This is a genomic window from Williamsia sp. Y712, from assembly GCF_059445525.1.
Map to the genome: position 1 here is coordinate 287,880 of NZ_JCAIUN010000002.1, position 55,158 is coordinate 343,037.

Genomic DNA, 55,158 nt, shown 5'->3' on the forward strand with positions numbered 1-55,158 from the left:
GGAACGCAGCAGGTCGACCATCCGCCGATAGCCGATCCGGATGAGCCAGCTACGTGGGTTTTCCGGTACGCCCTGGGTCGGCCAGGTCTGGCTCGCGGCCAGCAACGCCTCCTGCACCGCGTCTTCGGCGATGTCGAAGCGCCCGAAACGGCGTACCAGCGCACCGAGAACCTGTGGAGCCTCGGCACGCAGCAGGTCCTCGGTTTCCGGGTTCACGCGGTGAAGTCCTCGCCCATCACCGGCCGGATCTCGATGGGCTCGCCGAGCGCCTCGACGATGCGCGCGACGATCTCGACGGCGCGTTCATGGCCGGCCACATCGATCACGGCAAAGCTGGCCAGCACCTCCTTCAACTCGGCGAACGGGCCGTCGGTCGCCACCACACCGTCGGCAGTCTTCCGAACAGTGGTGCTGACCGCCGGATGACCGAGGCCTTCGCTGCTGACGAACTCACCAGAGGCGATCAACTCCTCTTCGAGGCGTTGATAGGTCGCAAACGCGGACAGCGCTTCCTCCGAAGGGGTTTCGGCAGTCGCGGCATCCCAAGCCGTGGCCGGGGTGTAGCCGAGCAACAGGTATTTCACGATGCGTCCTCCAAATAGTTGGGAATTTGTCACGTTAATCGGGTTCGGGTGGTCTGACGTCGATCTCCGCTGCGAGTCGTCTCTGCTACCTCGGAGCCGACCTCCGGTTCTCGACCATCCAGAGCGTGTGATTCAGATCTCATGTCCTGATGTCGAAGTTCGGATCGCAGCTCCGAGGTAGCAGTGAACAACCCACATAGGAGGAATGAAATGAACGAAACCCAACCACAGCCGAGCCCCGAACTCCAGAACCTGGACCGCCTGGTCGGAAACTGGAAGGTCAGCGGCGGCGCCGAAGGCACGGTTCGCTACGAGTGGATGCCCGGCCGATTCTTTCTGCTTCAGCACGTCGATCTCCTCCAGTTCGGCGAACCGGTCACCGGCATCGAAGTGATCGGCAACCTGCGCCCATTCGGCGAACCGACCGGCACCGACGTCGTGTCGCGGTACTACGACTCGCTCGGCAACACCCTCGACTACGTCTATGAACTGACCGGCGACGTACTCACCATCTGGGGCGGCGCCAAAGGCAGTCCGGCCTATTTCCGAGGCACCTTCGACGCCGATGGCAACACCGTCACCGGCGAATGGGTCTACCCAGGAGGGGGTGGATACATCTCGAATATGACCCGCATCTGAACCCGGATCCTGGGTACTCGATGCGGCCAAGGGCGGTCGGGTACCCAGGATCTCGGATTTCGGTTGCCCGGTGGGTCACGATCGGTGACACTTCCGATCAGGCTGCTCGACTGGATATTTCGTCGACAACGGATCGCCATCTACCGGAGGTTGCCAATGACATCGCCGATCGACTCCGTCCCGGACTTGCGCGCATTTGCCGGGTCGTGGACCTTGGACCCCGCTAGCACCTCGATAACCTTCCGCGCCAAGGGTTTGTGGCTGTTCACGGTCACGGGCACGTTTGATTCCGTCGAAGGCACCGGAACGGTCGGCGACGATGGGAACGTGACCGGAACGCTGGTGGTCGATGCCACCTCTGTGAACTCCAAGAACCGGCAACGGGACGAGCATTTGCGCTCTGCGGACTTCTTCGACGTCCGGACATATCCCACCATCACCTTCGTCGCTACGCAGGTGCGGCCCGGCGATGGGGGACAGGTTGATGTCATCGGCGATCTGACCGTCCACGGTCAAACACGTCCGTTGACCGTCCCGGCTCATGTGGTCGCGGTGGATGACAGCGCGACAGTCGCCGCCCAAGTGCGCCTCGACCGTAGCGATTGGGGACTGACCTACACGAAGAAGGGCTCACGCCTGGCCACTCACCTGGTGATTGAGGCCTCCTTCGTCAAACTCTGAGCACCAGGCACCTTCTCGGAGGAGACCTTTTCTGAGTACCGGTAGACGGCAACGCAGAGTACCGGCACCTAGCAGTACCACTTGGCGGAGCTGCACGGTTTGCGTCTTCTCGGCACGGGGTACCGACGTGGGGAGTGATTGTGCCGCTTCTGGCTCAATGCGCATCGTCGGGCCGACAGTAAGGACAACTCACACATGGGTGAGCGGAAACCGAGGCTTTCGGGCGACCAATCGGAGAACGCCGGCGACGCCAGTGGTGGCGATCAGCGCACTCCGCTGATAGAACCGCCGCGAATGCGAACCGAAGACGACCGTGCGGCAACGAGGCTCGAGCTCTTTTTCGACCTTGCGTATGTGTTGGTCATCCATCAGCTGGCGCTGGCACTGAAGGATGATCTCGGGTGGCACGGTGTGGCCGTCTTTGCCGGTCTGTTCGTGGTCACGTGGTGGTCGTGGGTGACCACCACGCTGTACGCAAACCGGTTCGACACCAACGACATCGTGTATCGCGTGCTGAAACTGGCTGCCACCTTTGCGATTGCGGTGATGGCGGCCAGCGCGTCCACCGCCGTCGGGGGTGACGGGACCGTGGCGTTTGGCGTCGGCTACATCGCGACCCGCGTGATCCTCGCCGTTCTGTACCTACGCGCGTGGCGGCACATCAGCGAAGTGCGGGTCACGATCAATCTGTATTTCGCGGCGACAGTCATCAGTGCGGTCATCTGGACGGTCTCGCTGTTCACTCCTTCGCCAACCACCTACATCTTGTGGGCGGTCGGTATCGCGATAGAGGCCATGGCACCATTCGCGGCCACCCGGTGGGGCCCGGACGTGCCGTTGCACCTCGAACATCTACCGGAGCGCTTCGGCCTCTTTGTGATTCTGGTTCTCGGCGAGTCCATCTCGGCCATCGTGCTGGGGATGCATGAGACCCATTGGGCCTGGTCGTCCTTGTTGGTGGCCGCGTTGGGGTTCACCATTGCCGCAGCTGTCTGGTGGATGTACTTCGATATCGGTGGTGCGGAGGCGAAGACCGAGATACAGGATGACGACAGCGCTGTCGGCAGTGGCCGCGCCGATGGCTACATCTACGGACACCTGCCAATCACGTTGGGTGCGGCCCTCCTTGGTGTCGGCATCGAGCAATATGTCCTGCATCCGGTCGGTGAACTCACTGCTGCCGGACGTTGGGTCCTGTGCGGTGGGCTGGCGTTGTTCATCGCCGGGGTGTGCGCCATCCTCGGGTGGAGTTCGGGCAACTGGCGCATGTTCATCCCGTGGCCGGCACTGGCAATTCCTGTCGTGCTCATCGTGGGACTCGTCGACAACGCACTTCCATTCGCATCGGCGATCGTTCTCGCCGTTGGCGCAATCCTTGCGGTGGTCACCGGTATTGTCCGGCGGCGCAGAAGTCCAGTCGAGACGACCGAGACCTGACCGATCGCTCGGACCTCGAGATGTGTAGCCCCGGGACGTCGCGGGTATCCGAGGAACGACCCGGGAGAGTCACGGGAACGAGAGTCGAAAAAGGGGCAGACATGGCGAAATATCGAGTGCTCAATCCTGACGAGGACGTCATCGACGAGGTCGAGTTCAACAACGCTGAAGACGCCTACGAGTGGTTCAAGAATCGTGAGGTTCCATCGGGCCAGTTGGGGTTCCGCATGGAGGTCGACGTGGATGGAGACTGGCGATTCTTCGATCAGACCGACGGAACCAAGTCGCGCGAATGAACCGCTGACGCATAGGAATCACACTGCGGCATCCAACGGCATTTGCTGATGGATGCAGCAGTGTTTGACACGGGTGATTGCCCGCGATTGTGGCTCAGGTATTGGCATCGTGAGCTTCCGTGTCCAGCCGCCCGTGCAGACAGCCTGAACGCAACCGTCACATCAATTCGAGTCCGGTGAGGAGATCGTCTGCGCGCCACTTCTGCAGCATGCTGTAGTACGCGTTGGCGCCTCGGCCAAAGTTTGGGGACGCACCTGATCGGACGTTGCCCTCATTGTTGAAATAGCCAGGGGTACAGTCTCTCCGGTATTCGACGGCTGCCGGGGGCGTCTGGCCGAGTACATCGAGCCAGTACTCCTCAGCGGCTACCGTGGCGTCCACGCGCTGCGCGTTTCTGGCCCTGGCCGTGGCGATGACATACGCGATGTGCCGACCCATCTCGATCACGCTGCTCGTCCAGTTGTAAGCCGGAGCAACCTGGCCGGGTCCGTGGAGGAACAGATTCGGGAAGCCGTGCACCTGCATACCGTGGAACGTTCGGACGCCCTTGCCCCAGTACTCGGTCATGCGGATTCCGTTCACGCCGACCGGATCAACGCCCCAGGCTTTCAGTAGTCCGCGGCCGATGTCGAAGCCGGTGGCGAGGATCAAGCAGTCGAGTTGGTACTCACGTCCGCCGACAACAACTCCGGTGGCCGTCGCTTTTTCAACACCCGCGCCCTTGGTGTCGACCAGGGTGACATTCGGCCTGTTGAAAGTCTCCAGGTAATTGTCGTGGAACGAGGTCCGTTTGCAGAGCATCCGGAAGTGTGGCATCAGCGCGGCGGCCGTCTCGGGATCCTTCACGATGCCGGCGATCCGGGCGCGGGCGACCTCCATCGCGGCCAGATCGTCAAGCTCGGCCTGCTTGAGTTCCTCGCTGTCTCCGAACATCCCCCGGTTGTGGCTCGCCATGACCGGAAACACGGTGTGGCTCCACGCGTCGTCGATGAGGTCTTCCGCGGTCTCGTCTACGGTCTGCTCGTTGAACGAAAACATATGGCGGTCTTGCCAACCGGGTTCCAGTTTCGCGACCCAGTCCGGGTCCGTGGGTCGGTTGTCCCGCGGAAGCACGACAACTGGTGTTCGCTGAAAGACGGACAGGTGCTGTGCTGCCTCCGCCAACGGCGATACAAGTTGCAGCCCAGTAGCTCCCGTGCCGATCAATCCGACGCGTTTGTCCGCCAACTCCGGAAGTCCGCCACCGGTGGGCCCTGGCTGTCCACCGGTGTAGGCGTAGTCCCAGCGACTCGAGTGGAACAATGCACCGCGGAAGTCTTCGAGACCGGGAATGTCTGGCAATTTGGGCCGCTGCAACGCTCCTCCCGCCAAGATCACGAATTGCGCCTTGATGACGTCTCCGCGATTGGTGTGGATCGTCCACCGTCCGTCCGCGTCGTCCCATACCGCGTCCACGACCTCGGTCTGGAAGTATGCGTCACGGTAGAGGTCGTACTTTCGGGCGATCGACCGGCAGTGTTCGAGGATTTCCGGCTGATAGGCGTATCTTTCGGTCGGGATGTAGCCCATCTCTTCCAGGAGTGGCAGATAGATGTAGGACAGGACATCGCATTGTGCCGCCGGGTATCGGTTCCAATACCAGGTTCCGCCAACGTCGCCCGCGTTATCGATCATGCGGATCCGATCCACACCCTCCTTTCGCAACATCGCCCCCAGTGCAAGTCCAGACAGACCTGCACCCATCAGCACGACATCGACCTCATCGTCCACCGCAGCCCTGTCGATCGGCTGCGCCCACGGATCCACCGAATCCTCGACATAGTGATACTGACCGGTTCCCTCGGGGCGAAGCCGTCGCGCTCGCTCCTCGGCGTAACGCTTCCGGATGTTGTCAAGGTCCATCGGCTCAGGCAATTTGAACTCCTCGGTCAGCAAAATCAATTCCCCAGGTTGGCTTCACCTGGGAACGCGTTGCATCCTGCGCAGGCAGGATCAGGCCTGGCCCTCCGAAGCTCGGAGGCACGTGGGATACGGGTTCTTGCACCAATTTTCGAGAATTCTGCGACGACGAGGGATCGATGCCGGCATGGGGCACTACACCCTCGACCGTGATGCGGGTCACCAGTTAACTATACCCAGAGTAAAGTTACTGTCCAGTTCGACACACAGAAGTATGGCGTCTGTCGAATGAGGTTGGGGATCTCAATTCCGGCCGGCGGATCGGCCGCTATTGGCGGTACGATCACCGATCTGCACGCACTGATCGATGTAGTGCGCGCCGGCCGGACGCTGTGGTTCAGCCGATGCAATTCATGCTCTCAGGGACACACGTTGTCTTACAACGGCTCTGACAAAATATGTTGCACTGAGGCGACGATAAACACGATCACCGTGAAAGGGATGGCAATTAGTAGTTGGCCCCAGAATGTCGACCAGTTTGCCAATCCAACGAATGACAGGCCGGTGAGCACGGCTACGACCAGCCAGGACACCCACCGTCGCATTACCAGAGCTGCCAGCACAGGCGGGGCCACCATCAGCAGGCCGAGCCACAGCGGAGGCCACACGCCCAGCACGTTCACCACCGAATCGTCACACCACGTGGAACCGGCGACGCGGCCGAAAGGCAACGAGCCTTCAGCGTCACACGACGACGAAATGAGGTTCGACATCGGCCAACTACCGACCCACACGGCATTTCCAGCTGCCAGGAATGCCAACAACCACCAGACTGCGCGCAATACGGCCACACCGGAGTTTAGACGCTTCGTTGCGTACTCCATGCCATTCGGATCTGTAAACGAGCGCAATCCGATTGCGTTACAGGGACAGTCGTTAGCCGGCGCTGCATCAGATCTACGACTTGCGCTACCTTCGGGAGCGATGCGGGTCGGTATTACCCGCTTCAGGGCGCGATGGACCCACGCTTTGCGAATACGTCCAAACGGTCAGAGGGTCGTGCGCGTTCTCGCTGAGCTACTTGGCAGCGAACTCGGCCAGGTTGGTCGAAATGGGGTCCGCGGTCCCGTTGTTTTGCAGGGCTGCGGCGGTCAGGACATCGAGATGGTGGTAACCGGGGGCGATGACCGTCCTGCCGTAGGGGAGATCTTCTGGGGTGGTCATCACACCGGCGGTGATCCCACTTCCACCGAGGAGGTTCAAGATCGGGCGGGCGGTGAGTCCGGCTGGGTGGCGGAGCTGGTTGGTGATCGCGGGTGTCGTGGGTCCCAGGACGCTCTCGATCAACAGCTTCATCGGGAAGTACTGCTCAGTGAAATCCAGTGGGTGTTCCGCGAGACTCCGAGCGAGGTCGTTGATGTCGGTGACTTCATGGGCGGGGGTGGTGTAGGGGCGCCCGTGTTGGTCGAGATGCGCACTGCTGGTTACCTCGTTGAAGTTCTGCCACGTGTAGAGCGGGCCCTGTGCGACAGCAGGTATGACAAGGGGATCGGGGCCGAGCATTCCCGCAGTAATTTGCCGATTCGCGATATTGAGGTCGTCCGACAGGGGAAAGTTCTTGTCGGCCAGTAACCCGCCATCGAACATGCCGACGGAGGTTTGCAGAAAGGCCAATGGCTGGGAGTTGTTGTCCATCAGCCCGCCGAGGAGGGCGGCGTTGGTGAGGCGAATATCTCTGAGTGGCGTCGTGTCGGTGGCCAGACCCGCGGCGTCACGGGAAAAGAGAAGCCGTAAAGAATTGTCAATATTGTTGTTGCGCACACTCTTCAGGAAGTGCGTCTCACTGTCGGGAGCGATATTGGTGGCAGCGCCGACAAGCCCGAGTAGGTTCATGGTCTCGGGGTTGATGAGTGCCGGTAAGTTCGCCGACCGTGGGAGCAGTCCGCGGGTGGTCAGTTCGTCCAGAGCGTCCATTCCGAGGGGAGTTTGGGGGAGCATTGCGCTGAGTGTCGATACGTCCCCTAGCGGCAACGTCGTATCGATCGTGGTGTCGAGAGCGAAGTAGCCGGAGCATTGTTGGTAACCGGGTTGTCCATCGAAGTCCCATTGGACGAAATAGGCGGTCAGTGAGCCACCAAGCGAATGACCACCACAGAGCACCCTGTTTCGCCGAAACGCCGGGTCGGGCAGTTCGGCGCTCATGAGGTCGTACTGATCGATGACGGTCTGCTCGATTCCGATGTGGGAGAGCCACCCCAGATCGGAATCGGGTACGAACCCCGCGAATCGCCGTCCATCAACGGTGCCCTGACCGTAGTAGTAATCGATGGCGATATTGATGTCTTGGTTGGCGACCGCTGTGTCGATTCCGGTGTGATCCTCTAAGCAATTCGAGCGCCGATCCAGAGCCCAGAACTCGATATGCCGGCCGCCGGCCGCGGCGGCGGCGACAGTATTGCGCGCGACGCTGTCGAACGCTGCCGCCCCCTCCAGAACGCCGGGCTGAGCAATCAAGATCTTGTCTGCGTTCGCGGAGGCCGTTGGACCGTCGGCGGCGCGATACCGTTGGTACGAAAGCCAATCGCAGGCAGCTGGATGTGCGCCGACCGAACGCGGAAGCGGAATTTTGACGCGAACAACTGACTCGACCACCGAGGTGATCGGGGATGAGGTTTGCACGATTGATTCGGTGCGCTGATGCGACGGTGCAGAATAGGCGACGGGTGTGTGCGCCGCGATCAGAGCGGTTGTGGCCAGCAGAGTTCCCGCTACCAGTGCGGCCGTAGCCCGATTGACCTTCACGTGTGCCCCCCGACTCAACAACACTCTGTCCGAACGCTGTTCGCCAGAATCGTAGTGACCCACTCCCTGAATATCTGGGAGACTCCGATTTCGGTCCAATGGTGCCGCGCAAGACGCGAACATTGCACAGACTGGACGCGCCGGTGCCGCAACCCTTGCCCCTCCTCCTCAATCGGAGCAATCTGGGTATTGAGTGTTTGCGTCGCGGGAGGGCGAGCCATGGACATGGTTGAGGTCGAGGGACTCCAGATCGCTTATGAACGGGGCGGTCACGGACCCCCGCTCGTCCTCGTCCACGGGGGTGTCGGCGACGGCCCGCGAACGTGGCGGCCGCAACTCGACGAGCTCGCTGACGACTTCACGGTGGTGGCGTGGGATGCACCCGGCGCCGGATCTTCTTCTGATCCACCTCCGAACACCGGTATGGGCGAGTACGCCGACTACCTGGCGGGGTTCATCAAGAAGCTCGGATTCGAGCACCCACACGTCGCCGGGATCTCCTTCGGAGGAGCACTGGCGTTGGAGTTCAATCGGCGTCACCCGGACATCGCAGCTTCTCTGATGTTGATATCGGCCTACGCGGGCTGGCGCGGGTCGTTGCCTTCTGAGGTGGCCGACCAGCGGCTACAGCAGGCACTGACGTTGGCCGACCTCTCCCCGGAGGAAGTGGTCGACACACTGCTCCCGACGATGTTCAGCGGTTCGACCCCGTGGGACGTGGTCGACAGGTTCGGTGCGAGCCTTCTGGCGGTTCACCCGATCGGATTGCGAGCCATGGCACGAGCCTGCGCCGTGGATCTGCGAGACGTGCTTCCCAGCATCAAGATTCCGACACTCCTGGTGTACGGCGATCACGACGTGCGGGCCCCGCTGTCCGTCGCGGAGGCGCTCCACGGCGCAATCGCCGGCTCCGAGCTGGTCGTGCTCCGAGGGACTGGGCATCTCTGCAACTTGGAAGCCCCGCACCAGTTCAACGAAGCACTACGCAGCTTCGCCCTCGGTGTACCGGACCGGCGATGACGACGGCGACTGCGATCAGGCAGTGACGACCGGGTTCCGGACCAGGTCGGCCAGAAGGGCTGGGGCAGTGAGGGGGAGTAAGTGGTTGTGCCCGGGGATGACAGTGGTTCGGGCGTCGGGCAATATCGCAGCCAGGTAGTCCACCAGCCGATGCGTGAAGACCGGGCTCTCGCCACCGGCGACGAGCTGGACCGGCTGGGTGATCCGGCGTGCCAGCTCTTCGTCGAAGTTCCACTCGGCGAGTGCGGGCACCTCGCCGGTGAAGCAGTAACCGCAGTCGCGTTCGGCGCGTTCGGCGCCGGCTTGGCCCAGCGCGGTCGCGATTACGGTCCGATGCTCCGGTCCGCACAGTGCCGTCAGGAAGGTGTCGAAGGCAGTGGGCAGGTCGCCCTGGGCGGCGGCGCCCATCGCTGCACCCAGGGCTGGCCCGATTGCGGCGGCGACGGCCGCCCGGTCCTCCGGCGGCAGAAGCGGATCGATCAGGGGTGGTTCGACAAGAACGAGCTCGCCGACCAGCTCGGGGTGGTCGAGCGCCAGCTGCAGTGCGACCACGCAGCCGGAAGAGTGCGCGAGCACGCGGGCCCGCTCAATTCCCAGGCGGCGCAGCAGATCCGCGCACTCGTCGGCGTGGTCGGCCACCGACATCGGTTCAGGGGGTGCAGGGTCGGCATATCCCGTGCGGGTCACGCGGATCCGGCGTAGGTCGGCTGCCGCAGGCCCGCTTTCGAGTGGGACGAACCAGTCTGCGAACAGGGCCGCATGGATGAGAACCAGCGGCTCGCCGGTTCCTCCGGAATCGTGATATTTCATGGTGTTCTCCTTTTCTCGGTGTGGTTCGGGTCAATCGGCGTAGAGACGGATCTCGATGCCGTCGGGGTCGTGCAGTCCGACGAGGACTGCGCCGCCGTGGTGGCCGGTGACGATGCCGCCGTGCTGCTGGTCGATTGCGGCCAGGTGTTCGGCCCAGTCGTGGACGCCCTCCCGGGTCGGGACACGAAGCGCGACGAGGTCGAAACCAGACAAGGCAGCGGCGCGTTCGGGGTTGTGCCGGAGGGCTATCGGGGTCGTGCCATCGGAGGTTTTGAGAGCGACGCCGCGCAGCTCGCCCTCTTCGGTGAACTCGATCTCCACCTCCATCCCGAGCACCCGTAGGTACCAGTCGATGCTGGCGTGCACGTCGCTGACGGGGATCTTCACGTGGTGGATCGCGGCAAGGTCGGGCATGGTCTCCTCCATTTCATTGGAGTGAACTCTAGCGAGTCACTAGAGTAGTCTCTAACAAATGATCAATTCCGTCAACAACGAACCGCCACCGACTGTCAGCCGCGCCGAGAAGACACGCCTGACCAGGCGGAGGATCATCACGGCAGCGGCAGACTTGTTCCTCGACAAGGGCTACGGCTCAACCACTCTCGACCAGGTCGCGACACGCGCGGCCGTCGCGACGCAGACGGTCTACTTCCATTTCGGAAACAAGGCGACGCTACTCAAGGAGGCACTCGACATCGCAGCGGTCGGCGACGACGATCCGGTACCGCTACTCGACCGCCCCTGGTTCCAAGAGGTGATGGCCGAATCCGACCCGGTCCGAATCGTCGAGCTCTGGATGGCCGGCGGCCGTGAGATCTTGCAGCGGGTAGCTCCGCTGCTCTCCGTCGTCCGCGGCACCGTCGGCAGCGATCCTGACCTCGCGGTGCAGTGGGAGGTCAATGAGGAACAGCGCCGCACCGCGTACCGCGCGCTGGCCGACCTGCTGGCCGATCGCGATGCGCTCCGCAGCGGGCTCAGCGTCGAGGACGCCGCCGACCTCGCCTTCCTGATCGCCAGCGTCGAGAACTACTTCGTCGCCACGAACACCCTCGGCTGGGCGCCGGAACACTGGCAGCGCACCACCACCTCGTTGCTTGTCGCGGCCCTGGTCGGCCAGACGTGAGACCTGGGGATTCGTGTGAACACCCAGATCCACTCGCGATCGGGCGCATCGATGATTTTGAAGGCGTTCACAGGTCTACCCTTTGATCGAAGCAACCACCACAAACGGGAGCTGACCATGGGCCTGATCCACATCGAGCTGTTCACAACCCTCGACCTCGTCGGGCAGGCGCCCGGCGGCCCCGACGAGGATCCAGAGAGATTTCCGTTCGGAGGCTGGCAGGCGCCTCTTTTCGACGACGCCACTGGTGCCCAGGTACATGCTGCATACGAGGGCACGGACGCCCTGCTGCTCGGTCGGCGGACCTACGACATCTTCGCTGCGTATTGGCCGCATCAGGAGGGAGGCGAGGACAACGCGATCGCCACGCTCTTCAACGGCGTCCCGAAGTATGTCGCCTCCCGTGGCAAGCCCGAGCTTTCGTGGGCAGGGTCGACGCAACTCGGCCCAGATCTGGCCGATGCGGTGCGCGAGATCCGGGACCGGCACCAAAACATCAAGGTTGTCGGGAGCCTGAACTTGGTGCAGACCCTGTTGCGCGAGAAGCTCTTCGACCGGCTCGACCTCTGGGTGCATCCCATCGTGCTCGGTGTGGGCAAGGGAGTGTTCGACGGTGGCGCCGTGCCGACCAACCTCACCCTGCTCGAACCGCCGGTGGCCGGTGCGAGAGGCGCGGTATATCTGCGCTACGGCTTGGTCGATGGGACACCCGAGACGGGGGATATGAGCGTCGATCCGTCCTGAGGCAGTTCTGCGCCTCACGTTCCTCTTCGTCGGCGAATCGCCTGGGGCAGAAGCCTTATGTCACTGCGACCGGTTGTCGGCGACGTCGGCTGTACACGGCACCCGCAACCCAAGCGCTGTCATATGCGGGGTCGCCGCGGATGAATTGTCAACGGCCCTGGAACCGTGCGATAGCGTCCTCAGTCGCGGGGGTGAAGAGGTTGACCAGGTTGCCGTCGGGGTCGCGGAACAGGACTGAGCGATTGCCCCAGGGCATCGTCGTGGGTTCTTGCACCCATTCGCTGACGAACGATGAGAGGCGGGTGTATTCCGCATCGACGTTGTCGACGCGGAACTCGAGGATGACGCTGTGGTTGGCGGCCGCCCGCGCCGATCCGGCACCGAACAGCGGGACCGTCTGGGAGTGTCCGATGGCCAGCGTCGCCGAGGGCAGAACGAATTCGGCGAAGGGGGGCGCAGGCCGTTCGGCCTTGACTCCGGTCACCTGCTCATAGAACGAGACCAGTCGGTCGAGGTTATCGGTGATGATGCGTATTGAAGCGAAATGCATGGACCGTTCCTTCTTGAAGGGGGAGTAATGCTACGATACCGTAGCGTAGCTGTTCGAGAGGAGCAACATCGATGCCACATCGAGTACCGGAGGGCGAGCCGACGGGGGCAACGTCGGCGAGGGTGGATAGCCGAGTTGAGCGCTCCAAGCGGTCGGTTTTGGCAGCCACCGAAGAGCTGCTGAACGAAGGCGGGGTAGGTGGCTTCAGCATTGACGAGGTGTCCCGACGATCCGGTGTCGCCAAGACGACCATTTATCGTCACTGGTCAGACCGCAATGCGCTCGTCCTTGATGCGTGCTCCCAGATCACCGAACAGCAGCAGATTCCCGACACCGGATCGCTCCAAGGCGATCTGACGGAGGCGCTGACAAACATTGCGCACCTACTGCAAACAGCCAATTGGTCCTCGGTGCTGCCATCGATCATCGACGCTTCAGAGCGCGATCCTGCTTTCGCGGACATCCACAAGAAGATTCAAAGCGGCCACGCCGCCCCGCTGCGGGCGATCCTCGAACGTGCCGCGAATCGCGGCGAGCCACGACCGAACGACGACCACGCAACGACCATCGCAATTCTCCTGGGCCCGCTGTTCTACCGCCGTTGGTTTTCACGCGAACCGATCGACCAGGACTTTGTCACGGCCATAGTCACGCGCGCGATCGCGCAGGATCAGAAGTGAGGGCACGGCAAGGGAGATCGGTACTTCTGCGAACCCGGACGCACAACCCGCGCCATTCGCTCTCGACGGCGAGTTCCTGAAAGCTGTTAGTGCGCAATATGTCTCCTGGTGGTCGCCGATAGCACCCCAATGCACCGCGTGTGTCGCGGCGGATTGCTGGACTCGTCGACACCGTCGTCCCGACTCATGAGTGCTTCTGACCTTACGACCTTCGTCCGCGGTCAGGGAGTGTCTGCTGGTGCCTGGATAGATGGACACTCCCTGACGGAGCTGCCGGACGGTTGACTGGAACCACACGAGCGAAAGGAACGCGACATGGCCGAGAACAAGGTGTGGTTCGTAACCGGTGCCGCACGCGGTATGGGTGTGGACATCACCCGTGCAGCGCTCGACGCCGGCCACCGGGTGGTGGCGACCGCGCGTGATGCAACCAAGGTCACCGAGGTGTTCGGTGAGCGTGAGGACCTGCTCGCGGTGTCACTGGACATCACCGACCCGCCTGCAGCGGCGACGGCGACCGAAGCGGCGATGCAGCGGTTCGGCCGGATCGATGTGTTGGTGAACAACGCGGGTCTGTTCTATGCGGGGTTCTTCGAGGAGATCAGCCCGGAGCAGTTCCGCCACCAGATGGAAGTGAACCTTTTCGGCCCCACAAACGTCACCCGTGCGGTGCTGCCGGTGATGCGCAAGCAGCGTAGCGGCCAGGTCGTGACGATGAGTTCGACCGCTGGCCTGGTCGGTCAGGAGTTCGTCGCCGCGTACTGTGCGTCGAAGTTCGCCGTCGAAGGGTGGATGGAGTCGCTGCGCTTCGACGTTGCCCCGTACGGGATTTCAACAATGATCGTCGAGCCTGGGTTCTTTCGCACCGAACTGTTGGTCGAGGGATCCTCGACACTATGGCCTGAGTTGTCGATCCCCGATTACGCCGAGCGCACGGCAGCAACAATTGAAGCATGGCAGGGCATGAACGGTAAGCAGCCCGGAGACCCGGCCAAGCTGGCCGCCGCGCTGGTTGAGTTGGCAGATTCGGCGGAGCCGCCGCTGCGGTGGGTGGCCGGCGCCGATGCAATCGAGCTTGCTGCAGGGAAGGCGCAGACCTTGTTGGAGCAGGTGGACGCGCATCGCGACTTGTCGACCTCTTTGAACTTCAACAACTCCTGAAAACATCAGTCCGCTGTGCTCTTCTCGGTGCTTCGCGACCCCTTGACTTCAACCGGACTTGAGCTTGCAGCATTGGCTGTGGATCAAAAGAGATGTCTACGAGGAGGATCGCGATGCGCCAAGTACTGCCTGATGTGTGGGAGACGCGAGAGGACAATCCGTTTCCGGGCTTGACCACGCACGCCTATCTGTGGGCCGGAAGCAGCAACGCTCTGTTTTACTCGGTGGCCGGCGATGCGGATTTCGACGAATTGGAGCGTCACGGCGGTTTCGTCGACCACTACCTGTCCCATGTGGATGAGGCCGGCCCGATGTTGGGTCGGATTGCCGAGCGATTCGGGTCGAGGTTGCACGCTCCGGCGGCAGAGGCCGACGCCATCGGCAAGTACGCCCGAGTCGATATTCCCTTGGCGGTACGTCACATCGACGACAACGGCATTGAGGTCATACCGACCCCGGGACACACCGTGGGTAGTACGTGCTATCTGGTGCCGGGTGCCGACGGCGCCCGCTATCTGTTCACTGGTGACTTGCTCTTCGTGAGCGCGTCGGGTGCCTGGACGGGCGGCTATATCGAGGCCTTCAGTGATGCCCGTGCGTTGACCGAAAGCCTGCAGCTGCTGGCATCCCTGGAGCCGGATGTGGTGATCTCCAGTGCATTTGGCGGCGATTCGGCGGTCCACCGGGTCAATCCGCAGGAATGGCCCGACCATATCGAGCAAGCACTCGCAGGGTTATCTGCGGTGAAGTAAATCCTGCGGCGCCTGACATGACGCATTGGGTTGCATAGGGCAATCGCTATGCGACACAGTTTAATCGCCCCGCGGGCGGCGAGGGGGAGGAGCTAATGGGTATGGGTAGAACGGACCGCGCCGGGAGAGCGAATTTGGCTTACGCCTGTGGGAAGTCGGTGGAGTGCGCGAGTTGTTTGCCGGCCTCGAAGTCGGCGCTCAGTGCACTGACTTTGGCTGTGGCGTAGGCGTAGGAATCTGAGCCGAGAAGTTGACGCAAGGGTCCGTCCGCGGAAGCTGCGATCGATATGATCGCCGTCGCACCCTGGGCCGGGTTGCCAAGCTGACTGCCTTGTAGATCGAGGTGGTTCTGCGTCATCTCCCTGATCGATGTGTAACCCTCCGCGGTCGATTCGGGCAGCACCAAAGAATCGGTTGTCAGGAAGTCTGTGCGGAAATAGCCCGGCTCGACGATGGTGACCCGGCCTCCGAACTCTGAAACCTCGGCTGCCAGTGACTCACTGAGGCCTTCGAGCGCGAACTTTCCGGCGCAGTACAGACCCCAGCCCGGCATCGCGGTCAGCCCGAGCACGGAAGAGATGTTGATGATGTGGCCGTTCTGTTGGGACCGGATGATCGGAAGGACGGACCGCAGTACGTTCCACAGCCCGAAGATCTGGACGTCGAACATCTGGCGGGCGGCTGCATCGGTGGTCTCCTCCACGGCCGCGAGGTAGCCGTAGCCGGCGTTGTTCACCACTGTGTCGAGCCCACCGAAGCGATCGATGGTCTGGTGAACGGCTTCCTCGACTACGTCCGCGTCGGTGAGGTCGACCGATAGTGCCAACAGGCGGGCGGTGTCAACACCGTCCAGGGCGGTGAGAAGTCGGTCGGTCGAACGGGTCGTCGCAGCCACGTTGTCCCCACGTTCGAGTAATTGTTTGACCAATTCCAGTCCGAGGCCGCGGGAAGTGCCGGTCACGAACCAGGTGCTGGGGGTAGAGGGGAACATGTCGAATCACTCCTTGTGTGGGGGCCAAGCAGGTCGGTTTGCTGTTCGGCTTTGCTTTTTCAGTCTCGACGACCATGCGGCGGTGAAGGGGCGCATACCCGGCCCTTTTCGACCGAGGAACGCCGAACCTAGGACTGCGCGACCCAGGTGGCGATGGCCGCTGTGCGCCATGATGAAACGGTGAGTGAAACCAATCGCGAACTCGCCGACTTCCTGCGGCGGGCGAGGAGCCAGATTGACCCGTCTCGGGCCGGGCTTCCCTCGGACGGGCGGGTACGCCGGGTGCCGGGATTGCGTCGCGAGGAGGTCGCGTTGCTCGCGGGGGTGTCCACCGACTACTACTCGCGCCTCGAGCAGGGCAGGCGCATCACTCCGTCGCCAGGTGTCGTCGACGCGATCGCGCGGGCACTCGATCTCGACGCTGCCGGCCGAGCTCATCTGGGAAATCTCATCGGACAGCGGTCAGCCGCCGCTCCACGCCGCGGCGCGCCCGTGCAGCGCGTCCGTCCGGGCCTCTACCAGTTTCTCGATGCGCTCGACGGCCAGCCGGCTCTGATCCTCGGACGGCGGTCAGACGTGCTCGCCACCAACAGGATGTCCCGCGCACTGTTCGCCGACTTCGATCAATTCCTGCCGCGCGAGCGTAACTATGCCAGGTGGATGTTTCTCGGCGCTGAACCGCGAAACCTGTTCGTCGACTGGGAAATACAGGCCCGCGCCGCGGTTGAGAGTCTGCGGCTCGAGATCGGCAATGATCCCGACGATCGTGCCACTCGGACTCTCGTCGATGAGCTGACGGACTGCAGCGAGGAGTTTCGTCAGTGGTGGTCAGAGCACCGGGTGTACCAGCGCACCCACGGGTCCAAACGACTGCGTCATCCAGTGGCCGGCGAACTGACAGTTGATTACGAGACACTCACTCTGCCTGATGATCCCGAGCAGACCCTGTTCGTATACACAACCGAACCCGGTAGCACTTCCCGGCAGGCAATAAATGTCCTTGCCAGCTGGGCATACTCGTAGCTGTCACGTCTTGCAATGGACGTGGGTATCTCCGCCTGTGCCGGTTAAAGTTCGGCGCCATTGAGTTGCTGGCGCACCGTGGCCGAGATCAGGGCGAGCGCAGCGCCGAAGTCGTGCTGCTGCGCCTCGCTGAGAGGGTCGAAGACCAACTCTCGCACGCGTTCGACGTGGCCGGGCGCGCTGTCGACGACCTTCTGTAGCCCGGCCTCGGTCAGCATGGCAAGGGTGTAGCGCCCGTTGTCCGGGTCGGGGCGGCGGGTGACCCACTGGCGCTGTTCGAAACGGACCATGACCTTCGACAATCGGGGCTGGCTGCTGTTGCACTGCGCAGCAAGGTCGCCGAGTCGCATCGTCAGGTCTTCGGCCATGGACAGGCGTGCGAGCACGCTGTACTCGAAGTTCGACGTGCCGGCGTCCCGCTCCAACTGACGGTCGAGCAACGTCGGGAGTGCGATGACGACCGTGAGCAGGTCCTGCCACATCGCTTGCTGGTCCTCGTCAAGCCAATGCGGCGAAGCGGTCATGGCATCCGACTCTACATCAATTGCTCATTTGACTTGCCTGGGCAAGTCAGGCAATCTTGGTGACACTTGCCTAGGCAAGTCAATGATGGGCCGCGTGCATCGCGCTTGGCCCAGCAACGACAAGAGGAGAGTCCGTGAAAGCGATTCGCTACCACCAGTTCGGCGACACCAAGGTTCTGCAAGAAGAGGAGGTGGCACGCCCCGTAGCGGGCCCGGGCCAGGTGCTGGTGAAAGTCGTTGCCACATCGTTCAACCCGGTGGACGACCACATTCGCCTAGGAGTGCTGGCGGAAGCCATTCCCACCTCGTTGCCGATCACGCCCGGTCTCGACGTTGCCGGCACGGTCGTCGAACTGGGCGCAGGGGTCAGCGGCGTGGAGATTGACGACCAAGTCGTCGGCATGTTTCCCCTCGACCAGCATGGCGGCGCGGCGGAATACGCGGTGATCGCGGCCGACCTTCTTGCCGCCGCGCCCACCACGGTGGCCCTCGCCGATGCCGCAGCCCTTCCGCTCACCGGCCTGGCTGCTCGGCAGGCCGCCATCGAGCTGGCCGACATCCAGAAAGGGCAGCGTGTGATCGTCAACGGAGCCGGCGGCGCAGTGGGCGGCCTGGTCGTCCAGCTTGCGGTCGACGCAGGCGCTACCGTCACCGCAGTCGACGGACCGCAACATGCTGAACGCCTGCGCAATTACGGTGCCACGAACGTGGTTGGCCCCCTTGACCTCGACGCGGGTCCCACCGCGGTCGACGGCCCCTTCGACGTTGTCGTCAATCACGTGCGCCTCGATACCGACGGACTTGCGAAGTTGACCTCGTACGTCGCCGACGGCGGCATCGTGGTCAGCTCGGCCGGCGCCGTACCCGCTGACGACGCGCGTTCGGTGCGGACTGCAAGCGTGTGGGTGACGCCCAACGGCTCCCACCTGGCCGACCTGGTGTCCCGTCTGGACGACGGCCGCCTCGAACTCGCCGTTGTCGATCGCCGACCATTGCAACAGCTACGAGCCGTCCACGATGACGCCGCCGGCGGCACGCTCGCCGGTAAAACCGTCATCATCGTCGCCTAGGCCCCGGAATGATGCCCCCTCCCGGACTGCCGCGAGGGGGCATTGTGCCGTGCATGCTCGGACTGGCCCCGACTGTTCCTGAGTCGACGTTGCACGACGGTGTATCACTTGGTTGCTCCGGATGACCAGAGGGTGTTCCAGTGGGTCGATGAGGGTTGAAAATGAGTGCCCGCCTTAGGTTTAGCGCCAACGACGCTGGCGCTGCGACTTGTTTGATCAGAGACGTCATGCGTGGATGGTGAATCTCTGTCGAAATTTCGGCTCCGGCTCCGTCTCCATATCGAACGGGTAGACAACTAATGGAGGATTGATCCCATGGCACACATAAAACGTTTCGACCACGTCGGCATCACCGTTGCCGACCTGACCTCAGCCACGGCGTTCTTCGTCAAGCTGGGTTTCGAAGTCGAGGGCACTGGGACCGTAGAGGGCGAGTTCGTGGAGACCGTCTGCGGCATTCCGGGCGCACACTGTGAGATCGCGATGCTGCGGCCACCCGACGGAGGGTCCCGGCTCGAGCTCGCGAGCTTCGTCACGCCCGACCCCGTGGCCGGATCGCCCAGAGCGATGGCCAACGAGCTTGGCCTGCGCAACGTGTCATTCGAGGTCGGAGACCTCGAGACAGTCCTCGATGAGCTGGCTGTCGACGGCTACGGACTCATCGGCGGCATCGGCGAGTACAAGAACAGCGTGCGCATGGCGTACGTGCGGGGCCCGGACGGGATCATCGTGTCCCTGTGTGAGCAGATTGGTTGATGCGAACGTTGTATTGGGGCGATGTCTTCAACGGGACATAGCGTCGAGCGGATGCAACCGCAGGCTTGGGCGACGGCCACAGAACGCGCAGGGCGTGACGTTTCCTTCCGTCTGCAGTGGCAGGTTGTTGACCATTCGTTCCCTCAAGAGATCGGAACCACTACCAGCAACTGCACTGTGCCCTCGACGTTCCAGAGCCCGTTCGGATTGTTCTGTGCCGCCACGAACACGTCCACTGCTGTGTGCGCCCCGAGAGCTCACCGATCTCGCCCGACGGCGGGTTGGGCTTAAGGAACTCAGAGGGATCCGGCCCAGGCCATACGGGCAGGTCTTGAACGGACCGATCGATGTCAACGAAAGCTGATCGGCGCACAGTCACCTCGTCGGGAACTGAAACGTGTCTGTCAATTGAGCCGGCGTCACTGGGGGGTACTGTCGTCGCCACCGTGAAGCTTGGCCTCTCGGCTGTTCCGCAGTCCTCGCTGCCGCACCCCGTCGCCACTGCAGAAGCAAGACCTGCGGCTGTCAGACCGACTATTAGTCGACGTCCTCGCATCTGGCGTTCCTCCCCGTCACCCATAGGGGCTCACTCTCTCACCAATCTCGAATGAGTCTTGCCTCCTCGAGAAAGTCGAGAATTGGGTGAACGTTCACTGACGCAGATCCGAGCCCGCGCCGCACCATCCGGGGGAGATACGCAGACGTGCGGGGGAGCGGGTATCAACACGGTCCGACCCAGATACGGAGACACAGAACGTAATTCGTGCTGCGGCTGAGATTCGGCGGCACATGATCGCCCCAACCTCTACAGTGTGACTCAGAGCACAGTGGTGGGCTGGGGGACCGCGCACCACGCCCGACGACAACAGGGGATACGCCAATGACAGTCGCCGCAGCCTCGGCCAGCGAGCTTCAGGGTGAACCGATGCGTTCCGGTCGCAATACCTGGAACAACCAGGTACGACGACACGCTCTGATGACACCGGACCGGGTTGCTGTGAAGTATCTCGATGCCGCAACCACCTGGCGTGAACTCGACGATCGGTCGCGCCGTTTCGCCGCGGCTCTGCAACGCCGCGGCGTCCAATTCGGCGATCGCATCCTGATCGCGCTACTCAATCGCACCGAATACGTCGAGGCGGTGCTCGGCGCGAATCTGATTGGTGCAATCCCGGTTCCGGTCAACATTCGCATGAGCCCAGCCGAAGTCGGCTACCTGGTCCATGACAGTGGCGCCACGATAGTTCTCACCGAGAGACTGCTCGCACCGCTGGCCGATGCAGTGCGGGCGTCCACCGGCGCCATCGACACCACCATCGTCGTCGACGCCGACGACGACAGCGGCGATCACCTGGACTACGAAACGCTCCTCGCGCAGGATCCTGCGGATTTGGCAGAGGTAGACATCCCCGAAGACACCGTCGCACTCATCATGTACACCTCGGGAACCACCGGAAAACCCAAGGGCGCCATGTTGACCCACACCAATCTGCAATCCCAGGCGATGACCACGATCAATGCGTCCGATGGCCAACCCGGCGACATAGCCTCGGTGGTGCCACCGATCTTTCATATCGCCGGCATCGCAGCATTCGCGCCGGTCTTCTATCGCGGCATCCAGGCGGTCATCCATCCGCTCGGCGCGTTTGATCCTGACGCCATGCTCGACACCTTGGAACGCGAAGGCACTACTTCGGTGTTCATGGTGCCAGCCCAGTGGCAGGCGGTGTGCGCGGCGCAGCGGGCCAAGCCCCGCAACCTCAGGCTGCGGACGATCAGTTGGGGAGCGGCCCCAGCCCCCGATACCGTGCTCCGTGCCATGAATGAGTTGTTCCCGGACGCACTCAACATGACTGCGTTCGGGCAGACCGAGATGTCGCCGGTGACAACCCTTCTCGAAGGTCAGGACGCCATCCGGAAGATCGGGTCGATTGGCAAAGTGGTGCCGGCGGTGACTGCTCGCATCGTCGACCCCCTGATGGAAGACGTCAAACCCGGAGAAGTGGGTGAAATCGTCTATCGCGGGCCGAATCTGATGAAAGGCTACTGGCAGAATCCGCAGGCTACGGCTGAAGCGTTCCGGGGTGGGTGGTTCCACTCCGGAGACCTGGTCCGGCAGGACGACGAGGGTTTTCTCTATGTGGTCGACCGCGCCAAAGACATGATCATTTCCGGTGGCGAGAACATCTACTGCGCTGAAGTCGAGAACGTGCTCTACAGCCATCCCGCCATCGCCGAAGCCGCGATCATCGGTCGGGCACACCCGAAGTGGGGTGAAGTCCCGGTCGCAGTCGTGGTCCTGGCCAACGGTGCTGACTCGCTCGCTCTCGACGACCTCGGGCCTCACCTCAACGAGAACTTGGCGCGCTTCAAACACCCCAAAGACCTGGTTGTCGTCGACGAACTACCGCGCAATCCCGCGGGCAAAGTGGTCAAACCCAAACTCCGCGCAGCGTATGGCAGTAAGGATGCGGGCTTGATTCACTGATTCCGGTACTGCGGCCACACCACCTTTCGGTGCTCGCGCAACCGCTTGAGTGCGCCACACCGTCACAGGATACGACCTGTTCTTGTCGGCCGTGTCCATTGCCTGGACGCGAGGTGTCGCCAAGCCGGACGAGACAGCGCTCGACCGTCTGCGCGCACTCGTGGAAGACGGTTATCGCCAGGAGCACCAGCAACAGTAAAGCGGCCGATGTCGTGTGTTGCAGCCAGCGCCCGCGACAACCACTGCGTGACAAAGTAATGGGCGACGGACGCCGTGCAAGGGGTCGATATCGCCATCATCACCATTCCGGAAAACAGAATGGAGGGTCTCTGCGCACAGCTGAAATCGGCACTCCCTGACGATGTCGTGGTGATCGACACAAGTAACTACTACCCGAACAGAGACGGGCGCATCGCAGTCCTTGACGAGGGCACACCTGACAGCGCCTGGGTGTCCGAGTTGCTGGGACGACCTGTATACAAGGCTTTCAGCAACATCATCGCGCCGAGCCTCAAGCACAAAGGTACTGACGACAAGGGCCGGCGCGTGGGGCTTTCGGTGACAGGTCCCGACGGTGAGGGCAAGCGAATGGTATTCGGTCTGATCGACCAGCTCGGCTTTGAGCCTGTGGACGGCGGAACACTTGCCGAGTCGTGGCGACAGCAGCCCGGAACACCCTCGTACTGCCAGGATTTCGCGCCCGCAGACTTACGGGACAGCCTCGCCGAGACGACGCTGGACGACATCGATGAGTTCCATCGGAAGCGAGACCGGATCGTCGACTTCGATGCCGCCGCCGCTCAGGTCGCGCAAATGATGTGAGCTGCGGCCGCACAGAGTGTCCGAAGGCTGGGCCTGCCAAGGTGAAATTCCAACCGTTGCTTGGCGAGTCAAGTTCTCTGAGCCGATTGTCCGAGGAGTCGGTCGAGCTCAGGTGCCGTCACGCGAGTTCTCCGAGGGCCAGCGGCCAGTGATCATCTCGGTCATTTCGTTCACCCAGGTGTCGTCGAGGGCGGCGTCCTGGCGAATGAGGATGCGGAAGATCGCGGTCCCCGCGACCACCTCGACGAGCATGGGCAAGTGGTCATCGTCGCGGCGTTCCTGACCGAAGCGAGATTCGAGAGCTGTCAGGTTCCCGGCCAATCGGGCGATCATCATGTTGTGCAGTTCGGGGTCGGCAACCGTGTCGGCGATCAGCCCCGGCAGTGCCAATCGCACCTCTGGTCTGTCGAAGATCACCCGGATTGTCTCGACCAGAGCCCTGATCTCGTTGCGGATATCTCCCGAATGCTCCGGCGTGGGGATCGATTCGGCGAATAACACTGCCTCGTGGACAAGTTGCGCCTTGCCCGACCACCGCCGGTAGATGGCAGCCGTGGTGGTCCCGGCGCGCGCGGCGATCGCCGACAACGACACCGCGGAATAGCCCGTCTCGAGAATCAATTCTCGGGTGGCCGCAATGATCGCAGCATCGATCCTGCTGTCGCGGGGCCGCCCCGGCGCGGACTGCGCAGACCTCTTGCCTTCGTTGCGGCTTTCTGCTGTCATGACTCCATCATAGTTCCAATACAGTGTGCATCGTATTTGAGGGAGAGCTTGTGAACCTGAGCCCGCTCGACGAGTATCCAATTCACCAGACGCCCACGCCGTTGACCTGGCCGGCCACGTCGGATCGGAACTTCTACGACCGGTCGTATTTCAACGTGCTCGACCGGGACGGCCGCTTCATGGTGCTGACCGGAATCGGCTATTACCCGCGCCTCGGCGTCAAAGACGCCTACTTCGTCGTCCGTCGCGGCGACACGCAGACCGCGATACACCTGAGCGACGCGATCGACGACGACCGCCTTCACCAGAACGTCAATGGCTATCGCCTCGACGTCATCGAGCCACTGCAGGAGATGCACCTGACACTGGCGCAGACCGAGGGAATTTCCGCCGACCTCACCTGGCGCGGACTGTTCCCTGCGGCTCTGGAGAAGCCGCACGAGATGCTGACCGAGCGGCGAGTGACGTTGCAGGCGTGCCGCTTCGCCCAGGTCGGCTCCTGGGAGGGCTGGATCGATGTCGACGGCGAACGGCTGGAAGTCAGCCATGACACCAGCGTGGCGAGCCGCGACCGATCGTGGGGGATCCGGCCAGTCGGTGAGGCCGAGCCGGCCGGTCGGCCGGACGCAGCGTTTCGCGGAATGTGGTGGCTCTACCTGCCTTTGGCCTTCGACGACTACCAACTGCTCTTGATCCTGCAAGAGGATCCCGATGGCCACCGTAGTCTCTACGACTGCACCCGCCGCTGGCGAGATGGCCGCGTCGAACAACTCGACGGAGTGCGCGCCACCATCGACTACAAGACGGGGACAAGGATTCCTCAAGGCGCCCACGTCGAGTTCATGAACCGTGCAGGAGACCGAACTCAACTCGACGTCGAGTCGAAGCTGTTTGCGCCCATCGCTTTCGGATCCGGCTACGGAGGGGACTCCTCGTGGGCACACGGCAGCTGGAAGGGCGGTCCGTTCGCCGAACGCGTCAGCTTCGACCTGACGGACCCGGAGGTGATGGCCCGAGCGCCGTTCAGTCTCATCGACCATGTCGCCAAGGCGGTGTGCACTGAGGCCGATGGAACGGTCAGCGAGGGTGCCGGTCTATTCGAGCATGGCGTGATCGGCCCGCACCACCCGTCGGGTTTCTCCGACTGGACAGACGCGGGCTAAGGAGCGACGGAATGAAGATCTCTACAGCGCTGTTCGGGCCCACCGATGCGGTCGAACGCGCACAACTGCTCAAGGAGGCCGGTGCATCCGGCGTGTTCACCTTCGAAGGACCGTTCGACGTGTTCACGCCGCTGGTGCTGGCATCGTCGGTCAAGGGTCTCGACGTGATGTCGAACGTCGCGATCGCCTTTCCCCGCAATCCGATTCAGCTTGCCCATCAAGCCAACGATCTGCAACTGCTCAGCGAGGGACGTTTCATCCTGGGGTTGGGCACGCAGGTGCGCGCGCAGATCGAGAAGCGCTATGGGGCAGAGTTCGATCGTCCGGTCGCGCGGATGAAGGAGATGGTGGGGGCGTTGCGAGCGATCTTCGCGACGTGGAATGAGGGGGAACGGCTGGACTTCCGCGGTGAGTACTACCGCCATACCTTGATGACACCGACCTTCGTACCCGGGCCGAACCCGTTCGGTCCGCCACCGATCTACCTCGGGGCGCTCGGACCTCGGCTGACAAAAGCCACCGCGGAAGTGGCCGACGGTCTGCTGGTGATGCCTTTCGGGACGAAGCGATTCCTACACGAGCAGACGTTGCCGGCCGTACGCGAAGGGCTGGCTGCTGCCGGCCGCAGCGAGGACGACTTCGAGGTGGTGCCCGAGATCATCGTGTCGGTCGGAACCGGACGAGACGACGACCATGCCTCGACTCGGATGCTGCTGGCGTTCTACGGCTCCACCCCGGCATACCGGCCGGTGCTCGACGCCCACGGCTGGGGCGATCTGCAGCCGGAACTCAACGCGATGTCCAAGCAGGGCCGCTGGAAGGAGATGGCCACACTGATCGACGACGACATACTGCACACCGTCGCCGCCTGTGGGACGCCGGCAGAGGTGGCAGCGCACATCCGTGATCGTGTCGACGGGGTATCGGACCGGATCTGCCTCTATCAACCCAGCCCCATCGAGATCGGGGCACTGGCCGAGATCGTGGACGCGTTGGGGGGATCATCATGACGCTGAAGATGATTGAGTTCGATGAGGTCACCGACGACAGTTACGGCGGCAAAGCGGCTGGACTCGCGGAGTTGCGCCGCCTCGGACTTCCGGTGCCGGTGGGATTCGTCATCGCAGACGCTTCCGAACGGGTCACCGTCGATGACGCGGGGCAGTGGTACTCGCGGATGGCCGCAGTCGGCGCGACCCCGGTGGCCGTCAGGTCCTCGGCCGTCGGGGAAGACGGTGACGACCAATCATTCGCCGGGCAATACGACACCGTGCTGGGTGTGGACTCCGTCGATGACTTCGCCATGGCCGTGCAGACATGCGCCGCCTCCGTGCATTCGCGACGAGCCTCGGCCTACAGCGGGCAACCCACGGCCACCATGCATTTGGTCGTGCAGCATATGGTGGACGCGCGCGCCGCCGGCGTTGTTTTCACCGCCGATCCGGCGTCCGGCCGGCGCGACCTCACGGTGATCGACGCCGTCGCCGGTCTCGGTGAAGCGCTGGTTGACGGTACGGCGTCCTCAGACCACATTGTCCTGGATTCGGACGGCAACCCCGCTGTTCGCGATGTCGGTGAGGTGCCGGTCTTGTCGCCAGACGAGGTCGCCGATATCAGGTCTGACGCACTGCGCGCTGCTGAACATTGGGGCAGACCAATGGATCTGGAGTGGGCGATCGACCAGTCCGGCAAACTGTGGTGGCTGCAGGCTCGACCGATCACCACTCTGCCCGGCGATCTCAGCGAGATGGATTCGCCTCTCGCGGGTGCAGACCACGTGTACACGCGCTGCAACATCGGCGAGATGATGCCGGGGGCATTCTGCCCGTTGACCGCGTCGGTCTCCGGCTTTGCCATCGACTACGCGATGCAGATGACGCAGGTGGTGGCCCGGGCACAACAGGAATACGAGAAGCCGTGGCTACAGGTCGGATACTTTCAGGGCCACATGTTCCTGAACCTGACCGAGGGGACAGGTCTGAGCTCTGGACTCCTGGGCAATTCGTTGGAGCAGTTCTCCACCTCGATCTGCGGTCGGGTGGTCGACGAACTGGAGCCAAAACCACCAAAACCGTTTGTTAGCAAGCTGATCAACACGGTCCGGCTCACCACGTACGCATTGTCCGCCGGCCCCGCGATTCGGCGTTTACAGGAGCAGATCGCCGAGTTTCACATCCCGACCAGCGACGACCCGCAACTCGTGTTGCGCCAGTTGGACTCTGGCGTGCAGCAGTACTGCGACATCACGCTGACACATGTTCGGTCATCATCGCGCGCGGCGGTTGCGGCCAACGTTCTCGAAAGCGTCCTGATGAGACAGGCAGTGAAGGAAGGACGTAGCGAGGACGAGGGGCGAGCCGAAGCAACCCGGCTCATGGCCGGCGCCTCCGATGTCGAGAGCGCGCTGATGCTCGAGGAGCTCGACGCGGTGGTGAACACCATCGCCGCAGACGACGCGGCCGCCGAGCAGTTCTTGGCGGGGGAGCCGGACGCCGCGGTCAACGAGCTGCGGGCCACGCGTAGCGCCGGCGGTATGGCGTTGGAGAAGTTCTTGACCCGTCACGGTCACCGCGGCTACCGCGAGCTGTGCATGCGTGACCCTTCCTGGGCCGAGGATCCGGAAGGGCTAGGTGCCATGATGCAGGTGATGGTGCGCTCGGCGCTCGATCCGGCTGATCGTGGACCGGCAAAGACCCACGTTGAAGCACCCAAATCTTCGACCATCAGATTTCTTGCCCGGTTGGCGCAGGGCGGTGCACGTGGGCGCGAGGAGACGAAATCGAAGATGGCGCTGATGGCGCATACGCTCAAGCTGGGCTACCGCCACCTCGGTGAGGTGCTGGCCAAGGATGGACGACTGCCTGACTCGGATCTGGTGTTCTTCTTCGACCGTGCGGAATTGAACCACGTCGTTGGTTCGGAAGACGTCACCGGCCTCGTGCAGAGCGCGCTGAAACGTCGGGAAGCGCTGGTGTTCCAGAACTCTCTCGAGTTCGACGACGTGTCTGTCGGGCGACCGACCCCGCTCATCGCCCGGCCTCCATCAGGTGTCACCGGCGATGAGATCATCGGCCGTCCTGCCAGTCGCGGAACAGTGGAAGGCGTTGTGCGCGTCGCTAAATCGATTGTCGATGCGCGCGAGCTGCAGCGGGGGGAAATTCTGGTGACGCCGGTCACCGACGTGGGGTGGACGCCGTACTTCACCGTCATCGCTGCGCTCGTCACCGATATTGGCAGCTCGGTATCCCATGGCGCCGTGGTGGCGCGCGAATACGGTTTGCCCTGCGTCGTCAACACTTTGGTGGCCACCCAGACGCTCAAGACCGGTGATCGAGTGCGCGTGGATGGAGATCGAGGTGTGGTCACCCGTCTCGACCAGTCCTGACATAGAGACCCGGACGGCACCTGATCTCGACCGAACGGTCATAGGGTGAGCATGGCGGCAGCGACCTGGTCTGCCGCTACGTGCGGCAGGGCGGTACCCATGTCGTCGAGGACGAGTAGTCGCGCCGTGGGGATCTCGGCGGCGAGCACCTCGCCGTTGCCGACCGGGAAGAACGGGTCGGCACGACCGTGCACGACGAGCGTGGGCACGTCGAGCTCACCGAGCCGCTCTCGCCATCGCGGGGAGCAATCGATCCGGGAGAACACCGTCCCGAGTTGGTTCGCCTGGTTCACCGCGGGATTGGTCGACGGCGTCCGGTCCCAGATTCGGGCCGACATCGCCCGCGCCTCCTCCGGATCATCACCCAGCAGCTCGGCACCCTCGGCGGCGAATGTTGCGACGGCATCCCGATCTGTCCAATCCGGCAACGAGTGGGTGAACAGTGCGGCCATGACCGCGGGGTCGTGGTCCGGCAAATCCTCGTCGACCATTCCCGGTGCCACCGGCCGGGTGCCGACGAGGGTCAGTGCGGAGAACACGTCCGGGCGGTCCAGTGCGGCGACCTGAGCAACCATCCCACCGACGCCGACCCCACCGAGATGGGCAGTTCCTGTGCCGAGCGCCCCGGCCAGCGCGGCCGCGTCGGCGGCGAGGTCCCGCAGGTCGTACGCCGGATTCTCCGGGTCGAGGGTTGTCGATGCGCCGGAGTCACGAAGGTCGTAGCGGACGACGTGCCGCCCGCCCGACGCGAGCCGCTCGCACAGCGCGTCGGGCCAGGACAACATCGTCGTGCCGCCGACCAGAAGGACCAGCGGATCGTGTTCGCGGCCAAACCCTTCGGTGCCGAGGTCCACATCGTTCGCTCGTACCGAGGTCACGCCAGATCGAATCGGTCTCGTCATGCCTAAACCCCTTCTGTTGGTATACGCAGAGGTTGACCACGGATTCACCCGGAAGTCATCGGTGCAGCCGCGAGAGTGTGCACACTCTTGACGCAGTTTGAACTGCGGCTTGCCGATTCGATTCGTTTACGAACGCGATCAGTAACTCTCGTTCGAGATCTCTCGGGGACAGTTACGGGACGAGGCCATGAAGCAAGGCAGTCGAGCTCTAGGGTGCGGCGGGCACGATCCGGATGTCGCGCTCGGCGCCTTCGCCGAGCACGGCAAGAGCGCGCTGATACTGCTCGGACTCATAGGTTGCAACAGCCGCGGCGACGCTGGGGAACTCGATAATCGTCGTGCGTTCGACGATGCCGTGTTCGAATGCAGCGGCGGGCATTCCGCGAGCGAGGAACTTGCCTCCTCCCGCCAACATCGCCGGGCCCGCGAGCGCTGCGTAGCGTTCGAGGGCCTCGGCGTCGGAGACAGAGCGGAATGTGTTTACCCAGTACGCGGTCATCCCACGATCCTTCGCCGCCGTCTCCGCGGGCGCAAGTACTCATCCGGGTGGATTGAACGCGGCCGTTTCGGGTACAGGACTTTCATGACTGACAAGAAGACCGACCCACACACCGAAGACGCCGGCACCGGACCTGAGGGTGCAAGATCTGACGTGCAATCCGATCCAGCCGAGGGCGAGACGTCCGGCGACTGGTCCGGCGAAGGCGGCGCCACCCAGGACGGTCCCGCCACAGACACCGACTGACCGCGAGCCCGCACCCCACACTGTGTGGTCCTGGACAACGACCTGTGTGGTCATGACCGCCTCGCCGAGCCACTAACCCGTTGTGTCTGTGGATATCTGACCTTAGGCGCCCGCGTCGAGTAGACGTCGGGGACCATGGGCTCATGGAAACCCAACACGACGCTTGGCCTGCACTGCCGTTGGATTCGTGGATCGATACCAGGGACACGCTTCAGCTGTGGACTCAGATCGTCGGAAAGACGCGGATGGCTCTCGGTCCGGCGATCAACCACTGGTGGGGGGTTCCGCTATACGTGGACGCGCGTGGACTCACCACGTCCCTGATGGTCGCCGGAAACCGCGGCCTCGAGATTCGCTTCGACTTCCTGGGGCACGAGCTACTGTTCCTCGTCACCGACGGCAGCACCCGTCGGATGAAGCTTGAACCGCGGACTGTTGCCGACTTCTATGCCGAGTACATCGGCCACTTGACTGATCTCGGATTCGATATCGCGATGGTCGGAACCCCCGTCGAACTGCCCAATGCGACCCCGTTTGCCGAGGACACCGAACACGCGTCGTACGACGCGGACGCCGTATCTCGATTCTGGCGGTCGCTCGTCTCTGTGCATGGTGTCTTTTCGAAGTTCCGTGGTGAGTTTCGAGGGAAATCCTCACCTGTTCATTTCTTTTGGGGCGCATTCGATCTGGCCGTCACACGCTTCTCGGGACGGTCTGCACCCCAGCATCCCGGTGGTGTTCCGAACTGCCCCGACTGGGTCATGCACGAGGCCTACAGCGACGAGGTTTCGAGCGCAGGCTACTGGCCCGGCGGTGCCGAGGAAGGCGTCTTCTACGCGTACGCATACCCCCATCCCGAGGGGTACGACACACACCCGGCGGTCGAAGCTCCTGCACACTGGGACACCTCGCTGGGGGAGTATGTGCTGCCCTACCATCTCGTGCGACAAGCAGCGGATCCGGAAGCCATGGTTCTGAAGTTCCTCGCACAGACCCATCGCGCGGCGGTCGAGACGGCAGGCTGGAACTAGCCCTTACGTGCCGACACGACAGTGCCACTCGGAGCGGGAGGGTGGGCCGCAATTCGGCCGTACCGATGAGTTTCGTGTAGATCTGCAGTCGATACGGCCGGATACACCGACAGTGGTGGGTCTGTGCTGGCAACCTTCCAGCGGAAGGGCAGATGGAGGCAATGATGAGCGACTCCAAGCAGGAAAGCGCGATTCGGACAGGTGAGCAGGGAACGCCTGCGGGCGGTCCGAGGGTGTTGGTGGCGGGTGCGAGCATCGCGGGACCCGCGCTGGCCCACTGGCTCCGGCGGTGGGGGGCCGAAGTGACCGTGGTGGAGAGGGCGCCCGAATTGCGTCCCGGTGGACAGGCCGTGGACGCGCGGGGGGTGGCCAAGGAGGTCATCAAGCGGATGGGGCTGGATGAGGCGGTGCGCGCGGTGTGCACCGACACCGCCGGCGCGTACTCCGTGGATGCGAACGGGCAAGTGCTGGAAACCTTTCGCGCCGACGACGATGGTGGCGACGGGTTCATAGCGGACATCGAGATCCTGCGCGGGGACCTGGCGCAAGTGCTCTACGACGACACACGCGACGGCGTCGAGTACATCTTCGGTGACCGAATCGCCGAGCTCACCCAGGACGCAGACGGAGTCGACGTGGTCTTCGCGGGCGGCGACCGGCGGCGCTTCGAGCTGGTGATCGGGGCCGACGGGCCGCATTCTGCGCTGCGCGCAATGGTTTTCGGGCCGCATGAGCGATTTCTTCGCCACCTCGGGCACGTACTGGCTTTCTACAGTGTGCCCAACGAGTTCGGGCTGGACCGCTGGCTGCTGGAGTACCAGGACCAGGCGTCCGGGCGCTCAGCGCTTCTGCGACCCATACAGGACGCCACCCGGGCAATGGCCATGTTTTACTTCGGCTCAGCTGATTTCGACGTCGACTACCGTGACATCCCGGCCCAGAAGGTCCTGCTCCGTGAGCGTATGGAGGGCATGAGCTGGTTGACCCCGGACATTCTCGCGCACCTCGACGACACGCCGGACTTCTACCTCGACCAGGTCGCCCAGGTGGTGATGGACCGGTGGTCGAGTGGACGGGTGGTGCTGCTCGGGGACGCGGCGTTCAGTTCGTCGCCGATGTCCGGGCAGGGGACCGGGCTGGCATTGGTCGGCGCCTACGTGTTGGCAGGTGAACTGGCCGCTGTCGAATGGAAACCAGACGTCGGGTTCGCCCGTTACGAGGCGCGAATGCGCTCGTTCGTCGAGGCCAACCAGGAAATCGGACGGTTGAACGCCCGCACCCGCGACGTCCCCGGACCAGACACCGAGCCCAGCCCGGACTTCGCCGGCGAATGGTTCATGGAACTGGTCGGGCGCGCGATCAACGGCATCGAACTGCCCGACTACGCGGGAGTGCCGGACTCCCGCGCACCGGCAGGATCGCCGATCACCGCGTCGCCCAAGCCGTAGGGACGTCGCATCGAATCCGTTGCCGAAGGCGGTGTTTCGGAAGCGGCGTCCGTTCGGAGGGACGGCGTGCGGTGGCGCTCAAGGCAGGGTGACGACCACCTTTCCGCTACCAGTTTGGGCCAGGGCGTGAGCGTCGGCAATGTCGGCTAACGCGAAGACGTGGTCGACGCGCGGGATATAGATCTGTCGCCGACCGAGCTCGGCAGCTTGCTGCAGCAGACCGGAGTCGTTGCGGGCGTCGATCTTTCGCAATCCCAGGCGTTGGGCACCCTCGGCGTCGATGACGGTCACGACGCGAGCGGGACCGCCGACTATGTCCACCAGATCCGGCAGCGAGGATGACGGCGCCGCGTGTACAGCCGCATCCACCCCGGTTGGAGCGAGCGCTGCGACCCGTTCAGCGAGCCCCGGTCCATACGTTGTCGCCCGAACTCCGAGGCCTGTCAGGTATTCGTGGTTGCTGGGTCGGGCGGTACCGATCACCGTGGCCCCTGCATTCAGTGCGAACGCGGCGACGGCGCTGCCGACTGCACCGGAGGCGCCTTCGACCAACAAAGTCTGCCCGTCGAGGTTCCCGAGGGCCGCGATCACCTCGGCCGCGGTGACCGCGGCGAGTCCGGCCGCGGCGGCCTGCTCGATGGACCAGGTGGAGGGGGCCGTGCTCCACGCGGTGAGCACCGCATATTGCGCGGTGGTGTCACTGACCCCACCGAGACCGAACACGACGTCACCGACATGAGTGCCTTCGACACCGGGCCCGATCTCGTCGACAACTCCAACCGCGTCCCGGCCGGGGATAGCGGGCAGATCAAGAGGCACCACCTCACTCAGGTGTCCAGCGCGCAGCAGGTAGTCGATGGGGTTCACGCTTGCGGCCAGGACCCGGATGCGTACGGAATTCGTAGTTGCGTGTGGTTCTGGTGCGTCTTCGACGACGAGAACGTCGGGGTCGCCGTAACGGTGATAACGCGCTGCCTGCATTGGGTTCTCCATGGTTCATCTGAGACAGCATTACTTGCTGCGGAAAGTAATGTATCCCCGTAATGCTTTCCGTAGCAAGTAACGGTAGTATTCGGTCATGTCTGACGCCCAGCACCTGTCGCCGCAGCAGGACCGAACCTGGTCCTTGCTTGTGGGAGTGATGATGTGGTTGCCGGGCGCGCTGGACGTGTACCTCGAGCAGGTGGCTGGGCTGAGTCACGCGGAGTATCAGGTCCTGCGTTGGTTGTCGGTCAGCGAGGACCGGGAAGTGCATATGACGCAGCTGGCTGCAACGGCGGGCGTCACCCCGTCGCACCTGTCGCGCATAGTTGCCAGGATGGAAAAGCGGCTGTGGGTCACTCGGAAGAACGATCCTGATGACGCCCGACGGACGTTGGCGCAGTTGACCGAAGAGGGCGCGCAGGTGGTGGAGCGTACGGAGCCGGGGTACGCAGAGCAGGTGCGTCGGCGTGTCTTCGAGCACCTGAACGTTCGGCAAGTCGATCAGCTGGAAAGCCTCGCCGAGGCGATTCTGACGCCGCTACGCGAGGACTGCGTACAGCTACTACCCACACGCACATCCCGCGCGGAGGCTTGACGCCTCACAACAGTATTGGGACTTGACCTCTTTCTGGTCGGTCGTCTGCTGGTAGACCGTCGCAATAGGCATTGATTTCAATGGACAAGACAGTTATCACGCTTGGATTTATTCACCACTTAGTGCGAGGCCGGGCCAGTCGGTAGCTGGGTGGCAGCGATTGCACTTTTGTCGTTTCGCCTATCAGTACTGAACGGTACCGACCACAAACTGTGAGGTGTTCAGAAAATCGGCGGTGATAGCGGCCCCAATATAGTTGGCAGCCATAGCGAGTGATCCGTCGACTACGTGGGACTCGCCGTCCGGCAGCGGCCCTTCGGCATCGACTGGAAGCTCCGATTGGTGCATCAAGTTGGCCAGATTGTCTGGCACGGGGTCGAGCCCAAACCCGCAGCGCAGCAGCGGATCACAATAGGACGAGCGGGTGCCATCGGTCCAGATGTTGAATGAGTAGTGTCCTAGAACACCTTGGAACTGTACGACTTCGCGCCCTATAGACAAGGGTACGATTCCTTCATCGGCCCAGCCTGTCGAACTGATGGCAAGGGTCCAGCGCTCGGTGAGTGCGACGACGCCTACCATTTCGGGAGAGAGGTCATTCAAGGCTTTTAGGCCGAGAACCGAACCTTCGTCCGAAAATGTAACGGCGTCGAGGACGGCCTCGATCGACGAATCTCGCACGAACGCCACGGCAACGCTGGTTTCCATCCATGGATATTGGGAAGCAATCCATTCGTAGTCGCGATACGTCCATGTCATGGCGTCGAGTATGACACTCGCGCAGATCGCGAGAAGAGCTGCGGATAGACCGAAAGATCGCGGAGCTGGTTGTACGGACTCTTTGTCTAGATCATCGGGTTGTCATTGACCTGCAACGCGGCAGCCATACTCGAGCAGAAACGAAGCCGCAGTGGAGGCCGGCAGCGCGGTCAGCGGGACATATTCGCGCTGAGTCTGGCATCGGCACAATCACGCGCGATGTCGGCATTCGATTTGGTGGTGCCACCAGTTGGTCCCTCCTTGCCACCGCATGCAACCATCAGCGAAGCTAGGGTGCCAGACCGACGACGAGCGGTCTGGGCGCATTACCTGATAGCTGTCCGGGGGATCTGGGTCGCAGCATTCACGTTTGAACATGCTCCCTAATCTATTCTGCCGGCCTCATCGGCTGTGGCACAGAAACATTCAGTTCGACGGCCGCCGATCAGGTCGTTGTGTCGAGGTCCAGGAGTAGTAGCTCTTGGCGCAACTGACCCGCCTCGCGCTCGTGCGGTCGGTAGGTATGTAGTTGAAGTGGGGGTTGGGCAAGTTCGTAGAACCATTCGGTCCCCGCGATGGGCTGAAGATTCTCGTATTGTCGGGTGGGGTCGGGGTGGTCGATGTTCGACATGGGTCGGTAGTCGATGACGATCGATACCAGCTGCATTCGCATCACGGTCGCCGCGGTCACTGAACGCTCTGGTTGCCCACGGTAAACGGGTGCGGCATGATCGGCCCTGCCGGTGATACGCACAGCACCCGTCAGAGTGACGTGCTCGGGCACCGGACCGTAGACTTGGCAGTCGATCTGCACCTCACCGGATGTCGCGGTGGCCGGTAGACGCGTTTGTTTCTGGCCGACTATCGGGGCGGCTAGCTGATCATGCCCGGGCTGTAGCGCGGCGCTGAGGCGCCAGTCCGGACGCAGGCCGGCCCACAAGTCAGCAAACCCTGCGTTCCAGAAAAGGTGCCATTCGCCATGCTCACCAACACGGGGCGGTGCTTGCTGGGGTGTGTAATCAAAGATTGCGGGAAGAATCATCACCGACCAGTATGTCGGATGTCGCAGCTGGTGGGGAATCGTCCATCCGATGCAATCGAACTGACGCTACTTGACATAATGTTTCTTATCGGCGCGCCGAACCAGGACGAAAACCGAACAGATGAAGGTACTCGTCACACTGCTTTTTTTCCGGGGCCTGTCGGATTCGATCGACTTCAACGCGTTGCTACGTCTACGACTATGTCGACGCGACCTCGCATTGATCTCAGGCCGGACCACACGTCCGGCCTACGATCCTCCGGCGGCGTTCAGGTTGTTGGCGAGGTGGCAGGAATTAGGCCGAGTAAACGAATGGGCGCCAACGGATCCTGACCGAGTCGTCGACTCGCTCAACTACTGTTGCACGTCAAGTCCGATGATCACACGCCGAATCGTCACGGGTGACGATTCGGCTAGCGCCACCGGGACAGCCCGAACTCGCCGTCAGCTATCTGCGACCGGTGCGTCGAGATGTGCCAGCACTGCTCGCGCTGCTTCGAGCTCATGGCTGAGCTCGTCAATTCTTTTCTGGGCCGCCGCCCGCGCCGACTCGATAACCGCGTCGACTGCCGTGATCGCAGCGTCGTCGCCGAGTGCGTGCATCGCTCGCGCCACCCGGTCCGAGGTGACCTCGGTGGGCTTACCCTTCTTGCTACCGTGCGACACCGAGACCGTCCAAGTGCTCTCGCTCACCGACGTCACGGTGACACTGACCGCGGTTGAAGTCTTGGTGCGTCGGAGCGCTTTTGGCGGGGCGGATTTCTGTTCCACTGGTCTTGTCTTCGCAGGTTCGGGTTCTGGCTTCGATTCCGTCGCAACGGTTCTCGGTGATTTCGTTACGCCTGACGGTGTGGACGTAGCCCTGACCGGCCGCGGGCGCGCTGGAGGCGTGGAAGTTGCTACCGTGCGAGTCTTCTGCAGTTCGTCGGCCTCGAACGGCAATTGATCATCGACACCCTTCGGGCTTACTGTCACCGTTGACCCGTCGACAGACATCACGCGCGCCGATGCTCCCGCGGGGAGATTGAGCGACGGCATCGGGTCACGGAGGTAGACGGTGACCCGCTTGCCTGCGGTGAGTGCCGTAGACAGCATTTCCAGGTCGTCGGTAGTCAATCCGGTCGTTCTGCGCGAGTTCACGCTAACCATATTCGCACATGTGTGCGAGGATCGTGCGATCGACCGCACGTTACCGTTCACGCGATCCGCGGGTCCGGATCAGCAAACCTCGGCAGTGCGATTGCTTCCAGCCCGAAAAACATGAGCTATGTGAGCCCGGCCACGACCCGTCGGCACCGGCTAGAGTGCAGCGACGGCCGACGCGTGGGTGCGTCCCATTGACGCGTCGAATGATGCTGTGGTGCAGGGAGTTTGCATCCCTGAGCCTCGACCCGCGGCACCCCGTTACCGTCCGCTATTTTGTCACGTGACGCACCGATGTCGCCGAGTGGTGTTCGGCGCCTTGGTAATTGACGGTCGAATGTCAGAACCTGCGCGACCGGTGTCAAGTTCCGTACTGACTTCGCTACGAGACGATCGTGCGATGCTGCGCGGTGAGCCCCCTGTTGATTCAGCTGACGCTCCCCTGTGTCCCACCGTTGTCGACAGTGCTTGTGTTGCAGATGGTTTGGGCGCCGGTTCTCTACCGTGCGACGGACTCCCCGGATTATGTCACAGTGACAAAAGCTGGCATCTATGCCTGTGAGTGACCTCCGTGGCGTTGGTGACATTTCGGATCTTGCGTATGCGTCGCAGTCGTATCCGGAGTGGGTCCGCTAAACTTCCGATGGCAGAATTCTCCATCAATTGGGAAAGGCAGTGGGATGGCATTAGTGGATAAGGATCTGGCGAACGTCCGGTACATCGTCAACGACGTGGAAGCCTCCATTGACTTTTACACCACGCACTTCGGCTTCACTCTTCGCTACAGTGCGGCCCCCGCCTTCGCTGACGTCGTTCGTGGTTCGCTGCGTCTGCTGCTTTCCGGGCCGACGAGTTCTGGTGCCCGGATAATGCCCGATGGCGCTTTTCCCACAGCCGGCGGTTGGAACCGTATTCATCTCATCGTCGACGACCTCGACGCGGAGATCGAACGGCTGAAGGCTGCCGGAGTTCCATTCCGCAGCGACACCGTCAGTGGCCCCGGTGGACAACAGATTCTTGTTTCAGACCCATCGGGGAATCTCGTTGAATTGTTTCAGCCGGCTCCGTGACAGCACTGGAGCGGTACGTCATGCACGGCTTGTAGCAAACGTGCCGACCGAGGAACTCGACAAGACATTCGCAGCCTGGGATGGCCCGCCCCAGGTGCTGGCGCCCGGACAACGGCCCAGGGTTCATATCTCAAGCGCTGCAACAGTTCCGCGGTACGGACCCTGGCGTGCGACCGACGTCGCCGACTCAGGATTGGTATTGCAACATCCGCTCGACGGCGGTGACGACCGATTGCCGGCGAGCGGCAACTCCGTCACCGCCGGCTGGGTCTTCCTCGAGTCCGGTAAGTCCTTTTGGTGACAGCTGCCAGGCTTGCGCGATGGCGTAGATGAAGACCAGAACGTCGATGGCCGACAACGGTCGGGCCGCGGCCGTCGCGACGGCGAGCGCTTTGTTCCGATAGACATCGCGCGGCTCAGCAGTGGCCTCTGGTCGCTCGAGCTGAGCCCACATACTCAGCCGGAGCACTTCGGGGAAACGCTGATGATGATCGAATACGTCACCGGCCCAGCCGGCAAGGTCTTCCGGACGCGGCGGGACGTTTTCGGCCATGCGACGCAGAGCCTCTGCCAGGGTCGCATCGAATAGGCCGCTCTTGCCGCCGAAGTACGCGTAGATCATCCGAACGTTGCTCTGCGCCTGAGTAGCGATCCGCTCAACCCGCCCGCCCGCGAACCCGTGCGCGGAGAACTCGTCGGTTGCCGCCGCGAGGATTCGCTCTCTGGTGGCTTCGGCATCGCGGGCCATTGCGCTCTCCCCTGCTTCGGATTGACGGGCTTACAGTCACAGGCTAGCTTACAAGTAAGTAGTCATTTACTTATCAACTGGAGGCGACATGCCCCGTATTGCCCTCGTGACCGGAGCCAACCGCGGACTCGGACGAGCCACCGCACTCGCCTTGGCCAGGAACAAGATCAAAGTCGTCGCGGCCTCGCGGAGCGATGCGAGCGAGGTCGTGGACGACATCGTCGAATCGGGCGGCGAAGCCATCGCGGTCCACTTGGATGTCGAAGACCTCTCCTCCATCGAGGCGGCACGCATCGCTGTGCTCGCCGGCATCGGGCAGGAGTGGAACACCAGCACCATTGACGTGCTGGTCAACAACGCCGGGGTGGGCCTGTTCGCGCCTCTCGGCGCCATTACGGCTGAAGACTTCGACGCCACCTTCGCCGTTAACGTCCGTGGTCCGCTCTTTGTCACGCAAGCTTTCTTGCCCCATCTGTCGGAAGGAGCGAGCATTGTCAACGTGTCGAGTTCGCTCAGCCGACACGTCAGCCCGGCGACCTCCGTCTATGCGGCATCGAAGAAGGCCCTCGAAGCACTTACCCGCAGCCTCGCCCTCGAACTAGGCCCGCGGGGCATTCGGGTCAACTCGATCGCCCCCGGTCCGACCGCGACCGACTTCAATGGCGGAGCCATGCGCGACAGCGAAGCCATGCGCGAGGCACTCTCCGGGCAGACCGCTCTCGGGCGAGTGGGCGATCCGGCTGACATAGCCGACGCGATCTCAGCCCTTGTGTCCCGTGAGTTCCGCTGGGCTACGGGTGAACGCATCGAGGTATCCGGTGGTGTCTTGCTGTGACTGAACCAATGACCCGTCGAGCACACATCGACGCGTCCCGGCGTCGACCGGGCTTTCGACAGGCGAGCGCGCCATTCGTTGCTCACGTCGCCCGGGCTCTATAACAGCCCTGGGCCGACTATCGGGGACGTGCTTGGTGCCGGAAACAGGTAGTGCACTACTCGTGAGTGCACCGATCAAATGTCAGACGATTGAAGCGTCAGACGGTAGAAGCGGTTCCCGCATTGAGCGGCCCACAACTCGTGACCCGAGTCCGCACGCGAGAACCCTTTGCAGGAAGGTCTTGCGATGCTTCGGGGAGCAGTGTTCATCGGCGTGGATCGTACGGGTGCCGGCATGCCGGTGCTGTGCGCCGCCGCGTCGGGCGCGCGGCAGATGTACGACTGGGCCGTCGATTCCGATCGCGGTGGAATCGAACCGGCGAACGCTCGCCTCCTCACAGATGCCGACGCCAAGGTCACCTCTGACGGGGTGCTGACCGCGGTCGAGGAACTCATCGCAACCGGTGTGGACCAATTGATCGTCTACTTCGCGGGACACGGCCTGCTCGTCGAGATGATCGAGACCTGGATGCTGTCAGACGCACCGGTCCGGGGCAACGCGGCGATCAGCGTAGGTAAGAGCATCCAAGCCGCCAAAAGGGGAAAGACGCCGCACGTCGTCATCATCTCAGATGCCTGCCGAACGCCCGCCCAGGACATCGACACCCAGTCACTCACGCCGGTCTCCGCATTTCCCAACAGTCCCGGAAGTGCCTCACGCCCACGGGTTGACGTCTTCTACGCCAGCGCGCAGGGTCAGGCCGCGATCGAGATCAATACCGTTGCCGCCGAGGGGATCTACACGTCGGTGCTCCATGAGGCACTCAATGGGCGACTGTACGACGTGCAGGGTCTCGAGCGGGATGTGATGGTGCGCGGCGACGACGGTGACCCTCGCTGGTACATCTACACCAATCCGCTCTGCGTCTACCTCGAAGCGGCGGTCGGCGAACGCCTCGCGGAACTTGATCTCGACATGGATCAGTCGCCAACTTTCGACGTTCAGGTCGGCCCGAACAAGCGGTGGCTGGCCAGCGTCAAGCGCGGCGACGACGGTCCTATCGTGCGCGGTTTCGCCGGCGAAACCGAAACCGGCCTGGAGAGTATGGTTTCCAGGCGGTCGCTGTCGAAGATCACTACGACCCTGTACCAGGCTGCGGCGGGTCCGTCGGAGACGTTCACCTCCGAGCTCGCACTGGCAGAGTCCGAGGGTGCCGGTCGATTCGTCAGCTCGATCCAAACTTTGCTCGACCCGGTTGGGACCGACACTGTGCTGCCACCCACGGATGGAATGCGGCGCGGACTCCGCATTCGAGGTGCGTCGATTCGCCGCGCAACGTCACCAAATGGGGCGGTGGTCACCGATGGCAGGATGATCGATCTGGCGGCGGGTTCGGGCACCCGCATGGTGGCCTTCGAACTCGACAATCACACGACGACAATGCTTCCCGTGATCGAGGGTCATGTGACGGAGGTCCATGTCGATGGCCGGCACATCAGTGGGGTGTTCTTTGACCCGCAGAGGGCCGAGTCGAGTCGCGATCAGTATCTCCGACGCATCAAGGCGATTGTCACCGCGTCGGCGCAGCGTCGTCGCTATCCCGATGTGCTGGAGGGCGGCCGTCTGGCCGCGTTGTTGACCCGAAGCCAGCCAAATGACCTGACACTTGCGTTGTATCGGGCCTATGCACTCGGAACCAGCCAGGATCTGGATCAGTTGGCAGAACTACGAATACGGCTGTCTGAACAGCTCGGTGACATCGAATTCCTTGACCTGGCTCTGCTGGAAGCCGAGTCATCGCCTGGGTCAGCGCATGGTGCACAGCTCACGACGCCCTTCCCGCTGCTCACACAGGGCTGGGATCTCATCACCGACGACGGCCCGACTCTGTGGTCGCGAATCGGCGAACTCCGACGCCACCTACTGCCGTCGCTGTGGACGGTCTTCGACAGTGCCGCAACCGATCTGTTGTTCGAACCCGCTTGAGTCGAACCGACACGAGGAGAACCACATGTCCCGAGAGATCATCTTCATCCACGGTCGATCGCAGCAGGGCAAGGACCCGGCCGCACTCAAACAGGAGTGGATGGATTGCCTCAACGAAGGTCTCGCGAAGAGCGATCCGACGTTGCCTCCGATCAACACCGACCAGGTGCGGTTCCCCTTCTACGGGGACACCCTCGACCGCATGGCGAAAGGGTTCACGGACGGCGACGTCCCTGACGTCATCCTGCGCGGCGAACCGAACCTCAACAGTGGCGCGAAGCGATTCCTGTTCGACGTGCTCACCGATGTGCAACAGCAAGAGCACATACCCGACGCCGAGATCAGCGCACAGACCGGAATGGACGTCACCGAACGCGGCCCGCTGAATTGGCCCTGGATGCGCGCCATCCTGCAGAAGCTCGATCAGGACAGCAAATTGAGCGCCGTGACCATCGCGCTGGCCACCTACGACGTCTTCCAGTACCTCACCAACGGCACTATCCGCCGACGCATCGACGACGGCGTCATCGGCGCTTTCACGCCGGGAGCCGACAGTGTCGTCGTTGCGCACTCCCTGGGCACCGTCGTCGCCTACACCCTCTTGATGCGCGAAGGTGCGCGTCGGAACTGGAAGGTACCCGAGCTGATCACCGTCGGTAGCCCGTTGGCTGTCAACGCGATCCGTGATCGGGCACCGGGTATCGGTGAAGTCGGTGGCAACCGCACACCGCCCTGCGCCGAGAGTTGGTTCAACGCCATGGATCCCCACGATGCCGTGGCATTGCACCCACTCGACGTCGACCATTTCACCATCAACCCACCGGTACCGGCGATCGAGAACAAAACCGATGTGGACAACCGAACGCCGAATCAGCACGGCATCAGCGGATACCTGGGTGATTCCGTGGTGGCGCGGCGAATCTACGACGCACTACAGGAGTAAGGAAATGGCCACTGAAGAGATCGACTTTCATCTCGAGATCAGTCGATATCTGGCCGCCGATCATCGCGGCGGCTATCAGGCGAAGGTGCTCGGGGCACCTTCGGGTGGTCACCCGAACGCCATATTCGACATCGATGTCGACGACATCGTGAACCAGCGAGACGAGCTCGAGAACGCCATCCTGGCCGCGTCCGTCCCGGCGCGGCGCGCGATACCTGTCAGCGAACGGTCGTTGCACGAAGTCGGCACGAGCTTGTTCCGTGCGGTGTTCGACGGTCCCGTGAACAACGCATACCGAGCCAGCCTGGGGGCCGCGCAACACCAGCGCAAGCGACTTCGGCTGGTGCTCAGCCTGACGGCACCGGAACTGGCCGCCGTCCCGTGGGAGATGCTGTTCGACCCCGACGACGGGAGATACCTGTGTCGGCAGAGGCCTCTCGTTCGGCACATCCCGGCGCCGGACTACGACCCTCTACCCCTCGACGTAGAGCCTCCGCTGCGCGTCCTGTGCGTCGTCGCGTCCCCGAGAAATCTTGGCGCGCTCGACACGGAGGCCGAGATCGGCCAGCTGAGGGCGGCTTTGCGGGAGCAGATCGAGCAGCGTCGGATCGAGTTGGTCTGCGTGCCCCAGGCATCGTGGAGCAGCGTGCACCGCTACCTGATCTCGGGGACGTGGCATGTGCTGCACTTCATCGGTCACGGCGACTACGACCCGGCGAAGACCGAGGGTTGCATTGCGCTGGTAGGTGAGAATGGCCGCGCCGACATGATCGAGGCCTCACGGCTGACCGAATTGCTCGACGAAGCGGAACCCACTCCGCGTCTGGTCGTGCTGAATTCGTGCTCGTCGGGGCGGGCCGCATCCGACGACCTATTCGCAGGCACCGCCGCTGCCCTCGCCCGCGGCGGGATAAGCGCCGTCGCTGCAATGCAATTCACCGTCAGCGATGCGGCGGCGATCGAGTTCGCACGTGGCTTCTACACGGCGGTCGCCGAGGGCCGAGATATCGACCGCGCCGTCCTCAGTGGACGAAAGGCCATCCTGGGGTTACCGAACACCCTGGAATGGGTGACGCCGGTGCTGTACATCCGGGGTGGGTCGACTCGGTTGTTCCATCTGACGGATCAGGTGCCCGGGGCACCGTCGAATCCACTGCCGAACATCGTGCGCGACCTGCCGTCGAATCCAGTGGCGGTGCAGCCGCTTCCGGCGCCGAACATCGTGCCCGGGATGCCGTCGAACCCAGGCCCGGTGCAGCAGTCGAATCCAGCACCGGAACCGTGGTCGGATCGGCGATCGCGGCAGGTGTCGGGACAGCCGTCGTTTCCGGTAGCAGAACCGCGATCGGATCGATGGGCGCAGCCGGTCGGTCGGCAGGAGCCGGCGTGGCAGTCGCAACCGAGTTGGCCGCCCGTTGAACATCTGCGTCCGGAGCCACGGACCGAGCACGTGGTTGTACCCCGTACCGAGTTGTCAGATGAGGTATTTACAGACAACAAGCCCGCTGCACCGAAGTTGTTGCTCTGCCTGGTCGCGGCAGGTCTGGCGATACTCGCGGCTGGGCTGATGATCGTCAATCCGTTCGTGCCCTATGCAAAGGGCAGTCCTGGGCACACGATCTTCAACAGAGACGAACTTCGGATTCTCCTGATCCCTTCGATGTCACTCGCGTTCATCGCTGGACTCGCCGGAGTACTCACGGGCAGTTCTGGGCGTGCTCGTCTGATCGGCCTCGGCTTGATCCTGAGCGGCGCTGCAATCGGCCCATCGCTACTCTTCACACAGTGGATCAGTGAAGAAGGATCTCCGTCGGCCTGGAGCAATTGGGATATCGCCGTATGGGTCTGGGTCATCGGGGCCTTGAGCTGGACCCTCGGAGCGGGCGTGGCCGGTTTCGTGCTGCTGTCCGCACGAGGGCCATCGCCCCGATTGCGATTCACCTTCACCGAGCGACGTACCCAGCTGGCACTTCTTCTCGGCGGTCTCGCGTGCATCGTGCTGCTTTGGCACCATTTCTCGATGCCCGGCGCGTGGCAAGAAGAACGGCGAGTCAGTCCGCTGCTCGGCGGACTGTGGATCGCGGGAGCGGCGCTCCTGGTCCCGCTCGTCGCCTCCGCGATGCGCGAGCACTCTCTTCGGGTCGGATTCGTTCTCGGGTGGGCCGGAGTATCCGCCGCATTTCTCTTCTACCGAATCCAGATTCTTTACGAGAGGCACGATGACTCAGCGATGCCGCTGGCCCTGGCCGTCGTCTTCGGGCTGCTCGTCGTTGCCTGCGCCGTGGTGTTCACGCGTACCTGGCGGGACGGAGTCAACCAGGTGGAAGGGGGCCGTCCACTCCCCCTCCGCTAGGCTCTCGACGTGAAGCGGAAACCCGAAAATACAGCTACACCGCTCGCCGCGAATCTCCTTGGGGCCGCCATATTATTGACCCTCGTAGGGTCATTTTGGGCCCTCGTAGAGGCAGTTGACTGGTCGGGAAATGTGACGAGTCACCGTACGCCCGGTACCAAACCGTATAAGGGATACGAGAGCAAGCACTGGGGAATGGGTGATCGAATTCTGGTGTTTTTCGGGTTCGATTCCGAATCAGCAGTGGTGGTTTCCCAAGCCCTGCTCTGGACCTCTCGTCTTGGTTTCGCGGTGACTGCCATTCTCATCTTCCTGGTTGCGCGCGTCCTGATGGCGGCGCGGTCAACAGGATGACCTCATCAGAACGAGTGGGTTTTACAGTGTGACAACGATTTTCCCGATCTGTCGACCATGTTCGAGATAGTGGTGGGCCGCGGCGATGTCGTCGAGTTTGAATACTTTGTCGATCGTCGGGTTCAGAGCCCCGTTTCGCAGTCCGGCTCCCAGGAATGCGGCGATTCTCCGCACCACCACGGGATCGAGTGTGTGCTCGAAGCTCGCGTACCGGATCAAGGTGAGGGGATTCATCGGAACAGGAGCAGGCCGTGAATCGAGCCAGCCCACCGCCACGATTTTTCCGTTGAACTTCAACGCGCCGGCGAGTTCGGCCAGGCCGGGGCCCATGACCGAGTCGAGGATGATCTCCACCCCCACGCCATCGGTGCATTGTTTGGCGACCTCGGCTATGTCGTCATCATCGGAGACGATCACCGTGGCGGCGCCCGCCTGCAAGAGGGTGTCCTTCTTCGCGGTGCAACGGGTGACAGCGATCGGGATGGCGCCGATGAAATTCGCGATCTGGATCGCGGCCAGGCCCACGCTGCTCGATGCTGCGGTGATCAGGACGTGGTCACCGGGGCGCAGACCCGCCTTCTCCACCAGTGCCCCGTAGGCCGTGGAGTACGACACCCACAACGCCGCAGCGCTGGTGGCATCGAGCGTCTCTGGGCGGGTGATGACCCGGCCGGCCGGCACGATCGTGTACTCGGCGTAGGTTCCGTTGATGTCGGCGTCGGGCACGGCGGTGATGATGACCTCGTCACCGACGTGGACACTCGGGACGCCCGAACCGACCGCGTCGACGGTACCGGCGCCTTCGACCCCGAGTCGGGCATGCGGAAGCCGGATCGGTGCCGGGTAGTGCCCGGCGCGCATCATCTGATCGAGACGGTTGACCCCGAACGCGTCGATCTTGATACGCAGTTCGCCCGCGCCGGGTTCACTGATCGGCTCATCCACGATTTGCAGAACATCCGGTTCACCAAACTCGTTGAATACGACAACACGTGCCATGGTGGCGACTCCTTCTCGGTGTGCTGCATGTACTTCAGGTCGAGTGCATTGCAGTCAGACGCTATTATTTATACACTCGTGCAAGTAATGCAAGTGTCAAAATCACGGAGGTAGAGATGGCGGGACGACCGGTTGACCATCAGCGTCGGGTCGCGTTGCTGGATGCAGTGGTCGACTACGCGGTCGAGCAGGGGTTCTCCGAGCTGACGTGGCGTCCTGTCGCCGCAGCCCTCGGGGTCACCTCGAACACACTGGTACATCATTTCGGTACCAAGGAGCAGATGTTTCAGGCCGTCCTCGCGCGGCTACGAGAACGCCTCATCGTGGATACCGAAGGGGCGCTCGGCGAGCAGCCCGACCTGGCAAGCGCGGCACGGGTGGCGTGGGAGCACACCTCGGACCCCAAGCGGGAACAGGAGTTTCGACTGTTCTATGCCGTGTATGGGCGCGCTCTACAAGCGCCACAGCAATTCACCGAGTTTTTGGGGCAGGTGGTCACGGACTGGATGCGCTCGCTGTGCGAAGTGCAAGGCCCGGACGTCGATCCTGATATTGCCAGACGACGGGCGACACTCGTGATCGCGACGATTCGAGGGCTGTTGCTCGACCTACTGACCACCGGTGATCGCGACCGAGTCCACGATGCGGCTGAGGCCTTTCTCGCTGGCCTGTAGTCGCCGATTGCGGGCGTGACTTCATAAGCGCGACAACCACTCTCGTGTGTGCTGGTCCGAAATGTTCCGAAACAGGACGAAACGGTCACACAAACGGAGAGCATTTTTCGGCGGTCTTGCCAGTGACTGGCATCACGCGTAGCGTCCGGAGAATGAGCAGTACCACCACTGCGATGCATATGAGCGACGGCATTGTCGACGCGCCGACGTCGCTGCTCTTTGCTGCGATTGCTGTGTGTGGTCTTGCCTTTGCGGCCTGGCGGGCGCGTTCGGAGCTCGACGAGCGAACAGCTCCGATGGCAGGCCTGGTGGCCGCCTTCATCTTCGCTGTTCAGATGGTCAACTTCCCCATCCTGCCTGGTGTCAGTGGCCATCTGCTCGGGGGCGCGTTGGCCGCGATCCTGGTCGGGCCGTACGTCGGGGCGCTGTGCGTGGCAATCGTGCTCGTTGTGCAGGCGTTGCTCTTCGCCGATGGTGGACTCACGGCCTTGGGCGCCAACATCACGAATATGGCACTGATCGGTGTCGCTGTCGGGTATGTCCTGGCCCGACTCCTCGCTCCCCTGCTGGTTTCCCGCGGCGATGCGGGGATGGCCGGCATCGGATTCATTGCCGCACTGGGGGGTACCGTCGCCGCGGCGATGGGTTTTGTACTCGAGTATGCGATCGGTGGCGCATCGGGCTCCACGCTCGGCGAGGTAATGGGCTACATGCTGGCCACCCATCTTCTGATCGGGGTCGGAGAAGGCGTCATCACCGCGATCACCGTTGTCGCGGTGGCCAAAGCACGTCCTGATCTGGTCTATCTGCTGCGTGCTGTGCGCCGAACAGACAGTGCCCGAGGCGCTTCGGACCACCCGGGCCGATCGATGACCAGATTTCTGCTCGCCTTCGCGGCAGCAGCTTTTCTGGCCGCCGGCCTCTTGTCGTACGTGGCCAGTTCGCAGCCCGACGGTCTTGACGCAACCACCCAGCGGGGATGCACCGTGGTCGAGGTCGATGGTGCCGAACAACTCGATGGCCAGTGCATTGCCCAGAATGCCAGTGAACATCACCGCTCCGAATCGTTCCTGGCCGACTACACCATCAACGGCAACGAGACACTCACGGGCGCAGCGGGAATCGTTGGCGTGCTGGCGGTATTCGCGCTCTTGGTCGCCGTGATTCGGCTGATCCGCGTAGGCAGACGTCGCCCCGCACTGGTAGCACCCGCAGGCGTCTCCGATACCCGCAGCCAGGCGCCGTAACAGTGGGCGCGGGAAACTCGCTCTATCTGCCCGGAAACTCGCCGGCACACCGCGCCGCTGCCGAAGTGAAAATCGTGGCCGCGGTCATCGCGGTGTTCGCCGTGGTTGCGACGCCCCGAGAGTTGTTCTGGCCGTTCGGGTGTTACGCCGCCATCCTGATCGGAGTCTGGTGGTGGGCACGCATCCCCCTACGTTGGATCCTGCCGCGGATGGTGATCGAACTGCCCTTCGTCATCCTTGCCGTGCTACTCCCCTTCGCCGACGGCGGCCCACAGACCGAGGTTCTCGGAGTGTCACTGTCGACGCAAGGGCTATACGCCGCATGGGGCGTCATAGCCAAAGGCACACTCGGTGTCGGGGTGTCGCTGACCCTGGCGGCAACCACGAACGTCCGTGACCTACCTTCCGGGCTGACCCGTCTGCGGGTGCCCGGAATGATCGTCACCATCGTCGTACTCATGCTGCGGTACGTTGATCTGCTTGTTGCGGAAGCCATCCGGATGCGTATGGCGCGCATCTCGAGAGGCGACGATCCGCGTACCCTGCGCCAGGTCGGGGCCACCGCGCGTGGAGCCGGAGCCCTGTTCCTGCGCTCCTACGAACGCGGAGAACGCGTCCACCTCGCCATGCTCTCGCGCGGATTCACCGGAGCGGTCCCCCACTATGGGACGATCCCGGCAACCGCCACCACCTGGCTGTTGGCCCTGATACCGACCACAGCAGCGGTCGCTGTCAGTATCTGCGCCTGGTGGCTGCAATGACAGCGATATCGGCCGTGGCGGCGGGCACCGTGCGGGTGGTTGACCTCAGCTTCGCCTACCCCGACGGAACCGGCGCACTGCACGAGGTGAGCCTGCACCTCCCCGCCGGCGAGCGGGTCGCCGTCCTCGGACCCAACGGCGCCGGAAAATCGACCCTGATGTTGCAGCTGAACGGTGTGCTGACCGCGGATTCCGGTGAAGTCCACATCGGAGACATTCAACTGGGCCCGGACACCGTGCGCGAGGTCCGGCGACGGGTCGGCCTGGTATTCCAGGATCCCGACGATCAGCTGTTCATGCCGACCGTCGCCCAGGATGTCGCCTTCGGCCCTGCGAACTTCGGGGTCCTGGGTACCGACCTCGACAAACGTGTCGCCGAGGCCCTAGCCGCAGTGGGAATGTCAGACCGGGCCGATCGGTCACCAGCACATCTGTCGGTCGGAGAACGTCGCCGCGCCGCGTTGGCCACCACGCTCGCCTGCCACCCCGATGTCCTGGTGCTCGACGAGCCGGCGGCGAACCTCGACCCGGTCGCCCGGCGAGAGCTCGCCGAGGTACTGCGGAGGTTGCCGACCACCATCGTGATGGTCACCCATGACCTGCACTACGCGCAACGAATCTGCACGCGAGCTCTGATCCTCGACGGCGGCCGGATAGTCGCCGACGGCGATATCGCAGAGATACTCGGTGACAGGGATCTACTCGAACGCCACCGCCTTGCCTGAATCATCCCGCGCCTGCTCAGTCCAGCCGACCATCGGATTGTCGGCAAACCAGACGGTTGGCAATACCTGCATTCGGCGCGACACTGGACATATGCCCGGTGCCGAAACGACAAGCGACCTCGCGGTCGCCCAGGCGCGCTCGATCCTGCAACACCACCGATTGCGGTGCACTGCCCCCCGCGTGGCCGTCATGACAATCCTGATCGCCGACCCGGCCGTCGGGCATCTGAGCGCACAACAAATCGTCGAACGACTCACCGAACAACGCGACCTGGTCGACCTGACCACGGTCTATCGAACCCTCACCACCATGGTCGAGGTCGGGATCCTGCACGCCCTCACCGTCGGCGACCGTGTCACCACCTACGGATTGGCCGAACAACCCCACCACCACGCCGTCTGCACCCGGTGCGACGCCGTGATCGAAGTACCTGCCGAATATCTCGCCGAGGCCCTCGCCCGCGCCAGTGACGGCAGCCGCTTCGAACTCCCCGCCACCGCGGGTCTGACCCTGCACGGACTGTGCCCGACCTGCCAGAAAAAGGCGAAATAGGCATTCGGCACCTGACCGTCCGCCTTTACGGTTTTTGGTCGACGACGATGCCGAGACAGCGGGTCGACCCGCGCTCGACGAGTTCTACTGGCACAAGGCGTGTTACGGCCGCACCGAGCTGTGGATCAGTGATCAACATCTCCACCAGTTCGTGGCCGAGTCGCTCTGGACCGGGGTCGAACGTCGTCAACGGGATCGGGCCTGTGCGTGAGACATTGCTGTCACTCGAGGTGTGGCGGCGGGGTGCTCAGGCCTGCAGCAGATGTCGCACCCGCGCGGCCTCTCTCGTGAGGTGATCGCGCTCCGGAACGTTTGCGGCAGTGCGGGATGCCTCGGCATACAGATCAGCGGCGACCTCGAGATCACCCGCGCGTTCATGCAGATATGCCGACACCGCGACATAGCGTGGTAGCACCGGGTCCACGTCGACCAGCGCGGCCAGGCCGGCTTGCGGCCCGTCGGCCTCGCCGACCGCCACTGCGCGGTTGAGTCGGACCACCGCGCTGTCGGTGATGAGAAGCAGTTCGTCGTACCACTCGACGATCTGCACCCAGTCCGTCTCGGCAGTGCTACGGGCATCGGCGTGTAGCGCGGCGATTGCGGCCTGCGCCTGGTATTCACCCAGCCGGTCACGAGCAAGCGCCGCCTGGAGTATTGCCACGCCCTCGGTGATCTGCGTTGTATCCCAACGGGATCGGTCCTGCTCGGCCAGCGGCACCAACCGCCCGCCTGGTCCGGTACGAGACGCGCGGCGCGCATGGTGGAGCAGCATGAGTGCAAGCAGCCCGGTGACCTCGGGTTCGTCGGTCTGGGCAACAACCTGTCTGGTGAGACGAATCGCTTCGGCCGCAAGGTCGACTTCGCCGCTGTACCCCTCGTTGAAGACCAGGTAGAGCACCCGCAGAACGGTTCCGAGATCGCCGTGCTGGTCGAGCCGAAGTCCGGAGATCCGCTTCTTGGCCCTGCTGATCCGTTGGGCCATGGTCGCTTCAGGCACCAGATATGCCGACGCTATCTGGCGGGTGGTGAGGCCACCGACCGCTCGCAACGTCAATGCGACAGCCGACGCCGATGACAGCGTCGGGTGCGCACACAGGAAGTACAGCTGCAGCGTCTCGTCCGCATCAGGTGCCGGACCGGGGACGGGCTCGACCTCGACGGCGAGTTCCCTACCCCGCCGCGAACTCTCGGCGCGCGCGGCGTCGAGGAACCTGCGCCACGCCACTGCAACCAGCCAGGCTTTGGGATCACGAGGTGGATCGTCAGGCCACGATTCCATGGCCCGGATCAACGCCTCCTGGACGGCGTCCTCGGCCGACGCGAAGTCGGCTCCGCGCCGGACGAGGACACCGATCACCGCGGGCACAAGCTCCCGCAGTAGAGCCTCGTTCACTCGGTCACCGTGGGCGGGTCGCTGAGAAATGGTCGGACCTCGAGCCACTCGTGGATCGGCTTGCCCCCGGCGCCGGGCGCCGCGGACAGCTCCCCTGCCAGCTCCGCAGCACGATCCCACGACGCCACATCGATGACCATCCAGCCGGCGATGAGGTCTTTGGTCTCGGCGAACGGACCATCGGTCACCGGTGGACGCCCTTCGCCGTCGTACCGCACGAACGCACCGTCGGGCGCGAGCGCCTGTCCGTCGACGTACTCACCCGTTCCTTCCAGGCGGTCTGCGAAATCCTGCATGAACTTGATGTGTGCGTCGACCTCATCCGGCGTCCACTGGTCCATCGGCACCGAGTCGCCGATGGGAGTCGGGCCGCCTCGGTAGTGCTTCAGCAGCAGATACTTCATGGTGTTTCTCCTTCGTCGTCGCGGCGCGTTGTCGCCGCCTGCATATCTGAGACGGAGCCACCACCCCATTCTCGACACCCTGGCACCCCGAAATCATCTTTTTCGTCAAGCGCTGCTCTCTCCCGTCATCGGGTTTACCATTCGACGTGAATGTGGTCGTGCCGTTACGAGTTCGGGCGCTCGGTCGATTGCTTGACGCCTCCCCCGCTGATTTGCCGAGCGGCTACCCGTGTACCGGCGCGAACGATCGGATGCTGATGGATCTAGGCCTCTCGGGAAAGTTGGCGGTCGTCACCGGCGCCAGCAAAGGTATCGGTCTGGCGGTGACCTCCGCGCTGACAGAGGAAGGCGCGCACGTCGTCGCCGGTTCACGAAGCCGGGGCCCCGATCTTGCTCGCCTGGAAGATGCGGGCCTCGTGACGTTCGTTCCCGTGGATCTGTCGACGCCCGAAGGTCCGATCGCGTTGATCGAGCAGGCCAAAACGCTCGGCGGTGTGGACATCCTCATCAACAACGCCGGAGCGGTGACCCCGAGGCCGGCCGGGTTCGTGGGCGTGACCGACGACCAGTGGTATGACTCCTGGACCCTGGGGCTGATGGCAACCGTGCGAACCACCAGGGCCGCGATACCTCAGCTTCTTCGACGTGGCGGCGGAACGATCGTCACTGTCAGCTCGGTCAATGCCTTTCTCCCCGACCCTGGGGTTGTGGACTACAGCGCGGTCAAAGCGGCCCTCACCAATGTGTGTAAATCGCTCTCGAAAGAGCTCGGTCCGCAAGGAATACGTGTCAACACGGTCAGTCCGGGACCGGTGTCCACCAGCCTGTGGCTCGGCGAGGGCGGCGTTGCCGAGACAATTGCCGGCGCCAGTGGCGGACAAGCCGACGAGGTCGCCAAAAGCGCAGCAGCGCAGTCGGTCACAGGACGGTTCACAACGCCCGAAGAGGTCGCCGCTCTCGTGCTCTTCCTGGCTGGAGAAACATCTGCCAATGTGACCGGATCAGATTTCACCATCGACGGCGGCCTGATCCAGACGCTGTGAAAACCCACGATCGAACGGAACACGAATGGCCGCTGCACCTCTGAACAACCACGTCCTGTTCATCCACGGTTTGTGGATTCATTCGAGCGCATGGGAACCATGGATCTCCCTCTTCGCAGAGCGTGGCTATACGGCCACTGCTCCGGGCTGGCCCGGAGACGGCGTGACCGTGCAAGAGACCCGTGAAGCGCCGGAGAAGATGAACAACGTTGGAATACAGGATGTTTACGAGCACTACGCGAAGCTGATCGGAGCACTCGAGACCAAACCGATCGTCATCGGACATTCCTTCGGCGGTCTGATCGCTCAAGAACTCCTCGCGACCGACCTCGCCGCGGCCGCAGTCGCGATCGACCCGGCTCCGATCAAAGGGGTCAAGGCACTTCCCTTCTCACAGTTGAAGTCCGGATTTCCGGTCCTGTCGAACCCCGCGAACAAGAAGAAGACGGTGGCCTTGACCCCGAAGCAGTTCCACTACAGCTTCGGCAACACACTGACACAAGAGGCGTCCGACGAGTTGTTCGAGAAATGGACCATCCCCGGACCCGGCCGCCCACTGTTCGAAGACGCAACCGCCAACTTTCGCCGCAATTCCCCGGCAGCAGTGGACACACACAAGGCGAGCCGTGGGCCTTTGCTCCTGATTTCAGGAACCGAGGATCACACCGTCCCGGCCAAGGTGACAAGAGAAGTTCTCGCGATGTACGCCGGTGGTGATTCGATCACCGAATATCACGAGTTCGAAGGCCGTGGACACTCCCTCACCATCGACGACGGTTGGGAAGAGGTCGCGGGGACGACACTGGCCTGGCTGAGCGACAAAGGTTTCTGACGCGAGAGGGAGCGCAGATGTGGGATCTTGGCGGGCGCGTTGCCCTCGTCACGGGCGCTACGAGCGGAATCGGAAAGGCCACGGCATCCAGGCTTGCAGCTCATGGGGCGCACGTGATCGTGTCCGGTCGTGACCTCGAGCGTGGCAAAGTAGTCGTCGAAGCGATCGAGAGTGACGGCGGTAAAGCCGATTTCATCGGTGCGGAATTGACTGGCGCCACAGCAGCTGTTGCTCTGGCGCAGGATGCGATGGCGTTGACGGGTCACGTCGACATCCTCGTCAACAACGCCGGGGCCACAGTCTTCGGGCCGACCTCCGGTGGTACCGAGGAAGACTTCGACGCGCTGTATGCGCTCAATGTCAAATCTCCGTATTTCCTTGTCGGTCAGCTGGTTCCGACCATGATCGAGCGCCAGTCCGGTGTGATCGTCAACGTGAGCACGATGGTCGCGAGCTTTGGGAGTTCGTCGTCGGGGATCTATGGCTCGAGCAAAGCCGCACTGAACCAGCTCACCAAGGATTGGGCGGTGGAGTTCGGCCCCCACGGTGTGCGTGTCAACACCGTCGCACCCGGTCCCACGCGGACTGAAGGGACGGAACGGGTGCTGGGTCCAGTGCTCGACAAACTTGCGGCCAAGTCGCCCTTGGGCCGTCCGGCAACGCCCGACGAAATTGCGTCGGTCATCGTCTTCTTGGCAAGTGATGGCGCAGCCATGGTTCATGGCCAGCTCATTCACGTCGACGGCGGTCGGAGCATCATCTGACGGCGACGCGCTCGCCTTCCGGGTTCAGCGTTGTGTCGCGGTGGCGGCGGCCAGGATCGTCGTCGCCACTTCGCCGGGCCGGGACACCAGAGAGGCGTGAGAGGCGTCGACCTCAGTGGTGTGGCCTGCCGCTGCACGGGAAGCCATGAACCGCTGCAGGGCAGGCGGAATGACCTGATCCTGCTGGGAGACGAGGTACCAGCTGGGTACCTTTGCCCACGACGGGTCACCAGAGGGTTCGAGGTTGGCCACAAGTGCTGCAGACTTTTGGTGAGCGAACATGTCGGCCGCGGTGGCGTCGTCGACGTCCTGGGCGAAGATCTCATGGAAGTACGGCTCGGCGATGTAGCCGTCGACGTTGTATCCCGCGATCCCAGTCGGATCCTCGACAACCTTGAGCTCCAGCGCGGGCGGCAGCAGCCGACTGCCGGGATAGATCAATGGGTTGAGCAGACCTTGGACGAACTCGCCCTGCGCGGGAGCAAATGCCGCGATATAGACATTCGCGACTACGTCGGGATCGTGAGTATTGGTGATGACCGCTCCGCCGTAGGAATGTCCGACGAGGACAATCGGGCCGCTGATGGTCGCGAGCTGCTTCTCGAGCGCGGCAGAGTCGTGAGCCGGCCCTCGCAGCGGATTGTCGAAGGTCTGAA

General features: G+C 62.9%; 57 protein-coding genes and 2 pseudogenes (2 of these 59 running past the window's edge). 36 read left to right on the top strand and 23 right to left on the bottom strand.

The features are described from left to right. Both AC1D75_RS16150 and AC1D75_RS16155 read right to left on the bottom strand, forming a co-directional pair. On the bottom strand, window positions 1–216 hold the start of the coding sequence (locus AC1D75_RS16150) for an RNA polymerase sigma factor (RefSeq protein ID WP_495516347.1). The gene continues 1,059 nt to the left of window position 1, outside the view; the window shows 216 of its 1,275 coding nt (coding positions 1–216); its start codon is at window positions 214–216; its stop codon lies off the left edge, out of view. Beyond that, window positions 213–584 carry a YciI family protein gene (locus tag AC1D75_RS16155; protein ID WP_495516348.1) on the bottom strand — a complete coding sequence of 124 codons (372 nt, stop codon included), beginning with the start codon at window positions 582–584 and terminating at the stop codon, window positions 213–215. The genes AC1D75_RS16150 and AC1D75_RS16155 overlap by 4 nt, the downstream gene beginning before the upstream one ends. Before the next feature lie 210 nt (window positions 585–794). On the opposite strand from AC1D75_RS16155, the gene AC1D75_RS16160 reads away from it, so the two are divergent. The 4 genes from AC1D75_RS16160 to AC1D75_RS16175 all read left to right on the top strand — a co-directional run bounded on the left by AC1D75_RS16160 (window position 795) and on the right by AC1D75_RS16175 (window position 3,637). Then, on the top strand, window positions 795–1,223 hold the full coding sequence (locus tag AC1D75_RS16160) for a hypothetical protein (protein ID WP_495516349.1): 429 nt from the start codon (window positions 795–797) through the stop codon (window positions 1,221–1,223). Window positions 1,224–1,379: 156 nt separating this feature from the next. Beyond that, the gene (locus AC1D75_RS16165) at window positions 1,380–1,904 is read left to right on the top strand and encodes a YceI family protein (protein ID WP_495516350.1); all 525 of its coding nucleotides are present in this window, start codon (window positions 1,380–1,382) and stop codon (window positions 1,902–1,904) included. Between the two features lie 195 nt (window positions 1,905–2,099). Then, window positions 2,100–3,341 carry a low temperature requirement protein A gene (locus AC1D75_RS16170; RefSeq protein WP_495516351.1) on the top strand — a complete coding sequence of 414 codons (1,242 nt, stop codon included), beginning with the start codon at window positions 2,100–2,102 and terminating at the stop codon, window positions 3,339–3,341. A 101-nt stretch (window positions 3,342–3,442) separates the two neighbouring features. Continuing rightward, window positions 3,443–3,637 (top strand): hypothetical protein, encoded by a 195-nt coding sequence (locus AC1D75_RS16175; protein ID WP_495516352.1) that lies wholly within the window; start codon window positions 3,443–3,445, stop codon window positions 3,635–3,637. A 157-nt stretch (window positions 3,638–3,794) separates the two neighbouring features. Here AC1D75_RS16175 and AC1D75_RS16180 read toward each other — a convergent pair whose 3' ends face one another. The 3 genes from AC1D75_RS16180 to AC1D75_RS16190 form a co-directional block, all read right to left on the bottom strand. Next, window positions 3,795–5,540 (bottom strand): flavin-containing monooxygenase, encoded by a 1,746-nt coding sequence (locus AC1D75_RS16180; protein ID WP_495516353.1) that lies wholly within the window; start codon window positions 5,538–5,540, stop codon window positions 3,795–3,797. Between the two features lie 434 nt (window positions 5,541–5,974). After that, complete coding sequence (locus tag AC1D75_RS16185) at window positions 5,975–6,388, bottom strand: ABC transporter permease (protein ID WP_495516354.1); 414 nt, start codon at window positions 6,386–6,388, stop codon at window positions 5,975–5,977. A gap of 226 nt (window positions 6,389–6,614) precedes the next feature. Continuing rightward, complete coding sequence (locus AC1D75_RS16190) at window positions 6,615–8,339, bottom strand: hypothetical protein (protein WP_495516355.1); 1,725 nt, start codon at window positions 8,337–8,339, stop codon at window positions 6,615–6,617. 219 nt (window positions 8,340–8,558) lie between these two features. On the opposite strand from AC1D75_RS16190, the gene AC1D75_RS16195 reads away from it, so the two are divergent. Beyond that, a complete protein-coding gene (locus tag AC1D75_RS16195; RefSeq protein WP_495516356.1) occupies window positions 8,559–9,359 on the top strand; it encodes an alpha/beta fold hydrolase in 801 nt (266 codons plus the stop codon). A 15-nt stretch (window positions 9,360–9,374) separates the two neighbouring features. Here AC1D75_RS16195 and AC1D75_RS16200 read toward each other — a convergent pair whose 3' ends face one another. Together AC1D75_RS16200 and AC1D75_RS16205 are read right to left on the bottom strand one after the other, a co-directional pair. Further along, complete coding sequence (locus AC1D75_RS16200; RefSeq protein ID WP_495516357.1) at window positions 9,375–10,169, bottom strand: alpha/beta fold hydrolase; 795 nt, start codon at window positions 10,167–10,169, stop codon at window positions 9,375–9,377. 30 nt (window positions 10,170–10,199) lie between these two features. Beyond that, on the bottom strand, window positions 10,200–10,583 hold the full coding sequence (locus AC1D75_RS16205) for a VOC family protein (protein ID WP_495516358.1): 384 nt from the start codon (window positions 10,581–10,583) through the stop codon (window positions 10,200–10,202). A 58-nt stretch (window positions 10,584–10,641) separates the two neighbouring features. Between AC1D75_RS16205 and AC1D75_RS16210 the strand changes: the two genes are divergently transcribed. After that, window positions 10,642–11,292: a TetR/AcrR family transcriptional regulator gene (locus AC1D75_RS16210; protein ID WP_495516359.1), complete on the top strand. Its 651-nt coding sequence runs from the start codon at window positions 10,642–10,644 to the stop codon at window positions 11,290–11,292. A gap of 117 nt (window positions 11,293–11,409) precedes the next feature. Further along, window positions 11,410–12,036: a dihydrofolate reductase family protein gene (locus tag AC1D75_RS16215; RefSeq protein ID WP_495516360.1), complete on the top strand. Its 627-nt coding sequence runs from the start codon at window positions 11,410–11,412 to the stop codon at window positions 12,034–12,036. Window positions 12,037–12,184: 148 nt separating this feature from the next. On the opposite strand, the gene AC1D75_RS16220 is transcribed toward AC1D75_RS16215, so the two are convergent. Beyond that, window positions 12,185–12,586, bottom strand: a complete 402-nt coding sequence (locus AC1D75_RS16220; protein WP_495516361.1) for a VOC family protein — start codon at window positions 12,584–12,586, stop codon at window positions 12,185–12,187. Window positions 12,587–12,744: 158 nt separating this feature from the next. Here AC1D75_RS16220 and AC1D75_RS16225 point away from each other — a divergent pair, with 158 nt between their 5' ends. From AC1D75_RS16225 to AC1D75_RS16235, 3 genes are all read left to right on the top strand, one after another. Beyond that, window positions 12,745–13,266, top strand: coding sequence for a TetR/AcrR family transcriptional regulator (locus tag AC1D75_RS16225; RefSeq protein WP_495516362.1), 522 nt, complete (start codon window positions 12,745–12,747; stop codon window positions 13,264–13,266). A gap of 315 nt (window positions 13,267–13,581) precedes the next feature. Further along, window positions 13,582–14,427, top strand: coding sequence for an SDR family NAD(P)-dependent oxidoreductase (locus tag AC1D75_RS16230; RefSeq protein ID WP_495516363.1), 846 nt, complete (start codon window positions 13,582–13,584; stop codon window positions 14,425–14,427). Window positions 14,428–14,540: 113 nt separating this feature from the next. Further along, window positions 14,541–15,179 (top strand): MBL fold metallo-hydrolase, encoded by a 639-nt coding sequence (locus AC1D75_RS16235; RefSeq protein WP_495516364.1) that lies wholly within the window; start codon window positions 14,541–14,543, stop codon window positions 15,177–15,179. Between the two features lie 139 nt (window positions 15,180–15,318). Here AC1D75_RS16235 and AC1D75_RS16240 read toward each other — a convergent pair whose 3' ends face one another. Further along, entirely contained in the window at window positions 15,319–16,170 is an 852-nt protein-coding gene (locus tag AC1D75_RS16240) for an SDR family NAD(P)-dependent oxidoreductase (protein ID WP_495516365.1), read from the bottom strand. 180 nt (window positions 16,171–16,350) lie between these two features. On the opposite strand from AC1D75_RS16240, the gene AC1D75_RS16245 reads away from it, so the two are divergent. After that, on the top strand, window positions 16,351–17,193 hold the full coding sequence (locus AC1D75_RS16245; protein WP_495516366.1) for a helix-turn-helix transcriptional regulator: 843 nt from the start codon (window positions 16,351–16,353) through the stop codon (window positions 17,191–17,193). Between the two features lie 44 nt (window positions 17,194–17,237). On the opposite strand, the gene AC1D75_RS16250 is transcribed toward AC1D75_RS16245, so the two are convergent. After that, a complete protein-coding gene (locus tag AC1D75_RS16250) occupies window positions 17,238–17,717 on the bottom strand; it encodes a MarR family winged helix-turn-helix transcriptional regulator (protein ID WP_495516367.1) in 480 nt (159 codons plus the stop codon). Between the two features lie 134 nt (window positions 17,718–17,851). On the opposite strand from AC1D75_RS16250, the gene AC1D75_RS16255 reads away from it, so the two are divergent. The 4 genes from AC1D75_RS16255 (at window position 17,852) to AC1D75_RS16270 (ending at window position 22,853) form a co-directional block, all read left to right on the top strand. After that, a complete protein-coding gene (locus tag AC1D75_RS16255; RefSeq protein WP_495516368.1) occupies window positions 17,852–18,787 on the top strand; it encodes an NADP-dependent oxidoreductase in 936 nt (311 codons plus the stop codon). Window positions 18,788–19,102: 315 nt separating this feature from the next. Then, window positions 19,103–19,543: a VOC family protein gene (locus AC1D75_RS16260; RefSeq protein WP_495516369.1), complete on the top strand. Its 441-nt coding sequence runs from the start codon at window positions 19,103–19,105 to the stop codon at window positions 19,541–19,543. A gap of 880 nt (window positions 19,544–20,423) precedes the next feature. Continuing rightward, the gene (fadD5, locus tag AC1D75_RS16265) at window positions 20,424–22,031 is read left to right on the top strand and encodes a fatty-acid--CoA ligase FadD5 (protein WP_495516370.1); all 1,608 of its coding nucleotides are present in this window, start codon (window positions 20,424–20,426) and stop codon (window positions 22,029–22,031) included. Window positions 22,032–22,400: 369 nt separating this feature from the next. Next, window positions 22,401–22,853 carry an NADPH-dependent F420 reductase gene (locus tag AC1D75_RS16270; RefSeq protein ID WP_495516371.1) on the top strand — a complete coding sequence of 151 codons (453 nt, stop codon included), beginning with the start codon at window positions 22,401–22,403 and terminating at the stop codon, window positions 22,851–22,853. A 108-nt stretch (window positions 22,854–22,961) separates the two neighbouring features. On the opposite strand, the gene AC1D75_RS16275 is transcribed toward AC1D75_RS16270, so the two are convergent. Next, entirely contained in the window at window positions 22,962–23,579 is a 618-nt protein-coding gene (locus AC1D75_RS16275) for a TetR-like C-terminal domain-containing protein (protein ID WP_495516372.1), read from the bottom strand. 50 nt (window positions 23,580–23,629) lie between these two features. Here AC1D75_RS16275 and AC1D75_RS16280 point away from each other — a divergent pair, with 50 nt between their 5' ends. The 3 genes from AC1D75_RS16280 to AC1D75_RS16290 are packed head-to-tail and all read left to right on the top strand — an operon-like array spanning window position 23,630 to window position 28,127. Then, complete coding sequence (locus AC1D75_RS16280; protein ID WP_495516373.1) at window positions 23,630–24,742, top strand: Rv3169 family protein; 1,113 nt, start codon at window positions 23,630–23,632, stop codon at window positions 24,740–24,742. An 11-nt stretch (window positions 24,743–24,753) separates the two neighbouring features. Beyond that, entirely contained in the window at window positions 24,754–25,752 is a 999-nt protein-coding gene (locus AC1D75_RS16285) for a TIGR03617 family F420-dependent LLM class oxidoreductase (RefSeq protein ID WP_495516374.1), read from the top strand. Next, window positions 25,749–28,127 (top strand): PEP/pyruvate-binding domain-containing protein, encoded by a 2,379-nt coding sequence (locus tag AC1D75_RS16290; RefSeq protein WP_495516375.1) that lies wholly within the window; start codon window positions 25,749–25,751, stop codon window positions 28,125–28,127. Before AC1D75_RS16285 ends, AC1D75_RS16290 begins: the two co-directional genes overlap by 4 nt. 38 nt (window positions 28,128–28,165) lie before the next feature. On the opposite strand, the gene AC1D75_RS16295 is transcribed toward AC1D75_RS16290, so the two are convergent. Then, window positions 28,166–29,029 carry an alpha/beta fold hydrolase gene (locus AC1D75_RS16295; protein WP_495516376.1) on the bottom strand — a complete coding sequence of 288 codons (864 nt, stop codon included), beginning with the start codon at window positions 29,027–29,029 and terminating at the stop codon, window positions 28,166–28,168. Between the two features lie 208 nt (window positions 29,030–29,237). Next, the gene (locus AC1D75_RS16300) at window positions 29,238–29,528 is read right to left on the bottom strand and encodes a DUF1330 domain-containing protein (RefSeq protein ID WP_495516377.1); all 291 of its coding nucleotides are present in this window, start codon (window positions 29,526–29,528) and stop codon (window positions 29,238–29,240) included. An 84-nt stretch (window positions 29,529–29,612) separates the two neighbouring features. On the opposite strand from AC1D75_RS16300, the gene AC1D75_RS16305 reads away from it, so the two are divergent. The 3 genes from AC1D75_RS16305 (at window position 29,613) to AC1D75_RS16315 (ending at window position 32,253) form a co-directional block, all read left to right on the top strand. After that, window positions 29,613–29,774: a hypothetical protein gene (locus tag AC1D75_RS16305; RefSeq protein WP_495516378.1), complete on the top strand. Its 162-nt coding sequence runs from the start codon at window positions 29,613–29,615 to the stop codon at window positions 29,772–29,774. 143 nt (window positions 29,775–29,917) lie between these two features. Further along, window positions 29,918–30,805 carry a DUF5996 family protein gene (locus tag AC1D75_RS16310; RefSeq protein WP_495516379.1) on the top strand — a complete coding sequence of 296 codons (888 nt, stop codon included), beginning with the start codon at window positions 29,918–29,920 and terminating at the stop codon, window positions 30,803–30,805. Between the two features lie 164 nt (window positions 30,806–30,969). Continuing rightward, entirely contained in the window at window positions 30,970–32,253 is a 1,284-nt protein-coding gene (locus AC1D75_RS16315; protein WP_495516380.1) for an FAD-dependent monooxygenase, read from the top strand. Between the two features lie 78 nt (window positions 32,254–32,331). Here the strand turns inward: AC1D75_RS16315 and AC1D75_RS16320 are convergent, their stop codons facing one another. Next, window positions 32,332–33,234, bottom strand: a complete 903-nt coding sequence (locus AC1D75_RS16320; RefSeq protein ID WP_495516381.1) for an NADP-dependent oxidoreductase — start codon at window positions 33,232–33,234, stop codon at window positions 32,332–32,334. Window positions 33,235–33,331: 97 nt separating this feature from the next. Between AC1D75_RS16320 and AC1D75_RS16325 the strand changes: the two genes are divergently transcribed. Then, on the top strand, window positions 33,332–33,832 hold the full coding sequence (locus AC1D75_RS16325; RefSeq protein ID WP_495516382.1) for a MarR family winged helix-turn-helix transcriptional regulator: 501 nt from the start codon (window positions 33,332–33,334) through the stop codon (window positions 33,830–33,832). A 183-nt stretch (window positions 33,833–34,015) separates the two neighbouring features. Here the strand turns inward: AC1D75_RS16325 and AC1D75_RS16330 are convergent, their stop codons facing one another. From AC1D75_RS16330 to AC1D75_RS16340, 3 genes are all read right to left on the bottom strand, one after another. Next, entirely contained in the window at window positions 34,016–34,591 is a 576-nt protein-coding gene (locus AC1D75_RS16330) for a DUF6461 domain-containing protein (protein ID WP_495516383.1), read from the bottom strand. A gap of 445 nt (window positions 34,592–35,036) precedes the next feature. Further along, the gene (locus AC1D75_RS16335) at window positions 35,037–35,636 is read right to left on the bottom strand and encodes a hypothetical protein (RefSeq protein ID WP_495516384.1); all 600 of its coding nucleotides are present in this window, start codon (window positions 35,634–35,636) and stop codon (window positions 35,037–35,039) included. A 441-nt stretch (window positions 35,637–36,077) separates the two neighbouring features. Continuing rightward, window positions 36,078–36,782: a DUF6319 family protein gene (locus AC1D75_RS16340; RefSeq protein ID WP_495516385.1), complete on the bottom strand. Its 705-nt coding sequence runs from the start codon at window positions 36,780–36,782 to the stop codon at window positions 36,078–36,080. Between the two features lie 683 nt (window positions 36,783–37,465). Between AC1D75_RS16340 and AC1D75_RS16345 the strand changes: the two genes are divergently transcribed. After that, window positions 37,466–37,846, top strand: a complete 381-nt coding sequence (locus tag AC1D75_RS16345) for a VOC family protein (protein WP_495516386.1) — start codon at window positions 37,466–37,468, stop codon at window positions 37,844–37,846. 187 nt (window positions 37,847–38,033) lie between these two features. Here the strand turns inward: AC1D75_RS16345 and AC1D75_RS16350 are convergent, their stop codons facing one another. Next, window positions 38,034–38,594, bottom strand: coding sequence for a TetR/AcrR family transcriptional regulator (locus AC1D75_RS16350; protein WP_495516387.1), 561 nt, complete (start codon window positions 38,592–38,594; stop codon window positions 38,034–38,036). Window positions 38,595–38,682: 88 nt separating this feature from the next. Here AC1D75_RS16350 and AC1D75_RS16355 point away from each other — a divergent pair, with 88 nt between their 5' ends. The 4 genes from AC1D75_RS16355 (at window position 38,683) to AC1D75_RS16370 (ending at window position 44,753) form a co-directional block, all read left to right on the top strand. Then, window positions 38,683–39,429 (top strand): SDR family NAD(P)-dependent oxidoreductase, encoded by a 747-nt coding sequence (locus tag AC1D75_RS16355; RefSeq protein ID WP_495516388.1) that lies wholly within the window; start codon window positions 38,683–38,685, stop codon window positions 39,427–39,429. A gap of 288 nt (window positions 39,430–39,717) precedes the next feature. Further along, a complete protein-coding gene (locus AC1D75_RS16360; RefSeq protein WP_495516389.1) occupies window positions 39,718–41,457 on the top strand; it encodes a caspase family protein in 1,740 nt (579 codons plus the stop codon). Between the two features lie 25 nt (window positions 41,458–41,482). Beyond that, window positions 41,483–42,400, top strand: a complete 918-nt coding sequence (locus tag AC1D75_RS16365; RefSeq protein WP_495516390.1) for a hypothetical protein — start codon at window positions 41,483–41,485, stop codon at window positions 42,398–42,400. Between the two features lie 4 nt (window positions 42,401–42,404). Beyond that, window positions 42,405–44,753, top strand: a complete 2,349-nt coding sequence (locus AC1D75_RS16370) for a CHAT domain-containing protein (protein ID WP_495516391.1) — start codon at window positions 42,405–42,407, stop codon at window positions 44,751–44,753. 375 nt (window positions 44,754–45,128) lie between these two features. Here AC1D75_RS16370 and AC1D75_RS16375 read toward each other — a convergent pair whose 3' ends face one another. Then, window positions 45,129–46,106 carry a zinc-dependent alcohol dehydrogenase family protein gene (locus AC1D75_RS16375; protein WP_495516392.1) on the bottom strand — a complete coding sequence of 326 codons (978 nt, stop codon included), beginning with the start codon at window positions 46,104–46,106 and terminating at the stop codon, window positions 45,129–45,131. 116 nt (window positions 46,107–46,222) lie between these two features. On the opposite strand from AC1D75_RS16375, the gene AC1D75_RS16380 reads away from it, so the two are divergent. From AC1D75_RS16380 to AC1D75_RS16405, 6 genes and pseudogenes are all read left to right on the top strand, one after another. Next, window positions 46,223–46,780, top strand: a complete 558-nt coding sequence (locus AC1D75_RS16380; RefSeq protein WP_495516393.1) for a TetR/AcrR family transcriptional regulator — start codon at window positions 46,223–46,225, stop codon at window positions 46,778–46,780. Window positions 46,781–46,932: 152 nt separating this feature from the next. Then, window positions 46,933–47,622 (top strand): annotated as a pseudogene (locus tag AC1D75_RS16385) (energy-coupling factor ABC transporter permease); the annotation flags it as partial. Between the two features lie 27 nt (window positions 47,623–47,649). Beyond that, window positions 47,650–48,027 (top strand): PDGLE domain-containing protein, encoded by a 378-nt coding sequence (locus AC1D75_RS16390; RefSeq protein WP_495516897.1) that lies wholly within the window; start codon window positions 47,650–47,652, stop codon window positions 48,025–48,027. A 2-nt stretch (window positions 48,028–48,029) separates the two neighbouring features. Beyond that, window positions 48,030–48,788, top strand: coding sequence for a cobalt ECF transporter T component CbiQ (gene cbiQ / locus AC1D75_RS16395; RefSeq protein ID WP_495516394.1), 759 nt, complete (start codon window positions 48,030–48,032; stop codon window positions 48,786–48,788). Next, window positions 48,785–49,513: an energy-coupling factor ABC transporter ATP-binding protein gene (locus AC1D75_RS16400; protein WP_495516395.1), complete on the top strand. Its 729-nt coding sequence runs from the start codon at window positions 48,785–48,787 to the stop codon at window positions 49,511–49,513. Before cbiQ ends, AC1D75_RS16400 begins: the two co-directional genes overlap by 4 nt. Window positions 49,514–49,604: 91 nt before the next feature. Next, entirely contained in the window at window positions 49,605–50,066 is a 462-nt protein-coding gene (locus AC1D75_RS16405; protein ID WP_495516396.1) for a Fur family transcriptional regulator, read from the top strand. 25 nt (window positions 50,067–50,091) lie between these two features. On the opposite strand, the pseudogene AC1D75_RS16410 reads toward AC1D75_RS16405, so the two are convergent. The 3 genes and pseudogenes from AC1D75_RS16410 to AC1D75_RS16420 all read right to left on the bottom strand — a co-directional run. Next, window positions 50,092–50,265: pseudogene (locus tag AC1D75_RS16410) on the bottom strand (substrate-binding domain-containing protein); the annotation flags it as partial. Window positions 50,266–50,313: 48 nt separating this feature from the next. Continuing rightward, window positions 50,314–51,459, bottom strand: coding sequence for an RNA polymerase sigma factor (locus tag AC1D75_RS16415; protein WP_495516397.1), 1,146 nt, complete (start codon window positions 51,457–51,459; stop codon window positions 50,314–50,316). Then, window positions 51,456–51,863, bottom strand: coding sequence for a YciI family protein (locus tag AC1D75_RS16420; protein ID WP_495516398.1), 408 nt, complete (start codon window positions 51,861–51,863; stop codon window positions 51,456–51,458). Before AC1D75_RS16420 ends, AC1D75_RS16415 begins: the two co-directional genes overlap by 4 nt. Window positions 51,864–52,120: 257 nt before the next feature. Here AC1D75_RS16420 and AC1D75_RS16425 point away from each other — a divergent pair, with 257 nt between their 5' ends. The 3 genes from AC1D75_RS16425 to AC1D75_RS16435 are packed head-to-tail and all read left to right on the top strand — an operon-like array spanning window position 52,121 to window position 54,502. Further along, window positions 52,121–52,906 carry an SDR family NAD(P)-dependent oxidoreductase gene (locus AC1D75_RS16425; RefSeq protein ID WP_495516399.1) on the top strand — a complete coding sequence of 262 codons (786 nt, stop codon included), beginning with the start codon at window positions 52,121–52,123 and terminating at the stop codon, window positions 52,904–52,906. Between the two features lie 25 nt (window positions 52,907–52,931). Next, window positions 52,932–53,738 carry an alpha/beta hydrolase gene (locus AC1D75_RS16430; RefSeq protein ID WP_495516400.1) on the top strand — a complete coding sequence of 269 codons (807 nt, stop codon included), beginning with the start codon at window positions 52,932–52,934 and terminating at the stop codon, window positions 53,736–53,738. Window positions 53,739–53,755: 17 nt separating this feature from the next. Continuing rightward, the gene (locus AC1D75_RS16435) at window positions 53,756–54,502 is read left to right on the top strand and encodes an SDR family NAD(P)-dependent oxidoreductase (protein ID WP_495516401.1); all 747 of its coding nucleotides are present in this window, start codon (window positions 53,756–53,758) and stop codon (window positions 54,500–54,502) included. A gap of 24 nt (window positions 54,503–54,526) precedes the next feature. Here the strand turns inward: AC1D75_RS16435 and AC1D75_RS16440 are convergent, their stop codons facing one another. After that, a protein-coding gene (locus tag AC1D75_RS16440; protein WP_495516402.1) for an alpha/beta hydrolase crosses the window boundary here: on the bottom strand, window positions 54,527–55,158 show its 3' portion. It continues 220 nt past the right edge of the window; 632 of the gene's 852 nt are visible here — the last part of the coding sequence; the start codon falls outside the window, past its right edge — the gene reads right to left on this strand; its stop codon occupies window positions 54,527–54,529.

What these genes read in the sequence shown, in the direction of transcription:
- AC1D75_RS16160 (WP_495516349.1), top strand. Translation starts at nt 795, where the DNA reads ATGAACGAAACCCAACCACAGCCGAGCCCCGAACTCCAGAACCTGGAC.
- AC1D75_RS16165 (WP_495516350.1), top strand. Translation starts at nt 1,380, where the DNA reads ATGACATCGCCGATCGACTCCGTCCCGGACTTGCGCGCATTTGCCGGG.
- AC1D75_RS16170 (WP_495516351.1), top strand. Translation starts at nt 2,100, where the DNA reads ATGGGTGAGCGGAAACCGAGGCTTTCGGGCGACCAATCGGAGAACGCC.
- AC1D75_RS16175 (WP_495516352.1), top strand. Translation starts at nt 3,443, where the DNA reads ATGGCGAAATATCGAGTGCTCAATCCTGACGAGGACGTCATCGACGAG.
- AC1D75_RS16180 (WP_495516353.1), bottom strand. Translation starts at nt 5,540, where the DNA reads ATGGACCTTGACAACATCCGGAAGCGTTACGCCGAGGAGCGAGCGCGA.
- AC1D75_RS16195 (WP_495516356.1), top strand. Translation starts at nt 8,559, where the DNA reads ATGGACATGGTTGAGGTCGAGGGACTCCAGATCGCTTATGAACGGGGC.
- AC1D75_RS16200 (WP_495516357.1), bottom strand. Translation starts at nt 10,169, where the DNA reads ATGAAATATCACGATTCCGGAGGAACCGGCGAGCCGCTGGTTCTCATC.
- AC1D75_RS16205 (WP_495516358.1), bottom strand. Translation starts at nt 10,583, where the DNA reads ATGCCCGACCTTGCCGCGATCCACCACGTGAAGATCCCCGTCAGCGAC.
- AC1D75_RS16210 (WP_495516359.1), top strand. Translation starts at nt 10,642, where the DNA reads ATGATCAATTCCGTCAACAACGAACCGCCACCGACTGTCAGCCGCGCC.
- AC1D75_RS16215 (WP_495516360.1), top strand. Translation starts at nt 11,410, where the DNA reads ATGGGCCTGATCCACATCGAGCTGTTCACAACCCTCGACCTCGTCGGG.
- AC1D75_RS16220 (WP_495516361.1), bottom strand. Translation starts at nt 12,586, where the DNA reads ATGCATTTCGCTTCAATACGCATCATCACCGATAACCTCGACCGACTG.
- AC1D75_RS16230 (WP_495516363.1), top strand. Translation starts at nt 13,582, where the DNA reads ATGGCCGAGAACAAGGTGTGGTTCGTAACCGGTGCCGCACGCGGTATG.
- AC1D75_RS16235 (WP_495516364.1), top strand. Translation starts at nt 14,541, where the DNA reads ATGCGCCAAGTACTGCCTGATGTGTGGGAGACGCGAGAGGACAATCCG.
- AC1D75_RS16240 (WP_495516365.1), bottom strand. Translation starts at nt 16,170, where the DNA reads ATGTTCCCCTCTACCCCCAGCACCTGGTTCGTGACCGGCACTTCCCGC.
- AC1D75_RS16250 (WP_495516367.1), bottom strand. Translation starts at nt 17,717, where the DNA reads ATGACCGCTTCGCCGCATTGGCTTGACGAGGACCAGCAAGCGATGTGG.
- AC1D75_RS16260 (WP_495516369.1), top strand. Translation starts at nt 19,103, where the DNA reads ATGGCACACATAAAACGTTTCGACCACGTCGGCATCACCGTTGCCGAC.
- fadD5 (WP_495516370.1), top strand. Translation starts at nt 20,424, where the DNA reads ATGACAGTCGCCGCAGCCTCGGCCAGCGAGCTTCAGGGTGAACCGATG.
- AC1D75_RS16275 (WP_495516372.1), bottom strand. Translation starts at nt 23,579, where the DNA reads ATGACAGCAGAAAGCCGCAACGAAGGCAAGAGGTCTGCGCAGTCCGCG.
- AC1D75_RS16285 (WP_495516374.1), top strand. Translation starts at nt 24,754, where the DNA reads ATGAAGATCTCTACAGCGCTGTTCGGGCCCACCGATGCGGTCGAACGC.
- AC1D75_RS16290 (WP_495516375.1), top strand. Translation starts at nt 25,749, where the DNA reads ATGACGCTGAAGATGATTGAGTTCGATGAGGTCACCGACGACAGTTAC.
- AC1D75_RS16295 (WP_495516376.1), bottom strand. Translation starts at nt 29,029, where the DNA reads ATGACGAGACCGATTCGATCTGGCGTGACCTCGGTACGAGCGAACGAT.
- AC1D75_RS16300 (WP_495516377.1), bottom strand. Translation starts at nt 29,528, where the DNA reads ATGACCGCGTACTGGGTAAACACATTCCGCTCTGTCTCCGACGCCGAG.
- AC1D75_RS16305 (WP_495516378.1), top strand. Translation starts at nt 29,613, where the DNA reads ATGACTGACAAGAAGACCGACCCACACACCGAAGACGCCGGCACCGGA.
- AC1D75_RS16310 (WP_495516379.1), top strand. Translation starts at nt 29,918, where the DNA reads ATGGAAACCCAACACGACGCTTGGCCTGCACTGCCGTTGGATTCGTGG.
- AC1D75_RS16315 (WP_495516380.1), top strand. Translation starts at nt 30,970, where the DNA reads ATGAGCGACTCCAAGCAGGAAAGCGCGATTCGGACAGGTGAGCAGGGA.
- AC1D75_RS16320 (WP_495516381.1), bottom strand. Translation starts at nt 33,234, where the DNA reads ATGCAGGCAGCGCGTTATCACCGTTACGGCGACCCCGACGTTCTCGTC.
- AC1D75_RS16325 (WP_495516382.1), top strand. Translation starts at nt 33,332, where the DNA reads ATGTCTGACGCCCAGCACCTGTCGCCGCAGCAGGACCGAACCTGGTCC.
- AC1D75_RS16330 (WP_495516383.1), bottom strand. Translation starts at nt 34,591, where the DNA reads ATGACATGGACGTATCGCGACTACGAATGGATTGCTTCCCAATATCCA.
- AC1D75_RS16340 (WP_495516385.1), bottom strand. Translation starts at nt 36,782, where the DNA reads ATGGTTAGCGTGAACTCGCGCAGAACGACCGGATTGACTACCGACGAC.
- AC1D75_RS16350 (WP_495516387.1), bottom strand. Translation starts at nt 38,594, where the DNA reads ATGGCCCGCGATGCCGAAGCCACCAGAGAGCGAATCCTCGCGGCGGCA.
- AC1D75_RS16355 (WP_495516388.1), top strand. Translation starts at nt 38,683, where the DNA reads ATGCCCCGTATTGCCCTCGTGACCGGAGCCAACCGCGGACTCGGACGA.
- AC1D75_RS16360 (WP_495516389.1), top strand. Translation starts at nt 39,718, where the DNA reads ATGCTTCGGGGAGCAGTGTTCATCGGCGTGGATCGTACGGGTGCCGGC.
- AC1D75_RS16365 (WP_495516390.1), top strand. Translation starts at nt 41,483, where the DNA reads ATGTCCCGAGAGATCATCTTCATCCACGGTCGATCGCAGCAGGGCAAG.
- AC1D75_RS16370 (WP_495516391.1), top strand. Translation starts at nt 42,405, where the DNA reads ATGGCCACTGAAGAGATCGACTTTCATCTCGAGATCAGTCGATATCTG.
- AC1D75_RS16375 (WP_495516392.1), bottom strand. Translation starts at nt 46,106, where the DNA reads ATGGCACGTGTTGTCGTATTCAACGAGTTTGGTGAACCGGATGTTCTG.
- AC1D75_RS16380 (WP_495516393.1), top strand. Translation starts at nt 46,223, where the DNA reads ATGGCGGGACGACCGGTTGACCATCAGCGTCGGGTCGCGTTGCTGGAT.
- AC1D75_RS16390 (WP_495516897.1), top strand. Translation starts at nt 47,650, where the DNA reads ATGACCAGATTTCTGCTCGCCTTCGCGGCAGCAGCTTTTCTGGCCGCC.
- AC1D75_RS16400 (WP_495516395.1), top strand. Translation starts at nt 48,785, where the DNA reads ATGACAGCGATATCGGCCGTGGCGGCGGGCACCGTGCGGGTGGTTGAC.
- AC1D75_RS16405 (WP_495516396.1), top strand. Translation starts at nt 49,605, where the DNA reads ATGCCCGGTGCCGAAACGACAAGCGACCTCGCGGTCGCCCAGGCGCGC.
- AC1D75_RS16420 (WP_495516398.1), bottom strand. Translation starts at nt 51,863, where the DNA reads ATGAAGTATCTGCTGCTGAAGCACTACCGAGGCGGCCCGACTCCCATC.
- AC1D75_RS16425 (WP_495516399.1), top strand. Translation starts at nt 52,121, where the DNA reads ATGGATCTAGGCCTCTCGGGAAAGTTGGCGGTCGTCACCGGCGCCAGC.
- AC1D75_RS16430 (WP_495516400.1), top strand. Translation starts at nt 52,932, where the DNA reads ATGGCCGCTGCACCTCTGAACAACCACGTCCTGTTCATCCACGGTTTG.
- AC1D75_RS16435 (WP_495516401.1), top strand. Translation starts at nt 53,756, where the DNA reads ATGTGGGATCTTGGCGGGCGCGTTGCCCTCGTCACGGGCGCTACGAGC.